The 54,948-nt window shown below is 43.4% G+C and carries 72 protein-coding genes and 1 tRNA gene (1 of these 73 running past the window's edge); 5 read left to right on the top strand and 68 right to left on the bottom strand.

The genetic code is table 11. The annotated features are described in order from the left end of the window. The 64 genes from NQ489_RS01830 to NQ489_RS01520 form a co-directional block, all read right to left on the bottom strand. Positions 1–120: the 5' end (the start) of an XkdQ/YqbQ family protein gene (locus NQ489_RS01830; RefSeq protein ID WP_044962055.1), read on the bottom strand. It extends 1,137 nt beyond the left edge of the window; 120 of the gene's 1,257 nt are visible here — the first part of the coding sequence; the start codon lies at positions 118–120; its stop codon lies off the left edge, out of view. A 13-nt stretch (positions 121–133) separates the two neighbouring features. Next, positions 134–832, bottom strand: a complete 699-nt coding sequence (locus tag NQ489_RS01825; RefSeq protein WP_021652455.1) for a LysM peptidoglycan-binding domain-containing protein — start codon at positions 830–832, stop codon at positions 134–136. 9 nt (positions 833–841) lie between these two features. Next, positions 842–6,094: a phage tail tape measure protein gene (locus tag NQ489_RS01820; RefSeq protein WP_021652454.1), complete on the bottom strand. Its 5,253-nt coding sequence runs from the start codon at positions 6,092–6,094 to the stop codon at positions 842–844. A gap of 160 nt (positions 6,095–6,254) precedes the next feature. Then, positions 6,255–6,770: a phage tail assembly chaperone gene (locus tag NQ489_RS01815; protein WP_021652453.1), complete on the bottom strand. Its 516-nt coding sequence runs from the start codon at positions 6,768–6,770 to the stop codon at positions 6,255–6,257. A gap of 55 nt (positions 6,771–6,825) precedes the next feature. After that, entirely contained in the window at positions 6,826–7,281 is a 456-nt protein-coding gene (locus NQ489_RS01810; protein WP_021652452.1) for a hypothetical protein, read from the bottom strand. Between the two features lie 18 nt (positions 7,282–7,299). Next, a complete protein-coding gene (locus NQ489_RS01805; RefSeq protein ID WP_021652451.1) occupies positions 7,300–8,709 on the bottom strand; it encodes a phage tail sheath subtilisin-like domain-containing protein in 1,410 nt (469 codons plus the stop codon). Next, on the bottom strand, positions 8,710–8,931 hold the full coding sequence (locus tag NQ489_RS01800; protein ID WP_021652450.1) for a hypothetical protein: 222 nt from the start codon (positions 8,929–8,931) through the stop codon (positions 8,710–8,712). Between the two features lie 12 nt (positions 8,932–8,943). Then, entirely contained in the window at positions 8,944–9,813 is an 870-nt protein-coding gene (locus tag NQ489_RS01795) for a hypothetical protein (protein WP_021652449.1), read from the bottom strand. After that, positions 9,788–10,090, bottom strand: coding sequence for a DUF5026 domain-containing protein (locus tag NQ489_RS01790; RefSeq protein ID WP_021652448.1), 303 nt, complete (start codon positions 10,088–10,090; stop codon positions 9,788–9,790). The genes NQ489_RS01795 and NQ489_RS01790 overlap by 26 nt, the downstream gene beginning before the upstream one ends. Then, entirely contained in the window at positions 10,091–10,468 is a 378-nt protein-coding gene (locus NQ489_RS01785; RefSeq protein WP_021652447.1) for an HK97 gp10 family phage protein, read from the bottom strand. Then, positions 10,465–10,827, bottom strand: coding sequence for a hypothetical protein (locus NQ489_RS01780; protein WP_021652446.1), 363 nt, complete (start codon positions 10,825–10,827; stop codon positions 10,465–10,467). Before NQ489_RS01780 ends, NQ489_RS01785 begins: the two co-directional genes overlap by 4 nt. Beyond that, positions 10,824–11,267 (bottom strand): hypothetical protein, encoded by a 444-nt coding sequence (locus NQ489_RS01775; RefSeq protein WP_021652445.1) that lies wholly within the window; start codon positions 11,265–11,267, stop codon positions 10,824–10,826. Before NQ489_RS01775 ends, NQ489_RS01780 begins: the two co-directional genes overlap by 4 nt. Further along, positions 11,267–11,701 (bottom strand): hypothetical protein, encoded by a 435-nt coding sequence (locus NQ489_RS01770; protein WP_021652444.1) that lies wholly within the window; start codon positions 11,699–11,701, stop codon positions 11,267–11,269. The genes NQ489_RS01775 and NQ489_RS01770 overlap by 1 nt, the downstream gene beginning before the upstream one ends. A gap of 11 nt (positions 11,702–11,712) precedes the next feature. Continuing rightward, complete coding sequence (locus NQ489_RS01765) at positions 11,713–12,738, bottom strand: hypothetical protein (RefSeq protein ID WP_021652443.1); 1,026 nt, start codon at positions 12,736–12,738, stop codon at positions 11,713–11,715. Between the two features lie 24 nt (positions 12,739–12,762). Continuing rightward, entirely contained in the window at positions 12,763–13,191 is a 429-nt protein-coding gene (locus NQ489_RS01760; protein WP_044962052.1) for a structural cement protein Gp24, read from the bottom strand. A 17-nt stretch (positions 13,192–13,208) separates the two neighbouring features. Beyond that, positions 13,209–14,387, bottom strand: coding sequence for a hypothetical protein (locus tag NQ489_RS01755; protein WP_021652441.1), 1,179 nt, complete (start codon positions 14,385–14,387; stop codon positions 13,209–13,211). A 64-nt stretch (positions 14,388–14,451) separates the two neighbouring features. After that, positions 14,452–14,943 (bottom strand): Gp49 family protein, encoded by a 492-nt coding sequence (locus NQ489_RS01750; RefSeq protein WP_021652440.1) that lies wholly within the window; start codon positions 14,941–14,943, stop codon positions 14,452–14,454. Continuing rightward, positions 14,936–15,397, bottom strand: coding sequence for an XkdF-like putative serine protease domain-containing protein (locus NQ489_RS01745; RefSeq protein WP_021652439.1), 462 nt, complete (start codon positions 15,395–15,397; stop codon positions 14,936–14,938). Before NQ489_RS01745 ends, NQ489_RS01750 begins: the two co-directional genes overlap by 8 nt. Further along, entirely contained in the window at positions 15,381–16,325 is a 945-nt protein-coding gene (locus NQ489_RS01740) for a phage minor head protein (protein ID WP_021652438.1), read from the bottom strand. Before NQ489_RS01740 ends, NQ489_RS01745 begins: the two co-directional genes overlap by 17 nt. Positions 16,326–16,329: 4 nt before the next feature. After that, positions 16,330–17,712, bottom strand: a complete 1,383-nt coding sequence (locus NQ489_RS01735; protein ID WP_021652437.1) for a phage portal protein family protein — start codon at positions 17,710–17,712, stop codon at positions 16,330–16,332. A gap of 20 nt (positions 17,713–17,732) precedes the next feature. Then, entirely contained in the window at positions 17,733–19,199 is a 1,467-nt protein-coding gene (locus tag NQ489_RS01730; RefSeq protein WP_021652436.1) for a DEAD/DEAH box helicase family protein, read from the bottom strand. After that, entirely contained in the window at positions 19,192–19,992 is an 801-nt protein-coding gene (terS, locus tag NQ489_RS01725; RefSeq protein ID WP_021652435.1) for a phage terminase small subunit, read from the bottom strand. The genes NQ489_RS01730 and terS overlap by 8 nt, the downstream gene beginning before the upstream one ends. Positions 19,993–20,091: 99 nt before the next feature. Beyond that, complete coding sequence (locus tag NQ489_RS01720; protein WP_021652434.1) at positions 20,092–20,652, bottom strand: ParB N-terminal domain-containing protein; 561 nt, start codon at positions 20,650–20,652, stop codon at positions 20,092–20,094. Beyond that, entirely contained in the window at positions 20,642–21,787 is a 1,146-nt protein-coding gene (locus NQ489_RS01715) for a phosphoadenosine phosphosulfate reductase domain-containing protein (RefSeq protein ID WP_021652433.1), read from the bottom strand. The genes NQ489_RS01720 and NQ489_RS01715 overlap by 11 nt, the downstream gene beginning before the upstream one ends. After that, positions 21,778–22,431 (bottom strand): ParB/Srx family N-terminal domain-containing protein, encoded by a 654-nt coding sequence (locus NQ489_RS01710; protein WP_044962048.1) that lies wholly within the window; start codon positions 22,429–22,431, stop codon positions 21,778–21,780. The genes NQ489_RS01715 and NQ489_RS01710 overlap by 10 nt, the downstream gene beginning before the upstream one ends. A 45-nt stretch (positions 22,432–22,476) precedes the next feature. Continuing rightward, positions 22,477–23,253: a phosphoadenosine phosphosulfate reductase domain-containing protein gene (locus tag NQ489_RS01705; RefSeq protein WP_021652431.1), complete on the bottom strand. Its 777-nt coding sequence runs from the start codon at positions 23,251–23,253 to the stop codon at positions 22,477–22,479. Further along, on the bottom strand, positions 23,243–24,622 hold the full coding sequence (locus NQ489_RS01700; protein WP_021652430.1) for a sodium:solute symporter family transporter: 1,380 nt from the start codon (positions 24,620–24,622) through the stop codon (positions 23,243–23,245). Before NQ489_RS01700 ends, NQ489_RS01705 begins: the two co-directional genes overlap by 11 nt. A gap of 197 nt (positions 24,623–24,819) precedes the next feature. Continuing rightward, the gene (locus tag NQ489_RS01695; protein ID WP_021652429.1) at positions 24,820–25,392 is read right to left on the bottom strand and encodes a helix-turn-helix domain-containing protein; all 573 of its coding nucleotides are present in this window, start codon (positions 25,390–25,392) and stop codon (positions 24,820–24,822) included. Between the two features lie 8 nt (positions 25,393–25,400). Next, positions 25,401–25,631 (bottom strand): hypothetical protein, encoded by a 231-nt coding sequence (locus NQ489_RS01690; RefSeq protein ID WP_021652428.1) that lies wholly within the window; start codon positions 25,629–25,631, stop codon positions 25,401–25,403. Continuing rightward, positions 25,612–25,842 (bottom strand): hypothetical protein, encoded by a 231-nt coding sequence (locus NQ489_RS01685; protein WP_021652427.1) that lies wholly within the window; start codon positions 25,840–25,842, stop codon positions 25,612–25,614. The genes NQ489_RS01690 and NQ489_RS01685 overlap by 20 nt, the downstream gene beginning before the upstream one ends. After that, positions 25,817–26,029, bottom strand: coding sequence for a DUF6011 domain-containing protein (locus tag NQ489_RS17930; protein WP_021652426.1), 213 nt, complete (start codon positions 26,027–26,029; stop codon positions 25,817–25,819). Before NQ489_RS17930 ends, NQ489_RS01685 begins: the two co-directional genes overlap by 26 nt. Positions 26,030–26,044: 15 nt before the next feature. Beyond that, a complete protein-coding gene (locus NQ489_RS01680; protein ID WP_156906936.1) occupies positions 26,045–26,266 on the bottom strand; it encodes a hypothetical protein in 222 nt (73 codons plus the stop codon). 35 nt (positions 26,267–26,301) lie between these two features. Then, entirely contained in the window at positions 26,302–26,583 is a 282-nt protein-coding gene (locus tag NQ489_RS01675; protein WP_044962044.1) for a hypothetical protein, read from the bottom strand. A gap of 5 nt (positions 26,584–26,588) precedes the next feature. Continuing rightward, on the bottom strand, positions 26,589–26,879 hold the full coding sequence (locus tag NQ489_RS01670; protein ID WP_021652423.1) for a hypothetical protein: 291 nt from the start codon (positions 26,877–26,879) through the stop codon (positions 26,589–26,591). Further along, positions 26,869–27,267 (bottom strand): nucleoside triphosphate pyrophosphohydrolase family protein, encoded by a 399-nt coding sequence (locus tag NQ489_RS01665; protein ID WP_021652422.1) that lies wholly within the window; start codon positions 27,265–27,267, stop codon positions 26,869–26,871. The genes NQ489_RS01670 and NQ489_RS01665 overlap by 11 nt, the downstream gene beginning before the upstream one ends. Continuing rightward, positions 27,257–28,192 (bottom strand): hypothetical protein, encoded by a 936-nt coding sequence (locus NQ489_RS01660; RefSeq protein WP_021652421.1) that lies wholly within the window; start codon positions 28,190–28,192, stop codon positions 27,257–27,259. Before NQ489_RS01660 ends, NQ489_RS01665 begins: the two co-directional genes overlap by 11 nt. 33 nt (positions 28,193–28,225) lie before the next feature. Continuing rightward, positions 28,226–28,441, bottom strand: coding sequence for a hypothetical protein (locus NQ489_RS01655; protein ID WP_021652420.1), 216 nt, complete (start codon positions 28,439–28,441; stop codon positions 28,226–28,228). A gap of 14 nt (positions 28,442–28,455) precedes the next feature. After that, positions 28,456–29,001 carry a hypothetical protein gene (locus NQ489_RS01650; protein WP_021652419.1) on the bottom strand — a complete coding sequence of 182 codons (546 nt, stop codon included), beginning with the start codon at positions 28,999–29,001 and terminating at the stop codon, positions 28,456–28,458. Between the two features lie 3 nt (positions 29,002–29,004). Continuing rightward, positions 29,005–29,319 (bottom strand): hypothetical protein, encoded by a 315-nt coding sequence (locus NQ489_RS01645; protein WP_021652418.1) that lies wholly within the window; start codon positions 29,317–29,319, stop codon positions 29,005–29,007. Positions 29,320–29,652: 333 nt separating this feature from the next. After that, positions 29,653–29,949: a hypothetical protein gene (locus NQ489_RS01640; protein WP_021652416.1), complete on the bottom strand. Its 297-nt coding sequence runs from the start codon at positions 29,947–29,949 to the stop codon at positions 29,653–29,655. Further along, complete coding sequence (locus tag NQ489_RS01635) at positions 29,936–30,166, bottom strand: Lar family restriction alleviation protein (RefSeq protein ID WP_021652415.1); 231 nt, start codon at positions 30,164–30,166, stop codon at positions 29,936–29,938. Before NQ489_RS01635 ends, NQ489_RS01640 begins: the two co-directional genes overlap by 14 nt. After that, on the bottom strand, positions 30,159–30,476 hold the full coding sequence (locus NQ489_RS01630) for a hypothetical protein (protein WP_021652414.1): 318 nt from the start codon (positions 30,474–30,476) through the stop codon (positions 30,159–30,161). The genes NQ489_RS01635 and NQ489_RS01630 overlap by 8 nt, the downstream gene beginning before the upstream one ends. Beyond that, a complete protein-coding gene (locus NQ489_RS01625; protein ID WP_021652413.1) occupies positions 30,457–30,684 on the bottom strand; it encodes a hypothetical protein in 228 nt (75 codons plus the stop codon). The genes NQ489_RS01630 and NQ489_RS01625 overlap by 20 nt, the downstream gene beginning before the upstream one ends. Positions 30,685–30,937: 253 nt before the next feature. Next, positions 30,938–31,144 carry a hypothetical protein gene (locus NQ489_RS01620; RefSeq protein ID WP_021652411.1) on the bottom strand — a complete coding sequence of 69 codons (207 nt, stop codon included), beginning with the start codon at positions 31,142–31,144 and terminating at the stop codon, positions 30,938–30,940. A 15-nt stretch (positions 31,145–31,159) separates the two neighbouring features. After that, positions 31,160–31,363: a hypothetical protein gene (locus NQ489_RS01615; protein ID WP_021652410.1), complete on the bottom strand. Its 204-nt coding sequence runs from the start codon at positions 31,361–31,363 to the stop codon at positions 31,160–31,162. Between the two features lie 2 nt (positions 31,364–31,365). After that, the gene (locus NQ489_RS01610) at positions 31,366–32,430 is read right to left on the bottom strand and encodes a DNA polymerase III subunit beta (protein ID WP_044962038.1); all 1,065 of its coding nucleotides are present in this window, start codon (positions 32,428–32,430) and stop codon (positions 31,366–31,368) included. Beyond that, complete coding sequence (locus NQ489_RS01605) at positions 32,411–32,962, bottom strand: Holliday junction resolvase RecU (RefSeq protein WP_021652408.1); 552 nt, start codon at positions 32,960–32,962, stop codon at positions 32,411–32,413. The genes NQ489_RS01610 and NQ489_RS01605 overlap by 20 nt, the downstream gene beginning before the upstream one ends. Continuing rightward, positions 32,949–33,230 (bottom strand): hypothetical protein, encoded by a 282-nt coding sequence (locus NQ489_RS01600; protein WP_021652407.1) that lies wholly within the window; start codon positions 33,228–33,230, stop codon positions 32,949–32,951. Before NQ489_RS01600 ends, NQ489_RS01605 begins: the two co-directional genes overlap by 14 nt. Continuing rightward, the gene (locus NQ489_RS01595; RefSeq protein ID WP_084449184.1) at positions 33,211–34,224 is read right to left on the bottom strand and encodes a DUF5131 family protein; all 1,014 of its coding nucleotides are present in this window, start codon (positions 34,222–34,224) and stop codon (positions 33,211–33,213) included. The genes NQ489_RS01600 and NQ489_RS01595 overlap by 20 nt, the downstream gene beginning before the upstream one ends. Continuing rightward, complete coding sequence (locus NQ489_RS01590) at positions 34,217–34,456, bottom strand: hypothetical protein (RefSeq protein WP_021652405.1); 240 nt, start codon at positions 34,454–34,456, stop codon at positions 34,217–34,219. The genes NQ489_RS01595 and NQ489_RS01590 overlap by 8 nt, the downstream gene beginning before the upstream one ends. Next, positions 34,453–34,647, bottom strand: coding sequence for a hypothetical protein (locus tag NQ489_RS01585; protein WP_021652404.1), 195 nt, complete (start codon positions 34,645–34,647; stop codon positions 34,453–34,455). Before NQ489_RS01585 ends, NQ489_RS01590 begins: the two co-directional genes overlap by 4 nt. After that, positions 34,647–36,812 (bottom strand): PcfJ domain-containing protein, encoded by a 2,166-nt coding sequence (locus NQ489_RS01580; protein WP_021652403.1) that lies wholly within the window; start codon positions 36,810–36,812, stop codon positions 34,647–34,649. The genes NQ489_RS01585 and NQ489_RS01580 overlap by 1 nt, the downstream gene beginning before the upstream one ends. An 11-nt stretch (positions 36,813–36,823) precedes the next feature. Further along, on the bottom strand, positions 36,824–37,591 hold the full coding sequence (locus tag NQ489_RS01575) for a Cas9 inhibitor AcrIIA9 family protein (protein ID WP_021652402.1): 768 nt from the start codon (positions 37,589–37,591) through the stop codon (positions 36,824–36,826). Beyond that, positions 37,576–38,409 carry an N-6 DNA methylase gene (locus NQ489_RS01570; RefSeq protein ID WP_021652401.1) on the bottom strand — a complete coding sequence of 278 codons (834 nt, stop codon included), beginning with the start codon at positions 38,407–38,409 and terminating at the stop codon, positions 37,576–37,578. The genes NQ489_RS01575 and NQ489_RS01570 overlap by 16 nt, the downstream gene beginning before the upstream one ends. Before the next feature lie 4 nt (positions 38,410–38,413). After that, entirely contained in the window at positions 38,414–39,040 is a 627-nt protein-coding gene (locus tag NQ489_RS01565) for a replicative helicase loader/inhibitor (RefSeq protein ID WP_021652400.1), read from the bottom strand. Further along, positions 39,033–39,851, bottom strand: coding sequence for a phage replisome organizer N-terminal domain-containing protein (locus NQ489_RS01560; protein WP_021652399.1), 819 nt, complete (start codon positions 39,849–39,851; stop codon positions 39,033–39,035). The genes NQ489_RS01565 and NQ489_RS01560 overlap by 8 nt, the downstream gene beginning before the upstream one ends. A gap of 12 nt (positions 39,852–39,863) precedes the next feature. After that, positions 39,864–43,697: a metallophosphoesterase gene (locus tag NQ489_RS01555; protein ID WP_021652398.1), complete on the bottom strand. Its 3,834-nt coding sequence runs from the start codon at positions 43,695–43,697 to the stop codon at positions 39,864–39,866. Next, a complete protein-coding gene (locus NQ489_RS01550) occupies positions 43,694–44,821 on the bottom strand; it encodes a hypothetical protein (RefSeq protein WP_021652397.1) in 1,128 nt (375 codons plus the stop codon). Before NQ489_RS01550 ends, NQ489_RS01555 begins: the two co-directional genes overlap by 4 nt. Before the next feature lie 149 nt (positions 44,822–44,970). Beyond that, a complete protein-coding gene (locus NQ489_RS01545) occupies positions 44,971–45,327 on the bottom strand; it encodes a hypothetical protein (RefSeq protein WP_021652396.1) in 357 nt (118 codons plus the stop codon). Then, positions 45,324–45,491, bottom strand: a complete 168-nt coding sequence (locus tag NQ489_RS01540; RefSeq protein WP_021652395.1) for a hypothetical protein — start codon at positions 45,489–45,491, stop codon at positions 45,324–45,326. The genes NQ489_RS01545 and NQ489_RS01540 overlap by 4 nt, the downstream gene beginning before the upstream one ends. Positions 45,492–45,500: 9 nt before the next feature. After that, positions 45,501–45,671: a hypothetical protein gene (locus NQ489_RS01535; RefSeq protein WP_156906935.1), complete on the bottom strand. Its 171-nt coding sequence runs from the start codon at positions 45,669–45,671 to the stop codon at positions 45,501–45,503. Between the two features lie 14 nt (positions 45,672–45,685). Further along, the gene (locus NQ489_RS01530; protein WP_021652393.1) at positions 45,686–45,907 is read right to left on the bottom strand and encodes a helix-turn-helix domain-containing protein; all 222 of its coding nucleotides are present in this window, start codon (positions 45,905–45,907) and stop codon (positions 45,686–45,688) included. A 10-nt stretch (positions 45,908–45,917) separates the two neighbouring features. Then, positions 45,918–46,394: a helix-turn-helix domain-containing protein gene (locus NQ489_RS01525; RefSeq protein ID WP_021652392.1), complete on the bottom strand. Its 477-nt coding sequence runs from the start codon at positions 46,392–46,394 to the stop codon at positions 45,918–45,920. A gap of 41 nt (positions 46,395–46,435) precedes the next feature. Next, a complete protein-coding gene (locus NQ489_RS01520; RefSeq protein WP_021652391.1) occupies positions 46,436–46,636 on the bottom strand; it encodes a helix-turn-helix domain-containing protein in 201 nt (66 codons plus the stop codon). An 89-nt stretch (positions 46,637–46,725) separates the two neighbouring features. Here NQ489_RS01520 and NQ489_RS01515 point away from each other — a divergent pair, with 89 nt between their 5' ends. The 5 genes from NQ489_RS01515 (at position 46,726) to NQ489_RS01495 (ending at position 50,400) form a co-directional block, all read left to right on the top strand. Beyond that, positions 46,726–46,932: a hypothetical protein gene (locus NQ489_RS01515; RefSeq protein ID WP_021652390.1), complete on the top strand. Its 207-nt coding sequence runs from the start codon at positions 46,726–46,728 to the stop codon at positions 46,930–46,932. A 113-nt stretch (positions 46,933–47,045) separates the two neighbouring features. Continuing rightward, positions 47,046–47,408 (top strand): helix-turn-helix domain-containing protein, encoded by a 363-nt coding sequence (locus NQ489_RS01510; protein WP_021652389.1) that lies wholly within the window; start codon positions 47,046–47,048, stop codon positions 47,406–47,408. Between the two features lie 40 nt (positions 47,409–47,448). Further along, positions 47,449–48,390 carry a hypothetical protein gene (locus tag NQ489_RS01505; protein ID WP_044962035.1) on the top strand — a complete coding sequence of 314 codons (942 nt, stop codon included), beginning with the start codon at positions 47,449–47,451 and terminating at the stop codon, positions 48,388–48,390. Positions 48,391–48,407: 17 nt separating this feature from the next. After that, entirely contained in the window at positions 48,408–48,962 is a 555-nt protein-coding gene (locus NQ489_RS01500) for a helix-turn-helix domain-containing protein (RefSeq protein WP_021652387.1), read from the top strand. A 334-nt stretch (positions 48,963–49,296) separates the two neighbouring features. Continuing rightward, positions 49,297–50,400, top strand: coding sequence for a site-specific integrase (locus NQ489_RS01495; protein ID WP_021652385.1), 1,104 nt, complete (start codon positions 49,297–49,299; stop codon positions 50,398–50,400). A gap of 136 nt (positions 50,401–50,536) precedes the next feature. Here NQ489_RS01495 and guaA read toward each other — a convergent pair whose 3' ends face one another. The 4 genes from guaA to NQ489_RS01475 all read right to left on the bottom strand — a co-directional run bounded on the left by guaA (position 50,537) and on the right by NQ489_RS01475 (position 54,933). Further along, the gene (gene guaA / locus NQ489_RS01490) at positions 50,537–52,114 is read right to left on the bottom strand and encodes a glutamine-hydrolyzing GMP synthase (protein ID WP_021652384.1); all 1,578 of its coding nucleotides are present in this window, start codon (positions 52,112–52,114) and stop codon (positions 50,537–50,539) included. Positions 52,115–52,214: 100 nt separating this feature from the next. Further along, a complete protein-coding gene (locus tag NQ489_RS01485; protein WP_044962034.1) occupies positions 52,215–53,777 on the bottom strand; it encodes an alanine/glycine:cation symporter family protein in 1,563 nt (520 codons plus the stop codon). Between the two features lie 815 nt (positions 53,778–54,592). After that, positions 54,593–54,665: transfer RNA gene (locus NQ489_RS01480), tRNA-Lys, on the bottom strand. 94 nt (positions 54,666–54,759) lie between these two features. Then, complete coding sequence (locus NQ489_RS01475) at positions 54,760–54,933, bottom strand: hypothetical protein (RefSeq protein WP_156906934.1); 174 nt, start codon at positions 54,931–54,933, stop codon at positions 54,760–54,762. Positions 54,934–54,948: the final 15 nt, after the last annotated feature.

The raw sequence follows: 54,948 nt of genomic DNA, 5'->3' as shown, positions 1-54,948 counted from the left end.
CGCAAGCTGGTCCTCTCCCTCTTCCCAGGATACATCTTCGACAAATTGTGTGATGTCGTAAGCCTTTTTATCTGCAGTCATAATGGCCACGAGGTATTTATATTTCATTGGATCTATCAATACTCTCGCCTCCTTATGGTAAAGTCAGTACTGTTCCTGGATATATCCAATGTCCATTGTCGCTATTGCGCCGGCCATGTTTCTTAGCAGCCGCTTCAATAACCTTCTTATTGGCATTGTAGATATTTCTCCACTTTGATTCAGTTTTATATTTCTTACGAGATATTCCGCAAAGCGTATCGCCTCGGACAATCCTGTAGGTCTTTTTCTTTTTAGTAGATTTCTTGGTACTTGGCCTAGTGGTTTTCTTTTTCTTTTTAGCTTTTTTCTTAGTCCCCAGTTCCTTTGTTGTATAAATCTTCATCTCGACATATGGAACAAAAGATATCTCGTACGAATAGTCCCCATGCCCGCCAAAAGGCTTATACTCAAAAGATTTGATAGTAACATCTTCATTGATGCCAGCTTCAGAAACCACCAGATTTAACGGTGTCTTTTTTGTCTGCCAGCTTTTCAGCTTGCTGATGCAGGTTTTTGGTGCTATCCATTTCTGGTTTACGGAGGCAAGCTTTTTTCTGCCTGCCCCCCAGAAATATCCTGACCATTTTATGGTCTGGTTTCCCATGCCAGATGGGTAACTCATTTTTCCTTTTCCAAGAATGTTATATTCCTGATATGCTGTTTCTCTTTTTACATCAACATCATCTTTTGGCATCGAAGGGAACTGGAACTTCGATGCCGAATTATGCAATTCTTTTAATATCGCTCCCATGTTCCCTCCTTATGTTGTAACAGGTGTATTCTCATAAGCTTCACTGAGCATTGTTGCAATTTCGCTTCCAAGATCGTCAGCCAGCTCCTTGATGTGAGCTTTAATGAGCCGAATAGCATCACTGTCATTTGTATCTGATATATTGAACTGCGGGGAGAGGTTAACCTGTACCACAACGCCAGATTTATCTGACACCACATTCGTTGGTACAGTTTCTTTCTCTGATTTTTCGGAATCTTGCGAACTGGAATCTGTGTCGAAATAAGGTGTCGTATTTGATACTTCTTTTCCAACAATTCCTCCGCTCGCATGCGCTGATATCTCATCATCAGGACCAAGAACTCCCAGTGTCCGTCCTGCGGATTTCCACAATTCAATACCTCTCTGTCGTCTGGCCGGCACCGTAGGAATGATATACTCCAATCCTTCCTCACCTACCCACGACAGCTCAGCTCCATTCAGTCCGACTTCACCGCCCGAAGCGTGCCCAGCTATAGTAGCCGATACAGATGATCCGCTACTTGAAGTGGAAATGCTAGCTGATGGATTCGTGATATGCCAGTTCAGCGTAACTGCAACATCTGCAGAGGCTGTGAAGCCCTGTGCGAATGTGCTTTGTACCTGTCCGGCGCATTCCGAATATATAGCTGCTGCATTATTCGTCTGGTCCAGTGTGACATCTACATGTCCGTCTGCTGGAATTGTCTCCGAGAAAGCAGATACCACATCAGCTGTTGCAAGAGAATAAATCTCGGCCGCATTATTGGACTGATCTAACGTGATGCTCGCATGACCATTGGCCGGAACATCACTTACTGCGCTCTCAATATCTGCTGTTACCTGCTCCACAACGCCAGAAGTGTCTGTTGTCGTGCCTGAGAAGGTAACATTTGCACTGCCTTCAACTGGTACATCTCCTACAGCACCTTGTGCATCTTCTTCCGCCTGCGCCTGCATTCCGGATGTATCGGTCGTTGTATTTGTGACATTTACATTTGCAGATGCTTCCTGCTCAATAGGCTCTGTTTCCGTTTCATCTGCTGCCTGTTCGGTTGCAGACTGCATGCCAGATGTATCCACCGTTACCAGTTCTGATGGGATAGTAACAGATGCGCCTGCCTGCACTTCAATTCCATTTGCCGCAAGTGTCCCGGATTCCATGCCGAGAGCTGCCTCAATCTGAGCCGCCGCTGTATCGGAATCCACTTCTACATCTGCCAGATCAACTTTGACTCCTTCTGCTGTCACAGACATTTCTGCTCCTTCTGCATCCAGAGCTGACATAGCCTGCTCGATAGCAGCCTGAGCCTTGTCTCCGTCAACTTCTGCAGTCAACGTATCCATGGAAATAGTCAGTTCCTGGTCTGGATGAATAACATACGGGCTTTCGATACCGTTCTGTTCTGCAATGGTCTGCCAGTCAATTCCAAGAGCGTTGCCAATTTCCCACAGGCAATCGCCTTGATCAACCTTAATCTTTACATGATCAGCGGTAACCTCCTGTGTTTCACCCAAGTCACCAAGAGCTTCATTCAGCTTTGAAGTCCATGCATCTTTGTCAATATCAACATCTCCATCAACAGAAGCTTTCAGTCCTTCAAGTGTCACATCATCAGTTGTGGTCTCTGCCGCCGCCCTGTCAATCGCTTCTGCAAGTTCAGGAGGCAACTGACTGCGGACCGTTTCATACATTGGATTGCTCGGATCCGTAAGTGATGCTTTTAATTCATCACTTCCATTCTTCCAGATCTGATTAGCATAGTTCTGCCACGTTGCAGACGTATCGCCAGCAGCTGCTCCAACCTCAATAGCATCATTAAATGAATCCATAAGGCTTTGTGGAACTGCTTTTCCCGCTTCCCGGTAATCGTCAATTAAGCCCTGCATCTGTGTTACATCAGGTTTCATGCTCTCGTACATGGTACTCAAGGCATTCTGTGTAGCATCAGTTGTAATTCCTAATGTTTTTCCATTGCCAAGTTCGTTGAACCCGTACATCAATGCGCTGGTCATAGCAGATGTATCTCCGCTCTCTAATTGTTTCTGTGCTGAATCAATAGAAAACTGCGTATTTTCCGCAAGGCTCTGCCTGTTGCTCTGAATCTTCTCAGCATATGCAGAATTCAAAGTGTTCGAACCAAGCTGTAAGCTCTTCGACAACTCATTTCCTTCCTGCCCTTTTACATACCAACCGGTCATTTCGTGATACTGCTTATTCTGAGCAGATGTGATTCTTCCGGCTGATTCCATCGAGTTAAGCTCTGAATACCACTGCTCAACATCTGCCTGTACGCTTTCCTTTGCCGATTGCCTCTGATCTCTCATTGCTCCCAGTAAGTCAGTGAATGAGCCACTTTCCAGATCAGCTGCATTCAAGCTCCCGTATTCCTGATTTATCCAGTCCCATTTTGCCTGTGCTTCCGATTCCTTCCACCGGGCAGTTATGCTGTTCATTTTTTCCTGCAAAGCACTGATGGCGCCTTCTTCATCTGCATCTATGATTCCATCTTTCAGTGCCTCAGAGACCTTTTGTGATAACTGGCTAGATAATCCATCCAATTCAACATAATCCGCTGTAGCCCATTTCTCGATGTTCTGGGCTAATGTCTGTCCCTCTTCCGTACCTCCGAGATACGTCTGAACGTGGATATGCGCTGCAAACGTCCGGCTTTCCAGTTCTTCAATCTTGCTCTTAACAAAAGTTTCGATATTACTTGTATAATCTTCCTGTTCTTCTGTCGTAAGTTTAATACCAACTCTGCTCTTAAACTCCAGAACGTCATTGGATTCCAGCGCCTTCTGGGCATCTTCTCGAAGCTTATCAGCGTTCTTTACCTCATTTAAGGCAACTTCCACATTGGCCAGGTACTTCTGATCAAGAATTCCAGAAGCAATGTCCTGCACTTCCTGAGCTGATAATTTGATGTTTCCAAAATGTTCTTCCAGATTACTGCTCAAAGCTTTCTGGTTATAGTTGTCTACTGCAACACCAATTCCAACTACTGCCGCTGTTACTGCCGCTGCCGCAAGTCCGAATTTCGCCGCTGTCGGAACCATTGCTCCCAGATCACTTATGAACGCTCCAACACTTGGCGCTGTCTGTGCTGCAAGTCCAATGCTTTTAATAGCATTTCCGATAGGCTGTAAGGTGGTCGCAATATTCTTTGCATTTCCAAGAATCCCAGTTGCTCCTTTAGCGATCAGCATAGAGCTGAGCACAGAAGAAAGGCCTGCTTTCTTTCCTCCCGGAAGAATAGCGGACGCGCTAGAGAATAATGTTCCGAGGCCGGAAGAAATCAGATGTTTCCCATCTCCGCTAATCCAGTCGGCAAAAGGCTGACCGATAAGAGTATCCCATGCAATATCCATCTTTCCGAACATATCCGCATTCTGCCACTCATCAGATGCCGTCATGGTCCCGATAACTGTCTTCATGTGTGCTGCTTTTTTGTCCACAGTGTCCATAAAATCATTCAGAGCAACAGTCACAGCCGGCATTGCGTCCGTAATGGAATCAACGAATCCTCTGACATAAGGAGTAAGTCTCTGTCCAAAACTGTTCTGAGTGCCCTCTACAGCCGACTGCATAAGAGTCATAGAGCCTGCCAGGTTGTCCAACATGGTGTCAGCCATATCCTGTGCTGCATCTTTTGAATTTCCGATAGCATTGGAAAGATCGTTATAATCCTGTTCTGAAGCATTGATGATAGCAAGCATACCGCTCATAGCTTCTTTTCCGAAAATGGTGGATGCTGCCGCTGTCTGTTCAGTTTCAGAAAGACCTCCTAAACTGCTTCGCAAATTATCCATGACACCTTTCAGTGTTTTCATGTTTCCCGAGCCGTCGGTCAGGCTAATACCATATTTGTCCATAGCCTCTGCCATGCTGTTAGTTGGTGCTGCCATGTTAGCCAGGGACGTCTTTAAAGCTGTACCGGCCATGCTTCCTTTAATTGAACTGTTAGCCATAAGCCCTAATGCCAAAGAAGTATCTTCGACGCTATATTTCATGGCTCCTGCTACCGGCGCAACATATTTGAATGATTCGCCTAGCATGCCTACGTTTGTATTCGAACTAGCAGACGCCTTTGCAAGGACATCCGAGAAATGTCCGGCATCTTTTGCTTTCAGTCCAAAAGCTGTCAAAGCATCTGTAACAATATCCGAGGTGCTTGCCAGGTCTTCGCCGGAAGCTGCTGCCAGACTCATAATACCGGATATACCAGCAGTCATTTGCTCTGGTTTCCAGCCTGCCATAGCCATGTAATTAAATGCCTGAGCTGCTTCAGTAGCGGTAAACTTCGTAGTTGCACCCATTTCCTGTGCTTTTGCGGTCAGATCATCAAACTCTTTCCCTGTAGCGCCAGATATAGCCTGGACCTGCGACATCATACTCTCAAACCCTTTGTATGTATTCACAGTATCAGCCAGTCCTGCGCTCACTCCAAGGAATGTTGCGCCCTGTGCTATTGGATTCTTTGCAGCATTTAAAACCGCTCCCATTGGAGCAGTAGCAGCATCTACTATACTCATAGTTGCCGTAAAAACGCTTCCGTCCCAGGCTTTTGCTTTGTCCCTCACATCGTCGATGATCGGACTTGCATTATCATCTGCCCCCAGTTCCGCTGTCCCGGAAGTTCCATCGAATGTGGTCACTGCATCTTCGGCACTTCGGATTATCTCCGTGGCTGTATCATCAGCTTCCACTGAGGCCACAGCCACTTCACCATTCAAGGCGGCCAGTGCATCCTCCACATCCATAATCTGCATCGTAGCATTGTCGTCCGCAGTAAGCTCTACTACCGCTTCATTTCCGTTTAGAACAGACAGTGAATCTCCAACACTATTTACCACCCCGGTGGCATTATCATCTGCCCCCAGTTCTACGTCAGCACTTGCTCCGTCAAGGGTTGCTGCTGCATCCTCGACACCAGATATTTCAGCGGTAGCATTGTCGTTTGCACCTATCTCAATATCTGCAGATATTCCTCCTACTCTTTCAGCCGCATCTTCGACTCTTGAAAGAACCGGAGTGGCATTGTCATCTACTGAAACTTCAATAGAATGCTCACGTCCAAGCGTTCGATCTACTCGCTCTGCTGTTTGTTCAATCCCTCTGGTTTTGAATCCAGATGACAGGATCCGATTTACCTTCTGGGCGGCAGTGGCTAGGGTGTTCATCTTATTCGTAATATTTGATAGGCCAGGGTCTGTATTATCATTCACAGATACAGGAATCTCAATTCTAATTGTTTCTCCCATTTACCATGTCACCCCTTTTTCGTATTCGCCTCGATCCATATCCTGGTTGAAGCAAAAAGAAAAGCCCTCTCTCCAGAGGGCAGACTCATTACTTCACTTGGCAATAAACCTTGGCGTTGAAATATGTGGTGGAGTAATGTTGACTTCCCACCGGCCATAATCAGTTTTTTGCAGTTTCAGCCTTCAATTCTTCATTATTGAATCCATTGACATCATCAATGATATCCATAATGCGGTCTTTTTCTCCCGGAAGAAGAACAGCATCGATTACATCAAGGGCATTGATAATGCAGATGCCTTTTGCTTCCAGGCCTTTTTTGACAGCAGGATTATCCCACAGTTTGGCCTGATCTTCTTCCGTAGTGGAGTTGTAAATCAGAGAAGCTCTATACTTTGGCAGATCCAGCTCGTCTGCAACCCGGATGCCCTGGCGGCGATTCTTTGTATATTTTGTGTATTTTTTCCGGATATCTTTTAACATTTCATCGGACAACGAATGAATTCTGAAGGAGAAATACTTTCGTTCATTACGGATGATATCGATCTTCTTAATATCATTTGCTGCATTATCAGCTGCTGCCAACAATCCTTCCAGATAATCCTCTTCATTTTTAATAATCATGTCTTCCTTCTCTTCCTCGGTTAATTCCGGATCCATAAAGTCTTTATTTGCCATTTCTTTTCCTCCTGTTAAAAACGAGGGGCTGATGTCCAGCCCCTCTTAATAGAAATCAGATTGTCAGTTTGCTCTTATTCTCAACCTTGCCATTGCAGTGCAGGGCAAAAGATCTTTTCAGCACATCGCCTGTAGCTACGTTCTGGATATCGCTGTCTCCGGAAAGGATACACTCTCTGTAGGTCACACGTTCCTGTGATCCATTTCTTCCTTCGATAACTCCTGTAAACATCAGAACAGGAGATTCTCCGTTTGCAATAGCATTGATAACCGCATTAAACAGCTCACCATCAAGAACTACGATTTCGGAAATGTTTACGGTAACGCCCACAGTTCCGTTGACCTCAAGCTCTCTGTTCTGGCCAAGAGGTGCGTATTTGTAGTTGTTAAAGGAACCTTTTGTAGTAAAACTTTCAACCTGTGCAAATGGTTTTCCAGCAGAGTTATAAAGCATCGCATCTTTGCCAGATCTGCTGTGTCTGGCATCGGTAGCTGCACTCTTATTCAGCATTATTTATTCCCCCTTTTCTTATTCACCAGATGCAGCAACAATAGTGCTGAACTGGAAGTAGTAATTCAGATAGATGTGCTCTGCAGAATCCAGATCGATCACTTCGATGTCAAACCCACAGGTGTCTCCATCGGTAGTAACAGTTGTAGATTCAGTTACATTGCCGTACTGGATCTTTCCTTCTGCCTCCATGGCATTGCAGATACCCTGGATAGCTGCCATGATAGTGGCTCTTCCGTTTGTATCGTTATCAACCTTTCCAACCAGTGCGTCAGCTGCTGCATTTGCTCTGTTCAGAAGTTCATAACGAGTTTTGGTTCTACGGATTTTCTTCCATCCGCTGTCGTGGTTGGCATCCGGATGAACCAAGGTATTAACACCATTGTCAATCCATACAGCCCCATCAGAAGCCGTAGAGAGGACCAGGCAGCCTTTTTCTTCAGCTACTTCCATCTCTGTATTTGTAAGGATTTCATTCAGAACGCTATATCTGCTAAGAGTTGCGTGTGTCACGGACTGGTTCGCAGGAGTCGCAGCTACGATACCCGCGATATACGCAGCCACCTGATATCCTTTCAGCTCTTCATTGCCGGCATTAGCATTTGCATTCAGCGGTGCAATTACGTTTTCAGTATCGAAACTGGAGATTGATGTCATTCTGTCTTCCAGTGAAGAGGAAGGTTTTGGGGCAACGATTGCCATTGCGAAAGAGCCTGCCAGATAAATTCTGTCAAGCCATGCTGCTACCAATGCATGGACAGCGGCATCTTCTGTATCAACACAAATGGTATTGATGTAGTATTTTTCCACTTCTTTTAATCCGACACTGTAGTCTGCGGTTGTCACTGTCGGCTCTGCGCCATCTGTGAAAGCGGACTGGCTAACCGCCGTAACAGTTCCTGATGCATCAGTAATATCGACTACAAAGTTCTTTGAGGAAGCGAATGCTTCTTTCAATGCAGTAGCCTCTTCTGTTCCTGCTGCAAATGTTACTTTTTCGAACTCAGAGCCATCCAGATATACGATGCACTCTTTCTTTGAGGAATCGCCAAGCTTCTCTCTGATTGTTGCTGTGAATTTTGCACCACTTGGGTATTTTGTTGAGAGCTTTGCCTTTCCAGTTGCACAAGCAAGAGAGGCACTGCCAACTGTACCGCCGTTTCCTATTCTAACAGCGATAAGTTTGTCAGCGCCTCCAAAGAACGTTTCTCTTAATGCATCTGTGGTGCCGCCGGTGCCAAAGGTTTTTTCATATCCTTCAGATGCCGGAAGAACTGTAGCTTTTCCAAGTGGCCCAATCGAAGACCTGAAAAGCACTGCTACAATACCATCAATTGCTCCAAAGTTTGTTTCATCCCCTCTTTTCTGCACATTGAAGTATGCACCGGAACGGATTTTGTTTTCTCCAAGAGAAAAATAACCTGCCATTTATTTGACCTCCTTTTTCATGAATCTATCGATGATCTGTTTCGCTTCCGCAACAGTCATTCCTGTTTTTTTACAACCCTTAAAGGCTGCTACTGCACATTCGTGAGGAACTCCAAATACTTTTGCGCTTGCATTTTCAAGTTCCTGGATGGTGTACTTGTCAGCGGACGGCTGTACTGTTTGTGTCGCAGCCGGTGTCTTCTTGATATCTTTTTCTGCCATTACTTACTCCTTTCATGTAAGATCGTTGATTGTTACGCCTGATATACCAGGCTGCTTAAATGCGTCTTTTAAGCACGCATAATACCCTGTCAGAGACATCTGCCCCTCTCTAAGGTAATCAGCATTGTTGTTCATTTTCAGAGCTTTCACGACCATTGGGGAATCATCAAGCATGATGATCTCTTCATCCTTCGCTAAGCTCTGGTGAAGTGCGGCCATCATCTTCAACCGCAATGACGGTTTCGGGCACAGGAGATGCACTGAAATAACTGCATTGAACCACGACAGGCTACTCCTGCAATGCCCATCTGTGCTGTCAATTGATTTCAGTCCAGAATAGAAAACAGGAGTATCTGCCGGAATGGTGTATTCTGATAACTCATCAATTCCAAAAACTATGCATTCTGGGAAAAGATTCTTAATATACCTGTTCAACGCCATAACAGGATCTGGATCCGTAGTTTCCTGTGCGGGGTATTCCAGAATATCGAACACAATTTCTTTGCACAGCACTGCGTTTCCTTCCAGGATGTAAGGTTCGCTTCTGGCCCATGCAAAGCACATAGGCGCCTCCCCTTCTGGTTTCATCACCACGTCCTGAAGACAATTCCTGATAGTAACTTCCATCTTCTCTACTTCAAGCGAATCCATGATGTCGTACAATGCGACAGTAAGCTGGCCAGATGAAGACCGCTTTGTATCCACCTGTTTGTTGAAGACATAAGAAATCCTCGGATACTGGCTTTTCCCATTCCATCCCTCCTGCTGATCAGGAGGAAACTCTGTGTTAAAGATGGCCGGCTTATCTGCGTACTTGGCCAGAGTTCCGTTCAGAATGTTGTCCTGAGATAACCTTCTATACAGCAACTGATTCAGATCCATCTTCTACACTCCCTTCATACACGTTCACCGTTTCCATTCCGTCAGAAGAATATCTGATAGTCCACAGTCCTTTTTCAATAGCCTCGGCCTGAATCACGAAATGATTCTGGATATTCTGTGTTTCTGGAAGGAATAAAACTGTGATGGTGTCAACAGTCGCTTCTGTCACTATTCCAGACTGCGCTTTATCCCAGGTTTTATTTTTTGCCGAGATAAGAGATCCTCTTCCGATTTCAGCAAGATTTATAACTTTCTTTGTTTCTTTAGTCAGTAACATTTACCCTCCTAACTCCGAGAACAATGCCAGAATCTCCGGCATTGCAGTTTCTTTGATTTTTTCAACATAAGGACGGGGTGCCATTTTGCTTGTTCCATGTTCCAGGTATCCCGAGTAGTGCATTCCAGATTGGATTCCGAATATGCCATTTCCTCCACCGCCAGAACTGTACATATTCCAGTTTCTTCTCAGATTTCCACTCCTTACACCAGGTGGACTTCCGGGAGCTGAAGGACTTGGATTGGCCAATACCGTAAGAGCGGCGTTCCTGAGTTCATTGGCACCCTGCATCATCTTTGCATCAACCTGTCGTTTGGTTTGCTCTATGCGGTTCTTTACTTCTTCCTGTACAGCTGCCGCTGCTGCCTCCGGACTCATTTCAGATCATTCCTTTCTTCAAGATAGGCAATGCCGGCAAACCCAAGGTCTCCGGCATTATCAACAGCAAGAACTAAATATGCTTTTTCCTCATATGCAAGAATATCTGACTTTTTGAGATCACATCTTCCAGATACCACAAGGGTATGCGTCAGGGAATGCAGTTTCTGGTCCCATAGGTGTTTTGTCAGCTCCCTCTCATTCGAAGTCGCCTGTGCAAGAATTCCATCCACTATAGTTCCCATATCTTCATATGAGTTCTTTGCATATCCATCTACATTGTCCGCATGCATCTTCAATACCCGGAAGCTCTTCCAGAGATTCCCCGGACGAAGGTACATTGCGTTTCCGAACATCATATGTCTTCCCCCTCTGTTTCCTCATGCGACATCATTCCGGCATAAAAATAAGGCGGTGTTATCCGCCCTGTTTCTGGATTTTCCGCCAACGGAAGAATTGCTTCGGCCGAAGCTGCACTGGCTTTCAAGTCTTTTTTCAGATCCTCATACATCTCTTTCCATAGTTTGGCCCGTTCCCCCATGGATAAGGAGAGTGGACCAACCTTTGTATCGGGTTCAAATGCAAACTTCCGCATAATGCTTTCAAGGCAACGAAGTTTTGCTTTTTTCCATTGTCTCGCCGTCGGAACCTTTTCCGGAATCACCGCATTGTATTCCTCATCACAGAGCGCACAAGTCTTTTCTTTTCCCTCGACCATTACATCTCCGAGTTCAAAACGCATACGGTCTTTTCCGTATTTAGCAATATTCTCCGGTTCGTACTGATATGTTCCAGGCATCAGGCATCACCTGCGCTTTCCTCCAGTTCCCCAAGGTTCTTCGCCTTAGTTTCAGCTTCTTTCTTTACAGCAGTTCTCGAATCTACTGCATTCAGAAAGATAAGCACTGTATTATCCTCTACAGTGTCTCTAATATGAGCTACAGCATCCTTCTGGTTCATCTGCATAGTTTTTACTGCTTCTTGAAGCTGAGGCTCTGTAACGTCCAAATCGAAGCCCTTATCTCCTTTTACGATTTCGATTTTGAAGAATACTTCTCCGACTGATGCCACGCATTCCTCAAGTGTTTCAACCGGAATACCGTCACGAATCACAGTCAGCACTCCCATTTTTTCAAGAGCTACCGGATCAGTGACTGCTTCGGCCGGGATTTTCTCTCCGATGAAGTATCGTTTTCCGCTCAGAGTGCATGGTTTATTTGCAACAAGCTTCATATGGCACCTCCTTAGACTGCAGATTTGTAGAATCTCGCCAGATCATCGGATGTCTTATGCATATCTGTTGCCATAAGTCCTTCCACGTATTCTGTATGTGTTCCATTCTCGCCAAGATAGTTCAGAATCGGAAGTATCTGTCCATTTCCAAGCATATCCCATGTAAAGATGTAACCGGCAGACGGTTCATCAATGCTTGGTGCGTTTGTGGCATAGGCAAGAAGGAATGCATCCGGATCTCCGATGTACTGCATGTTTTCATCTTCTCCCATGCCGGCATTGTTCATGATGGATTTAAGCACCACGATCTTTTCTACTCCGAAGAGCTGTGCCAGAACGTTTTCTGTTACAGACGCTGGGTTTGCAGTGCTTCCACCATATTTAACCCTTTCAAGGATTGCCGGATGCACCTTCAGGGCATTGAATACATTGATACCAAGGCCGAGGCGGTTCGGCATGCGTCCTGTCTGCTGGTTCATGCTTGTCTTCTCGCTATCGATAAATGCAATAGGATCAGAGTTTGCATTGCTGAATTTAATGAACTGGTTTGTGCTTGGAGAGGTATTGTCTACTCCTTCAAGTTCATTCTTCCATGCGCCGGCTTTGAAGTAGCTTTCCGCAAACAGACGATCCTGATGGATATTTGCCTGTTCTGCAATGGTTTTTACTCTCTGCTGTTTAGGCTGCATTGTGGTTGGTCCCTGTCTTCTACTGAGATCGGTCTGGCGAATCTGATCAATTCCCATGATCATCTGGTCTACCTGGCATACATAAGGTTTCATGCTCTCGCCTACTACTGTAGGATCAACTTTTCCATAAGCAGGTTTTCTGCTCCAGTTATCTCTCAGAAGATCTTCCTTGCTGAACTCATAGTAGTTGTCAGAAGAAAGACTTACCGGACAGGTTGGGAAAAGAGCCTTTGCGAAGTAGTTAGCTGCATTCTGGTAATATGCCAGAGCCATGTTTGTAAGTGCTGTGTGAGGTCTGAATGCGCCTTTTGCGATTTCAGACTGGATTCCTGCTGCTGTGTTTCTCATTAATATTATCCTCCTTTATCAAGATTATGCTTTTGCCTTCTGGTATTTAGAAAGCTGCAGTCTGCTGTAGCCTCCAGCAGATACATTGTTAAGAGCTACCCCGATCACGTAATCACCAGCTGCCGCAACTGCCGCTTTTCCTCCGGTGGTCGCAGTAACCTCCTGCCCTTTCTTGATCTCAGCGGAAGCAATGACGAATCCGATGTCCTTAATCAGGATATCAACGTCTTCACCCTTCTTAACCATTCCAGCTTCTACACCGGAAATGTCATTGTATCCACTTTCGATAATAGAAACGCCAAGCAGAGGTGCTGTGCCATCGGCAGCGACAACCACATTACCATCAGTATCGTATTTCAAAATAAGGTTACGGATGTCAGCAACATCTGCTCCTGCCTTTTCGGAAATAGTTGGTGACTGGTTGATCTGTGTTCCATTAAAATTTTTACCCATTATCATTCGCCTCCTTCTTAGTATCCGGCTTCGTCTTCATACTCAGCCATAAGCTCTGGATGTGCTTCCCAGGCTTTTGCCAGCGCCATGTTATATGGCATGGAAGGATCTTTTTCAATCAATCCCTTTGCAATCGCATCGATTTTTCCTTCTGCTGCAGACTTCTTGACTGCTGCAGTTCCGCCAGAGAATGATTTTCCGATTTCTCCAAATACGCCAGAGTTGTTGACCATTGCCACATTTCTGTCGAGAAGGCTGATCATATCATTGTAGGCAGTTCCACCTGCACTTTTCAGTGTTTTCAAGGACTTAGCCAGTTCTTCCGGTTTTTCTCCAAGAACTTCGTACTTTTTAGCAACTGCATAAAGTTCTCTGTCTTCCGCTTCTTCCGCTCTTTTCTCGAGAGCTTCCAGTTTTTCTCTCACAAGAGGATGCAGTCCTTTGTAAATATCATCGTCAGCATTCTGTTCTGGCGGTGCAAAAGATTTCTTTGTATCTGTTTTCTTTTCAGCTCCATCATCATCGAGAACGTCTGGGTTTTCCTCTTTTTCGCTTTTCTGCGGTGCTTTCTTCTCGATAGACGGCTCCTCGTTTGTCTCTACGGCAAACTTTTTGATAAGTTCATCATATGTCGCTCTTTCCTCAGCAGACATTTTTGACTTGTCGATTTTAATCATGTCTTCCAATTCTCCTTTCGTTTCTACGGATTTCTGAATGATTTCCTCCAGATTGCTATGCGCTTTCATCACCATAGGAAGATCTGTTTCGTCAGGCGCATCCAGATTCTTTTTGATTTTTGCAGATGTTCCCCCAGCCCATCCGGGAATGTATTCCTTCATAGCTGTAGCGAACTGTTCAATGCTTGTATCCATTGCACTCTGCTTCCCGCTGCTGTCCAGTTCTGGGTCGCACAGGATTGAATTAAGTGAATTCTGCAGGGCGTAACATACAGACCAGATTTCATCCCGGATTGCGTCCATGCTCACAGCGTTGATCTGTTCATCAAATGTCGTGGCTGATTTCTGCACCTCTCCGCTGATCCAGTTCAGGAATCGTTTAAATAGTCCGATTTCCGGGTCTGATGTTTCCTCTGCTTTATTCTTGCCTTTCAGCAGTTTGATATCAGCTCTCTGATTTGCGCCTTCATCAACGAAATCTACTTTACCTACTTCCAGGCCTTTCAGTTTTGTTGCCACAATGCTTCCTCCTTTCGCTTTTATTTATCAAAAAAGCGCCCTTTTGGACGCCTATTGATCACATTTATTTAATTCCATGCCACGCTGTCTGAAGCAGAAATCCTAAAAGATACCAGATCTTATCCTTTATCTTCTTCATGCAGATTTCTTCTCCGAGCTTCTGGTCATAATTCCGAGCATCTACACATGCAGATGTTTCAATGATCTCAAAACCATTTCGAAGCACGCAACGAACCATTGTTGTCTTATAGCCTACGGTACTGGTTTCAATATAGCTGATAAAATCATTCACCATGTGTTCTCCTATTGATACGCCAGATATCAGTTTCGGATTCTCCTGAACCTGCATATAAGACTGCTCGAACACATCTTTCGGAGACCAACTAATGTATCCATCCGGATATTTAACTACATATCCCGGATTGCCATCATCTGAACCTCCAAATCTTTTTCTTGCTTCTTCAATGGTATCGCAGGCACCTGTTTTTAATGCCTGTGCTTCTGCAAGAGTTGCTTTTTCTGCCTCAATAAGTTTTGTTCCAATATACTTATTCATTGTTTACTTCTACCCTTTCTGCTTCCCCTTCAATGGAGAACATGCTGTAAGTTCCATCTTTTACTTTCTCCCAAACATCCGCATCTGTAACCTGGAATCCAATCCACCAGCCAACAGGGAGTGTACCTTCCGGGATTCCCATTGCCGCCATCTTCTCTTCCGTAAATACAACACTCTCGATCAGATAAGCAACCCCGCCTCTTTCGTGCATCTCTCCACCTTCCCGGTAGAGATCAACGAACTTGTAAGCCGCACTTTCAAGTTCATCAGGCTCTATGATGTCGCCCTGCCAGTCTTCCAGAGTTTCTCCATTCTCAGCAATGGCAACACTGGCCCAGCCGAATGCCTGCATTTTTTCATTATTTGTCTTCTTTACCTGGAACTTTCTTTTTGTTACCTCCGGCTTATTGTCCGGTTCGTCCCTTATTTTCATTATTTCATTGAATGTTTTCATATTTCACCCTCACATACTTCACCGCACATTTACAGCGCGGGTGTAATGGTGGAATAGACGTTGTAATCTCTCTCCTTCCGGATACTGTTTCGAATTCATCATCCATTCCTATCTTAGTGCCTTCAAGAGCTGCACATGATGCACACACATGACCGTCCAAAGCTGTTGACCACTCTTTTTCCATCTCCGGAAGGTTCCCTGCCGTTACCGCTTCCCTCACAAAGGCATCTGCGCCACGGTTGTAGGCTTGTGCTATTTCCGATCTGACTATAGTTTCTGCTCTATACCGTTGCTGTCTTTCTGCATATTTCGAAGCAGCTTCTCTCGCTTTCCGCTCGATTGACTCAGGTTTCATTCTTGGATGATCTGTTGTCAGCCTTTCCTTGATGGAGTTGTAATATTTGAGATTCGCCGCAGCCTGTCTCTCTGTCAGTCCTATTGTTGGCCGGATATATCTTGCCGTTTCAGCACTGCTCATATTAAGAGATTCAGCTTCAGCGATCAGATACCGAATTGCGCTCACCTGCTCATTACAACAATTTGTTATCAAATCTCCCGTATGATCAACAATCCAGCTTCGAACCCAGCTCTCAGAGCTTATTACATCTTCTGCTCCACAAAAGAGAGAATTGTTTTTCCACCCTTCAAGAAACGCCTGTTCCCATACAGGTGTCATTCTTTCTGACAGCATCTTCGAATAATCCTGGAACCATATATCAAAAAGACTTTCCGGATCTGTTTCTCCTATTACGATTTCTCGCAGTTCTCTGTACAGCATGACTGCTGCCTGATCCTGCCAGAATCGAACAAGCCATCTTACTGGTTCATCAATATTTCCCTCGAGATAGGCATCAAGTGCATCCAGTACTCTCTGTGATTCTTCGCTTTTTTTAACAGTCCTTGATCGTGGCCGTATTTTTCGCATCATCAAATCACCTGCCTAACCTTTTCTTGGCTTCCTCAGCATCTTGATTCTCTTCCGGATCCACCTCTGGTTCATCAGGTTCGTTTGCTGTCTTTTCTGGTGCTCTGCGCTGTGCTTCTCGCCGTTCATCTTTCTCTCTGGAATCTGGAACTTCCGTTCTTTCCGGCAGGTTTGCTGCCTCCCTGACATAATCTTCCAATTCTTCATCAGGTATCAAGATCCCCGTGCCGACCATATCCTTCAGGAATGTTGACAGTTTCGTGATATCCCGTTTGTCCACATCTCCATGGGCGAGTGTAGGATAGTCCTCAATCCCATCGAAATGGGAACCATTGATGTCTATCAACGAAGGAATGCCCTGGTTATTGAACGTCTCGCAAATAACATCTAAAAAAGCTCCGAGCGCAACAGAAAACAATTCTGTCTTGTCAGAGCTTAGTGCGAAGCTTCCCGTCTTTTCATGTCCCAACATAATAAAATCTGCAAGGACTGTCTGGGCAATCTTCGTATCGTATCTGTTTATGATTGCATTGGTGTCAAATTGTCTTGTGCCTCCGGTGCTCAGAAGTTCCGCTTCGTATCCATGTGGAAGAACAAGCCCTTCAGATTCATTTCTGCGAAGGTTCTTTACCATGGCAATAAGTGCTCCATTAATTTTAACCATGTCAGGATCGTGACTATCCCATATTTCCAAATCTTCAGGAGCATGAATAACTGGCAGACCTGCAAGATCTCGCTCAATTCCGATAGCTTCAATTTCCTGGATTCTCCGTTTAAAATACCAGGAGCGATATGCGTTTCTTAAAATACTCCGACCTTCCGGATTGTCTTTTACGCTCTCCGTTCGGAATAGCATTGCTTTACTCATCGGTATAGTAAACAGTCCATAATCCGGAGGCGGTTGCTGTGTCATTCCAATCAGATTGTCACTATCATCATATTCCCAGCGATACAAGGTATCCTGTGCTCTCGGAGGAAGTTTCTGCCAGCCTATCAATCCATCAGAGTATTTGCTTGATGATCTTCGGTTCTTTGTTTTACCCATTCGGCGCTTATATACAATCTCATGGAAACTCCAACCGTAAGGTAGGAATGACAGGATTTCCGAAATGGTATCTGTCCATGTGGCCTGCATGTCGCCCATACAGCTTTCAACAAACTCTGCAGCTTCTTTGTCTTTGGCACTGTCACCTCCCGGCTCTACATGCCACTCAACCTGCCGGATCATCATCTTAATTGCAAAAAGAATGGCTCCAACGGTATCGTCATTCTCTTTCATTTCTTTAAATACCTTTATCCCACGCATTCCAGACAGTTCCGGAAGAAATTCTTCATAAAACTGTCCTTCCCATCGTTTCTGTCCAATCCGTCCATACTCTTTCATCTTCATCACCCCTCTTTCCGGCTATATCAGCCCCAGTAATTGTCTTTGGTCAGCTCCTGTAATTCTTTGACTCCAGGTGCTGTGCCTGTGTGTTTCTTGATCTTTCCGAGATACAATGCCAAAGCAAGAGCATCTGCTCGGTCGGGAGAATCCAGCCCCCTTTTCTTCATTTCCTTTTTTGATTCGATTTCAAGCTTTCCGTTGCTCGCCATTGTGTATTTTCTGGAGGAAAGCTGTCCGATTGTCTGCTCATCATCTTCAATAACAATCTGTTTGTTATCAAGGAGGTCTCGCATACTGGCCCACATTGCAGTTGTCAGATTATTATATCTTTCAGCTGCATCTTTACCTGCTGCCGTATCGGTCTCAATCTTTTCTGCTGCATTTATCGGAATGATCTGCATCTTATGCAGCTTCTGTTCTTTCCGGACTTCCTTTAGGCGGTCGGTAACACCTCCGCCAAGACCGGTATCATCAATCTGCACATACACCTTGCCTTCATACTTTGAATATTCCCTGTATATTTTTTTAAATTCCTTTACGATGTCGCCTACAGTGGCCATCAGGTTCTGTCCTCGCCTGTTTCGGACTATTTTGCAATGACCATGATAATTACGATATATGATCGTTTCATCGTCTCCGAAACGGGCCACATCCACCCCAAGTGACACAAACTGCATTCCGTCCGTATCATCAAGCTCTAGCATTTTGCTACTACACTGCTCGATCAAGCTTAGCGGAATAAATACATCATCTTCTTGATTTGGGAATTCTCCACGGACACGGACGCGAACCACATTCGAATCCCATCCATACTTTCTTATGAGCGAATCAATGTTTTCTTTGTTCGTTCTGCTGCTGTCTGCAGATGATACAGTGTGGCATTTATACAACGCCCTGTCTCTGGTATGTGAATCATAGAATGTTCCAGATGTTCGCGTTGGGTTTCCGCACAGAAGAAGTTTATTATTTGCTCCAGATAAGGTACCAAGGATAGCTTCCATGATCGGATCCGCAACACCAGAAGCTTCATCAACGATAAAAAGCATATTATCTTCATGGAAACCTTGCATGTTCTCTGGCTTTGTAGCAGTCCTGGCAACGCCAAACCAACGCTTTTCATTGCCAACCATATAAACATATGTCTTTGTCCATTTAAGAAGCATTGAGAGCAATTCAGACTTGCTCATCCACTTGGAAATCTCAGACCAGAGGACATCGTGCAACTGCTGTTTGGTTGGTGCTGTCGCAACGATTCTCGGATATGGGAAACAGGTAATAAACCACAGGAATACTGCTGCCTCAAGACCAGTCTTTCCAACACCCTGCCCTGACTTAATACTTACCTTTGGGTTTGCAGCCAGGTCTCTTGCTGCTTGCGCTTGCCATTCATCAGGCTCAAAACTGAGCACCTCCCGGAAGAACATAACCGGATCATCACGCCACAGCGGTATACTTTCATCAAGGAATTCAGAGAACTGTATATCATCCATCTTTGTTCTCTCCTTCCCTTGCTTTTACCACAGCTTCGGCCCATGCACGAACAACCTCATTGCCCTTGCTTTCTCCGGCAATCTTCTGCTTTTCAAGTCTCAGCTTCGCAAGTGCTTCAATAGCCTTGGTCTTCTTTGACTGTACAGTTGACAGCTCTTTTTCAAGTCTGGCGATCATATTGTCCTTGTTTTCCATCGTGGTTTGCATGTTATACATATCTCCCGGCAGACGTTCTTCAGCAGATATTTTTTTCTCTATGCGTTCTTCATAGAGCTGCTTGTCCTCTTCTGTTTTGAATGTCCTTTTGCTTTCGCTTCGGTTGAATCCATACAGGGATACTTCACCTTTCATGTTCCGGTATTTATTGATTGCAATCATGATCCTTCTTTCCCTCACAGCAAAGAGCTGAATCTGTTCGATCAGAAGCATTTCTTCATCCATCGGGATATCTTCGATCATATCTTTTTCAGACTCATCAAGGACATCCCAATATACAGAGGAATATGCTCCGTGTTTCTCTGCAATCTTATCTCCCGGTTTCAGTGGACCGCCCTTATTTCCAACTGCATTTCTGTTCCCAGGCTGTCCACCTTTATGGCGAGCGTTCGCTTTTTTCTTTTGCGAACGTTCGTTTTTCTTTCCTTTTGTCTTTCCGTCCCAATTCTGTGTTGATTTCCACCGCCGAACTGTGCTGGCCGGGACGTCCAACTTCTTGGCAATGTCAACAAGTTTCATCCCGTTCTTATACATTTCCTCAGCTTCAATGCTGTTGGGACTTCTTGCCCTTGCCAATGTACACCCCTCCCCTCCATCATCTTATTTCGGCATATGCAAAAGGGAGAGGTTGCTCTCCCTCTCCCTGCTTTCTGTTCTATATGTCGTAGAACAACATTAAATTTTTGTAATAAATTCAGCTTTTGAATAGCCCGTCACCCCTTTTGTCATCATCTTCAAGAAGTCTTCTTTTGAAAAATCTGACAATCGGAAGATCTCCTCCGGTCTCATTCCAAGCTGTTTTCCGATTTCTTCAACTGTTTTGCCTTCGTCCATGAGTTCTTTAACGATTTTCTTCATAGGTTCTAGCAAATGGGTACCTCTTGCCCTATTATGGGTAACGGTACCGTAAATATTTTTCGCTTTATCTTTATGATCAACAATCACTACAAGCACTTTTCCCTCAAGACGTTCGTATAATGTCCTGCGATCATCTTCTTCCGAAGGAGGAACGTACTTCCAGTCAGGTCCTGCAACCGTCCATCTGTGGAATCCATCAATAATAGTACCGTCTGGTCTTACCACAATTGGCAGCGTCCATCCGTTTGTAAAGATAGACTGTGTGAGCAGTTCCAGATTTTGTCTCGAAACTTTGTTCGGATTGTAATCATTTGGTTTGATCTTATTCCTATCTACCCAATGCATGGTCCTAGATGGTGCTGACAGCTTATTGTCCATGGTGTTCTCCTTTCTTCGCATCGTTGATATAACGTCCATATACTCTCTGGTACAGTGCCCGGAATGCCCTCATTTTGGGATCTCCGGATATCAGTCCTTCGTATATGTGCTTGCAATCGGCCGATGTAGCTATTGCTGATACCGCCATAAAGAAATTACGGTATCGTTCTGCCACATGCCTTTTATGCGGAGTGTCGAAAAAAACGTCCATGTGATTAAAAAGATGTATCAGCTCCTGCCGATAATCTCTCTGCTCCTGTCCCTCTTCCGCCTCTTTCCTTTTTCTGGAACTTCTGCCGAACATCTCGCTGTCCCAATACAGGGCAGCCAGATAAGCGTTCGGTTCTCTTCTAATGATCCGTTCCATAAGATCTGGATAATACTCATTCATCTTCACAAGGCTTCTTGCTGTATCAACAGAAAAGAACTGGGATACTCGCATCTGCCTTTTACTGGATCCTGACTGCCAGAGGAACAAATATATCTCCGGGATATCTACATGATTTCTCAGAAGGAAGAGCCAGACATCATTGTCCGTCCAATCATAAATGGGAAATACCTGCTTCTTTGCAGTCATTTTGTTTCCTGCTTTTGTCATAGACGCAATATTCTGAAGCCTCTGTACAGATTCCGCTGTACGGATACCGACCATTGTAATTCCTGATACGGTTGTCCTTGGCAGGAAATCCTGATAAGCATCAATCCTTGGACGTAACAGTTTATGGTTCCTTATCGCAAAGGAAGGCGGCTGTCTTACCCATACGTCTTGTTTTGCGGAATCCCAGCAGATAAATGTTTCATCATTTGACAGTTCATTGAAGCAGTTAAAATGTTTTACTTCTACGCAATACCATTCAAACTTTGCTCCCATCATCATAAAGATGCGCCGCCACTTCTTTGTCATATCCTCCATGCAAGGAAAGATTGCTTCTTCATCTATAAACTGCACTGTAAGTTGTTTCATGTCAATCTCACCTCGATTGGCCAGATTGACCATCAGCTGCGCCACGCATAAGCTGTCCTTTCCCCCACTGAAAGAAAAGAACACTGGTAGCCCGTTTCCGAACACGTTTTTTATCCGGATCTCTGCAGCTTTCACAACATCGATATTGGCTTCACAACGTTTTACAGCCATATCTTTTCACCGCAGTTCGGGCAGATAACAAACTTCCGGGTTTCTGTTATTTCCGGTTCTGTTTCAGTGGTATTCTGCCTTTCCGACGATTGGTTGTCTGAAGTGTTCGGATTTTCCGAACTGTTCTCTGAATTATTGTCAGATATTTCCGCTGCTGCCGCTTTCTGCTCCCGTTTCTCATTGGCTTCCTTTATCTTCTGGATCTCTGATTCGTCCAATGTTCCATATTCAGAGATTTTCTCAGTTACTTCGTCTGCATCCGCGACCATCTGCTGTAATATTTCTTCATCGTATCCCGGAATGTCCAGATCGCCCTGCAATTCCTCAAGAAACTCATTCAGTGTATCCAGATTATCAATTCCAAGAGCATAAGTCTTATTGTCGGCTATCATAAGCTTCTTTTTATCATTTTCAGAAAGTTCCGTTTTTACATATACGGATGCCTCCTGATAACCAAGGCTCACCATAGCCTCATATAAGCCATTCCCGATCAGAATCACATTATTTTCATCCACAACAAGGGCTCTGGTCTGTCCAAACTTCTCAAGGGAGCGTTTCAGTTCCCTGATCTGCTGTTCAGAATGAATTCTGACATTTTTCTCTGGATGTTTAAGATCATCCAGTCTCTTTTTAATAACCTTCATTTTGTCCTCCATTTCTGAAGGGCAATGGCCTCCGGCTGCAACCGGCTATTTGATAGCTTTTAAAAAATCTCTGGCTCCATCGAAATGCTGTGCCGCATTTTCAACTATGGTCTTATCAATGTCGTAAACTTCTTTCCAGCCCTGCTGTTCTGTCTCCATGTACTGTCTGGCAGGCCATGGATGTGTGCCGCATAAATATCCTTTCTCCCAGTCATATATGGGTGGGAGCTTCACATCATAATAGTGAATGTATGCAAGGATATCTTCGTGCCTCCACTCTGCAAGAGGGCTGTATCTGGTGATTCCGGCTGAATTAGTGTAGATATTATCTTTTCCAACATAATTGCCATCAGCCTTCCTGCGTCCGAGCAGGAGTATTTCCAGCTGGTGTTCTTTATAATATCTCGCCTGTCCTCTGTGCTGTACGATATGAAACCACTGTGCTGCCTTATTGCTTTTATCCGGAAACAGCATATCCGGATGCTTTTTCAGCCATTCCATATCCTGTCCGGTATTGATAATCTCAAGGTCAGAAGGTTTATTCTGCTCTATCCATGCAATAAATGCCGGATATTCCAGATTACACCTTACAAGGACGCTCTGATCAATACCGGCTTTCTCGCATATCTCTCCAAGTACCAGTGAGTCTTTTCCCGCACTCCATGCATAGGCTGCCTTTTTCCCCTTGCATTTCTCTTTGATGTCTTTCACTGTCTTTTTCACAAGGGAATCCAGTTCTTTCTTTGGCACCGTCTCTTCAATGTGATCAAGCGCACTCTTCCAGTCTTCATTATTTCGAACGGATTGTTTTCTACCGAGCATAGTGTCTCTCCTTTCTGGAAGCAGCCAAGGCGATAAGTCCGCTCAACAGGACTGTCAGCAAGCTTCCCAGTGTTTTATATGGTCCACTATTCAAAACGCTGCCGTAGGCGAATACAGGAAGCCCTACAGCCAGTGCAGCAACCACACCTGTGATAATCCCTTTTGCATTCAGTCTTACCCCTTTCAGTGTCATGACTGTTGGAAGTAATGTTGACGCCCTCAGTGTGCCATAGAACAAAAACAGATGTGTCACTGTAATTCCCGGGATATTTGCAATCAGAATGCCAGTGATCAGAAGCACTGCCATTGCAGCTCTGGTCTTCCTGATGTCTTTTCCTCCTGCAATATCTGTCGTAAGCGAAGATACTGCGCACAGGTTGCTATCCACTGTAGACAGCAAACCGGAAACAATCATGAAAAGGAACGGCAATACTGCCCAGGACGGGAAAAAGTGGCGGATCAATTCAAAATTGATGATTCCAAGGTTCTGTGCCTGATATCCTGCACCGGCTCCCATAAATCCAAGAATTCCCATTGACAGTGGAACCACCGCAAAAAGAACTGCTCCAAGAAGAAACGCTCTTCCCAGCTTCTCTTTTTTTACTGCAAATGCCCTCTGCCAGAAGCTCTGATCTCCAAACGGCCCGGATAAAAGTCCTATCGTTGTCGGAAGCCCAAAGGCTAAGAAAATCTCTACTCCTTTTCCAGAAAAGAGCATTGTACAGTCTCCTGATATACCACTCAGGCCCTGTATAATGCCCTGTGTTCCTGTATTTCTTACTCCGAATATTACAAATAGGCTACATGCAACAAGCATGAATACCATTTGAATAGCATCTGTAAGCATAGATGCTTTAATTCCAGAGAACAGAGAATAGGAAATTGCTATACAAGCGAGCAAAATAGTCATGGTTTTGAACGAAATTCCTGTTACTGCACTAAGAATCTGGCTTCCCGCAAGAAGCTGAACTCCTGTTGACAGAACAGACAGTCCGATCAGCTGAAACAGGTAAACCCTTTTCACTCCATCGGATTGGTATTTTTCTTTCATGTAACCAGACAGTGTCATTCCCTCTGGCATTTCCTTCCGGATTTTCTTTGCAAAGGGAATGAATATCACCAGGCAAAGGGCATTCGGAACCAGAAACCAGAACAGGCCAACCCAGCCGGTAGAATATGCTTTCTCAGTTGATACAAATAATGCCGGAGCCCAGATCCATGTTGCCGCAATGCTGAGAGCCGACATCAGCCAGTTTTCAGAACGGCTTCCAACACAGAAGCGTTCCACATTTTTTTCTTTCTTTGTCAGGATCACTGTTGCCAGGATCATGATAGCTGCATATACAAATAATATTGTTACTCCATTCATGCGTAATCTCCTCTAAAATATTTTAAAGGAGCATTCCCATCTTTCTATCCTTTCCTCCCTCCCAAGATTGCATTAAAAAAGCCACTGGTTTTTTCCCAGTGGCTCATGGCTTTTGATTAAAATTTTACTCGCATATCATACACCATTTTCGTTATTAAGTCAATGTTAAGTTAACAGATTCCGTTATTCTGATTTTATTAAAAAAACTTCAGACCGTCAATTCCGAAAAACAGCGAAGATAAGCGCTCTTTCGCAATTTTGATATCTTCGTAAACAGTGACCTTGCTGACCGAAAATTTTTTTGAAATTTCTGCAATTGTCATTGGCGTCTTTGATATGTAAAGGGCTTTAATAATCTTATAGCGTCTCTTATCTTTTTCCGATAATTTGCTACAATAGATACGGTATACATCAAGCATTTTGTCAATATGCTGTACCATGATAGCGGTTCTTTTGGCCGAAGTTTTGATGCTCTCCACTATGACCTTATCATCTTTCATGGTCATGATGTCTTCCAGCACCTCTGTAACCTCCCCTTCCTTGGACTTGTAGACGGCATTTTCGTAGCTCGCCTTTAAAGTTCTGTAATTTCTAAGGAGTAAATCAGTATTATGCAAACGACGATCAATCTTCTCCTTCTCGCTTTTTCTCTGCCCTACCATCATTGCATCAGACGCAACCTGCGCTCCGGCAAGGGCAGCCTGCTGAATCATTGCATCAATTTCCTCTTTTGTCAGTGCTACGAATTGTACTTTTTTCTCTGTGTCCATGCCATACCTCACAAATATTTCTTTCCTGTTTCCGGATCCTCAAATCGAATTCTGTCGCAAAGTTTAAAATTAAATCCTTTTGCCAGACGTTTCACCATCTTTACGAACATATCTGCCTCGTTGTCTCTCCGCGTCCAGTCAGATCTGAAAACCTGTGTCTGCGGTTTTGATGCAGAACAAATCGCATCATGAGCGGTCTTATCCTTACACCCGCTGGCATTATAAAGTGTTCTGTCCATGCTGTCCCTCCCTCGACCTTTTTAAAAATCCACTTTTATATCCTTCCCATTGCTGATCGGTCATTTCCGGTCCCAACAAATCCCTCACAGTGTCAAGTGCCTGCTTTGTTCCACAGTCAGGACATATTTCTGTTTTCCTATCCTTTCTCGACACTGCTGGTCTGGCGCCGTACTGTTGCCCGCATTCAGGGCATATCTTTCTTATCGCCATTGTCCCCACCTCCCATATCCAAAAAATCCTCAATGTTCATTTGCCCAGGTACTCTGTAGTTTTCCCAGTCAACAGGGTTTCGGTAATAATGTGTAGTCAGGCTATTCCAACATTCCGGTCCATATCCCCTTTTGATGCTTTCGGGATCCGTCAGTTTCTTTCCACACTTCTGGCATTTACTGTACATATGGGCTTCCTCTCTTTACTCGTCTGTATATGTTTCATACTCTAATCGAGATATTGGAATTACATTTTCTTCCGGCACATTGCACATATCCGCAATGCTCTTTTTCTGCATGCTTACATATTCTTCAAGATCGATGTTTTTTGTATCAATATCGACATTCAGCTGCATATAACCATCATCATAATTATATAATTCTGCGTCCAAAATCTTATAATATGTGCTGATACTACACTTCATTGCTTTTCCTCTTGCTTTTCTTCTTCTCTTTTTCCTCACATCAGTTCGATAAGCCATTGTTCCTGTTTCATCAAATACTCATACTTCCACTGGAGCAATGCCTGATCCAGAGCATGATCTGCTATATGAAGCTGCATTTTCACAGAAGAAATTCTCATTCTTGTTTCATCGATCTGTTTCTGAATCCTCGCACAAAGCTCTCCGTACTTGGATGCTTCACTCTCTTTTCTCACTCTCTGTACTGCTATGGCACACCATAATGTAAAAAACGCTCCTACTGTAGCAGCTCCTGCGATATAAAATAATACACTTCTCAATTCGTTCACCTCTCCGCTTCTCTGCAATGTTTGTTCCAGGCCTCTATTACGCTTGATATGTTTTTCCCAGCAAATGATACGAGATCACATTCTGTGGTAAGGTCTCCTATTTTGTCTCTATTGCTCTCGATTCCTTCGCAGCTGATTGCATACATTCCTGGATTATCTGCAAGCCCTTCTATTGTCGGATATTTTCCGCAGAAAGGGCAAGGTCTTACTCCCATTTTCAGCGCATATTTTTTTAACATAATTCCAACAGTCCTTCTCCTTACTTTAGTTATTTCTTTAAATGTCATCCGTTCTTCTATGATTCGCTTTGTCTGGATCGAAGCCTTCTGGATATCTTGCCTTCAACTTATTTATATTCATCTGGAATATCTCATCTATATCCAACTCCATGGATTCGCATATCATAGCAACATACCACATCACATCTCCAAGCTCTTTTTTCAAGTGTTCAACATGTAACTCATTTTCATGAAATACCCATTTTTTTATTAAATCTAATACTTCTCCGGATTCTCCAGCAAGCCCCAGGCATCCATTCAGCACACCCCCAATATCCGGTATGATCAGCTCGTCACTATTCACAAGCTGGTTATTATTAATCTTTTTAATTATCCTGTCAGAATTTTTGTGGTCATTTGTCCTCATGGCCAAATTCTGATATTCTTTACCTGTCATCCTCTTCCCCCTCGCTGAACTTAAATTCAATGTTATCTCCACTATCAACGCCAAGCTGTCTGCATTTTGCCATCGTTGATGTCCCTCCGGAATGATATGTCCTGAACAAGAACAATTCCTGAACGATATGGAAATACGACATGTTATAGCAGAACCTTTCTTCTTCACTCAGCTCTTCTATTGCATTTTCTCCATGTACCCATCTGTACCATTCTTCGAAACATCCGACCAGCTCCTGCATGAGAGAAATACAGTAATGCAAAATGTACTTTTCTTCATGGCTTTCAAGCTCTTTGTCTTTGCAATCCCATTTTGTTTCCCGTAATATCTTCCATAATTTTTCTACTTCCGGGGATCTCCACGCAACCATGCAATATGTATGTGCGTCTTCTGAGTAATGATAATAATTTCTCTCAAGATGTTTCCTGGCTTCTTTCTCTGTAAGAAACATCGTGTTTGGGTACATAAATGGTCTGATCGAAATACCAATTATCATGGTACCATCATGTCCATTGTTGGCAAGAAATTCATTCACTTCCTGCGTTGACAAATCCTCATACTCTTCTTCTCCATCTTCCGTGTACGTCAGTTTAAAATCCCATGTGTACCCTGTTTCAATTTTGCAGTTTTCTCTATCGATATTGCAGTCTGGCAAGATGTTATCATTGAGATACTTCACTGTTTCTTCCGTTGTGCTTGTAACGGTGCTTCCATCTACTTGCAGGACAAGTTCATCTGGATTTTCATTGTCAACTACTCTCTCGCTGCCTTTAATAACCCAGAAGCGAGGATCCGCTGTTCCTGTTGTGTCCTGAGTATTCATCTCAAGCTGTAATCTCTTCAGAAATTCTATATCTTCCTGAGAAATATCTCTTTTCTCTGTTGTATCTTCATGATGCTGCAATGTTTTATGGAATATTGCCATCTTAATTCTCCTCTCAATGATTGCCCCTTAATGTCAACGAACATGTTTTTTCAATGCCTTGTACGTTCTTTCATTCATGTATATTTCCCGACCCATTACAATCATTTGTCCGTTTTCAAGCAACTGATTTTCATATGTTTTAAAACCGTATCTTTTTGCCCATTTTTTGTTTATTCTCTTTTTCTTATGGGTACGTGCCTGTACCTTTTTGTCCCTTAAAACAATAATTTCATGTACATTTACATCCATTATAATCTCTCCTATTAACGCCCGCTCCGTAGCATGCAGAACAGTAATTCTGTCATAGACTTCGTTCTTATCCCTTGCCTGCAAGGTAATACAATTTCCAACTTCCAGTTTCTGTCCTCACTTAATGGCGTGGGGTCTTTGAATTCTTCAGTAGCCTCTCCCCAAAACGGAATAGCAACCATAACGCCATAATAAGTTGACGAATCCGGGTGCTTTTCGCTCATGTAATTAGCAAATCTGCCACTCCGGAAATCCGGTAGAATGTCTTTGTAACACGCCATCGTAGTTACAATGTAATTCTTTTCCCCGAAGAAATTCAAACCATTACCGCTATAAACATCCTCTTTGCAGCTCTTGATTTCATAGCAGGTGAATATGCCTTTTTCTATTCCTGACACAGAGCATTGATTCGCCGGAGAAAATTCCATGTAGTCCACCCGCCTTGCCTTCGGTGTCCATGGATCAACACTAACCTCGCTGGCCCAGTGCGAGCCAGCCCCTCCGAGGCGAGTATCTGTAAGTAATTTTCCGAGGAATTTGGTTGTTTCAGTTCTTGTCATTTTCTACCTCATATTGGGTTTTTTTACCTTAATTGTTTCTTGCAATTCAGGTTTTGTGGTGTTGTTTTCTGTCCACATGCGAAGTTCTTTTGCTCCTGGATTATCCTTTTCGATACCATCTGCCAAGTTGCGCAGGACCATAGAAATAATTCCGGCGTCTGCAGTTGCATATGGCGTAAGAGCTTTAATGATATTTTTACTGTAATAGTTCAATCCTTCACTAAGCATTTCTGCCCCTTCTTTGTTTTTTCCTTCTTGGACCATTTTTCTGGCTCTAAGGACATAACTCTGCATACGTTTCTCCTTAATCTTCCTCATTTCTTTACCACCTTTATCTTTTTTCTCAAACGTTCAGCATGTTCATTTGTTACGATATAATTTTCGCACTGCTTGCATCTCATATCTTTATTTTTTAAGTTCCCATCATAGTATCGACATTCCTCGCAAACATAGCAAAATATCTTTGCTTCTCCCGCCATTTGGTCTGAACTGTACAAATTGTTCGCACAATGGTCGCAAAGACAGCCGGCGCAAGGAAAAGCGTAATCATCCCGGCTCATAAACTTCCTTGCGCTAATTCTGGATTGTCGAAAATGTTGCCAATTGCTTCATAATGTTCCAGATCAAACTCATCAAGAAAAAGAATTTCTCTCATTCAACTCCACCGCTTTTCACGATTTCAATTGCCGTGTGCGTTTCAATAATTTCTCTTTTACGATTCCACCCCATGGGTCTTGCTATACAGCTTGCTCTTAAAATTTCATCCGTAACCTTTTCCACATCAAAAGCAGTCGGCTGTTCTTCTACTGCTTTCATGCAATTCTGGATTGCAGAATATACCGCACTAGATATTCTTCTCTCACCTGCACATTCTCTTTCATCCGGCGCTTCTGTCAGTGCATAATCGTTCAATGCCATAATAAGTTTATCTGCATCAATCAACCTCATCGTTCGTCCTCCTGTTCCAACTTTCTATCGCTTTTTCTTTACACCTTTCTATACTTTTTATGGCGTGCGCTGGGTTTTCCATATTTGGGCAATATCCTTCAGTTCTTGCGCTACACTCCTTGCATTCGCACCAAATTGTAAATCCGATATTTCTTTTCGTTTCAGCTATTATCTCTGCTTCTCTACCACAAAACGGGCAAGGTTTTAATTCAGTCATGTTCTACCTCCATTTTCAATTCTTCCTGCAATTTATCATCAATCACCGGTAGCATCATTTTAGGTACTGCCATCATATGAAACGGTGTTGGGGCATTGATGATCTTGAAGCACATATCAGCGTATACCTGTCCCGCCGTCAGCCCTTCTTTGTACGTTTCCTCCTTGTCTTTGTTGTCCTGGTACAAAGGAAGCTTCCGACATTCTTCAGCAGCTTCATGGATCAAGGCTTTTGATTCCGCCGTAAATTCAACTATTCCTTCCTCTTTCATCTGGACCAATTCCAGTATCTTAATGATTTTTTCTTCCATAACGCCATTTCCTCCTTGCTTCTGTTCTCTTCATTCTGTTTACCTGATTTTTCAATGCATTTACCTGTTTCTGAATATCATCGACATCGACCAACAGGTAAAAGTCCGGCTGGACCAGTCTGGTCGGGCCTACATTCATATTCATCTCTTTGTGCAATTCCTTGCACTTGTTTTCTCTCTCATGCACTGCTTTATATACTTTCATCATCCACACCTCTCAAGAATTTCTCTACAAACCCGGTCATATTCCAAAAGTAATGTAAGATCTTTCGTTCGGCTCAGTGGCCGGTCTACAACTTCAACGTAAAATTCTTTCCGGATCATCTGGCCGTAGCTCGTAGAATTATAAACATCCTGCTTTTTGCAGCTAATCAATTCAGCTACTTCGGATCCAGTGATGGAGTACTCCATCACTGTCCCATTCCTTTTGCATAAGTTATATAACACCTTCGCCATATTAATCACCCGTAATAAATTTCGCTGCATCCATCATCAGAAAACTCAACTTCTTCCAGCTTCCAACCATCGCGCTGGAATTCTCCTCGATATGCTTTTTCGTAATGGTTTTTTACGATTTTTTCAGCCTCTTGCATGTCTTTTGCTTTAACAATTCCGGCTGTAGTTTCGCATCGGAATCCATCATGCTGATAATATCTATACAAATTCATTTATTTCATCCCCTTTCAGCTGTGCGTGGCAATAAAGTTTTCCATCGCCCATCTATTTCCAGTAGCAGCCACCTGTGCTCTGGTTCGCTCATACGGGCTGAGAGGTCTTCCAGATGTTCTCCTGGTTCCTTCCGCCGGAAGAAGTCCCTTCCGGCGAAGATTTGCAAGTTCCTCTGGTGTTGCGTCTTTGATATCTTTTACTGATATGATCTCAATCATGTTTACGCCTCCCTTATCGCAACCGGAAGCACCATGGCTTTCATGTCGCTGTCCTCTGCTTCCACAATCATCGGTGTTCTTGGGCTGGTGAAGCCCAGTGCAATATTGTCACAGGTAAAAGCTTTCAGCGTTTCAAGAACCAGTTTGGAATCAAATCCCAACCGTATGGATTTGCATACGGTTTCCTGGAGCGGTACCTGTTCCTGATAATCTGCCAATTTATCCCGAATACTGATATTCAGCACATCGTCTTCTATCTGGAATACTGCCGGCTGCTTTTCCTCTGTACACATCTTTGCTCTGGTCATTGCTCCGATCAGGGCCGTGCGAGATGCACATGTATTGATTTCGCCATCAGTAAACATCTTCTGATACGGAAAATAATTTCCTGTGATCAATCTGGTATAGATGGTGTATTCGTCAGATTTGAATACTGCACTGTTTTTGGTGTATGTAAGTGTCACATCGTCGATCACGCCCATGGAAATCAACTTCTTGGCGGTTGCCTTCGGCACGATCAGTTTCATGTCCTTTGCGCCTTCTGCTTTAACAGAATCTACTGCGACCACGTGCCCGTCCAGTGCGGCAAGGGAAACTCCGCTGTCTGTACCTTCAAAATAAATTCCGGTCATCTGTGTATTCGCACCGCCGTCAGCTGCTGCATAAATAACATGACCTATAGCCTCCATGATCTTTTTGCCATTCAATTCCACTCCATCCGCTTCCGGATCCTCTGTAATATCAAAATTGAATTCTTCCGGAGGATAACTCTGGTATTTATTTTTAATTGCTCCTATCTTGATCATAACTACATTCTTGTCAGTTGCGCTGATGTCGATTTCTCCATCTGGAAGATTTTTGATCAAGTCAAAGGCTTTCATTGGAATAATAAAATAACTGCCTTCTGAGGCCTCTAATTTGACCTTCATTGTGATCTCGGAGTTGGAGGCAATTAAATACCCGTCCTTTACCAGAATCCCGCCCAGTGCCGGAAACTGGTCATTCTTCTGCACAATACTTTTTAATTTGTCAATAACTCTGGCAATCTCATACTTCTGTACTTTCATCTTCATTCCTTTCCCGGAGGACAATACCATCGAGGTATTTCACCACTCCGTTTGAATATTTGATCCTGTAAGGTTCCAGCTCCTCCCGGTTCATGTACTTGTGTCCGTAAATCTTCTTCATGTCCCGGAACACCACCCACGGAACTCGGTAGAATTCTTTAAATTCCAGAGACACAACCAAAAAGCACATTGCTCCAAGCTTCATATACCGTTCAAAGCACGCCTGCTGTTCAGCAGTAACTACATCTCTGCCGATCTTATCCTTGTCCGTATGTTTTGCATCAAACAAGATCATGGTTGAATCCATGAGAATTCCTTTGAAATCAGGCTGAGCCTGTTTAGTGAAACAGCAGATGAACTGCCCTCTGTTCCTGTCCATTGCCTTCAGTACCTTAAATGCTTCCGGAGTTTTATCAACTGCTGCAATTCCTCTTTCTTCATAGAATCTGGATGCCGCAATTATCATTCCCTCAAAATGTTCCCCGTTAGATCTGCTCTGCAGACCTCTTATCGAACGCTTATAAGTATCCATTTTCTTCCGCTACCTTTATGAGTTTGTTTATTGTTACTGCTCCAATTCCCGGAATCTTATTCAGCTGAAGGAATGCGATAAACTCCTTTGCTCCCTCTCCGGTTTTTGGAACACTGGCTTTTCCACAATTGAAGCCCTCACTTCGTGCTTTTTCCACACGATCTTCCACATAATGCACAAGCTGTTCATCTGTCTTCTTTCTCATTTCCACAGCTTTTTTATGAATAAGGTTTTCATCAGTTGTTCTTCTACAGCTTCTCTTCGCCATCTTCAATCTCCTTTTTATTTTCCAGGTCCGGCACCGGTATATTGTGAGCAGTCAGCCATTTTGTAAAACAGGAATGGCACATATGGCCAAACGATGCCGCCTTGCCGCCCCTGACCGCTCTTGCTGTCAAGGTAACCATCTTGTTTTTATCTTCTGTCTTTCCGCACAACATACAACTGCCGCTGAGTCTTTTATTAACTTTCTCGCTTCTCTTACGAATCTGCAGTTCCTTCGGATAATCCCTGCGCATATTCTTCTCGCCAATAATCGGAACCAGACTGTCTTTCATGAATACCGGTATCCCATTGTAATCAGCTTCTACAACAATCCTCTTGATCCATTCGAACTTAGGAATCACTTTCTCTTTCCTGTGTCCTGTCTCGGCGCCGATGATGATCCAGTTCAAATATTTCAGTGCAGAAATGTTTTCGTCTATATCTTCAAGCAATGGCTCTATACTGGCGAAAGTGTTTAGCAGAGTTGGAAGCTGGTATATCCGTTCCATGTCCTCACTATTCGTCACAGTTGTTCCATACCACATATTTCCTTTTCCGGAAGGCACACCGTACTGGGTGTACCTTTTCGGATTCTTGGTAAGAAACAAGTAATTGTGCTGGGGGTGTTTTTCGCAAATACCAAAGATATCGTCTATCCAACTGTCCGGCACCCATTCGCCAAATATATCGGCCATTGCTCCAACAAACACATTCTGCCCCTGTTTCAGCTTGTCCAGTGTATCGTATCTGTATCTGTGCAATGTCGGTTCAAATCCAAATGGATATATGACAGGCTTTCCATCTTCATTCATGAACGGTTCATCCAGAACGAACAGATCTCCCTCTATTCGATATTGCCCTGTCTGGAGCATATTTCGTTTCATGTTTCCGCAAAAACGGAGTGACATCTTGTCGGCGTAGCAGTAAGAACAGCCATGCCGACAACCGGTGATTGGATTCCATGTGTGATCGCACCATTCAATACCGCTCTTATTCATTTGTCAAACTCCTTTCTGCATGTTCAAGAATTCTTTCTTCTTCCCACTTCACTTCTGAGAAGTCAATCTTCTGTCCGCACTCGCTACAGTATTTCGGTTGATAGTTCGGTCCTGCGTTTAATATATTCCGGCACCTCGGACAGTAGCATGGCTTATATTCTACGCATACAAGACCGTATCTCTTGTAAACCCTCGTCTTTACAACAGGTTTCCTGGCTATGAATTTCATCATTCCACCTTCTCTCCGTATTCGATCACATATTCGTACTGAGCTGATTTTCTGTTTTCGCCTCCGGGAACTTCTTTTCTGACAATCTGGACTGCATATCCTGCTTTTGCCAGCATGGAAACCATCTGCAATCGGTCTTCTTCGTTCCACTGAACGCTTCCTTTTCGAATACTTCTGATGCTCTGCTTCGCCATTATCCGCACTTCCTTTCCATCTTTTCTTCTCGTTCTTTCATCAGCTTCTCAAATGCAGCTACAAAAGCTTTTACCGATGCCGGCATCCCACAGTTGTGATTTCCCCTGCACTGGATCACGCGACCATTGTTATATTCCATTGTGAAATATGGTGTATCAGGTTCTTCCACTCTGCGCACAAAGAAGATGTGTGTCTGCCCTTTGGCCACTCGGTCAACGTAAGTTCCAACACAATGGTGAAGGGCAGCTCCTTCATTCTTGATTTCCTGTGTATCTCTTGGCACTCTCAATATCAATCCTTTTCCTTTTATCAAGAAAGCGTTGTCTATACCGGCATTCTCTTTGAGCATTTCCTCCAGAAGTTTTTTCATGACCTCGGCTTCCCGCTTTATCCGTTCATCTTCCCGGCGTTTCTTTTCCGCTGCCTTTTTATCCTGCAATGCTTGATATTCCGCAGCTGTCCGATCATGTACTTTCTTGAAATTCTTCGGAAAATAGAAGAACATATTGTTGAGATCATATTTCAGTTCTTTGCACCAGTTCAAATAATCAAGCCAGTCCTTAGCGCAATTCTGCAGACGTTCTTCTCTGATATCCGGTCTTTCTTTACACTGCATATAGGAATATCGCCAACATTGTCCGCTCTCTCCCACGCGATAATCAGCACCTTCGCGTTCAATATATCTGCAGATCTTATGGATGGTCGATTTCCTGTTCTCCTTCCGGATCAGCGTTGTGTTGCATCCGAAAAGTTTATAGAACCGTTCCAGTTCTTCCGCTTTTAGGTTGTAACCAGAGCTTTGCGCTTCCTGCAATAATCTCAGTTCATCAATGTTTCCATCAATAGACTGCAGTATTCGCGTGTTTTCCTTCGTAAGGCCAAGAATTTCAAATATTGTTTTTCCACTTTTTCTCAGTCCCCTAATTCCATTCCGGCTTTCATACCCAAAAGCACCATCGTGAAACTCGTTGATCAGATGTGCGGCCAGTTTATACAGCCCCATTTTTATAAACCATTCAAGCTGCGGAAACTTTCTGTATCTGTTGATTGCCTTTGCATAATGTATCTGTTCACTCGGTCTATTCTCCGCCAAAATTTCCAGTGCCGAGTATTTCATCGGAGTGTCTTTCCATGCTTCCGGCAGGTTTCCGGGATATAAGGTGCAGTATGAACTTTCTCTGTATCCTTCATCTGTGCACCACCGTACAATACCAGTCTGTTTATACTCTCTGTATTCATAACTGCTGGTGCATGGCGTTCCGTTCGGTGCAAATTTGTAAAATGTCCTTACGATCTCAAATAATCCATCATTTGTCTTTCCATCCGGCTTTACTTCTCTGTATGCTGTAAAATACCGCCACAGGAACCCCTCTTCTCTTGGATCAATAAATGAAACAATCCTCCTGTCACATATGCGTGCCGGCATCCTGCCTCTGGCTTTAATGGTGACCGGACTTCCGCAAAGGGGGCATATCCCCTTCTCGTTATTTCTTAACCGAATTTTCGTTCTGTCTACCAGTGTCACCCCATTACAATGAGTGCAATGCACCAGAGCCTCATTCTTTGATCTTGTTGAGTAAATCAGATATCTGCTGAATGACATCGCCTTATCTGATACCCAGTTTTTAAATTCATCAGGGATTTCTTTGACCGTTTCCATAAGCGCATCAATTGGATTGGTTTCTTTGGCATGTCTTTCATCAAGACGTTTTTGTTTGACCATATCCTGAAAGCGTGTCACAGCTGTCCAGTCTCTTGCATCTTTCTCTGTGCTCCATTCCTTGAAAAAGCTGCGCATACGATCAATGTCTGCATCCGTCCAGAAAAACATATTCGGCGTCCATCTGCCTGTGCTTTCTTTGTAATCCCAATGATGTTCATAAAGGCTGATATCATACATTCTGTCATAAGCTGCAGTCAGCCATTTCACTTTTTCAACGGTCAGATCTTGTGATATGTAATCATTCTTGGAAAAAAACGTTCTTAACTGAGCGTCTTTTTTTCCTTTCTTCAATTTTCTGATTGGATAGAATGTTACCATCAACAGATCTTTTTCTATATCTTTGGTCGTTACGATATGTGTGCCTGCAGCTCTTTCCGCAAATCTGACCATTTCATCAGAGGCTTCCTCCCTCGGAATCTTTGCTAATTTTCTCTTTTCCATGCGACAGCCTCCTACAGAAGATCAAACAATGACATCTGGCCAGACAGTTCGCTGCTTTTGGTACTGGTTTTTTCAGTTTTCCGCTGCTTGGAAGCAGCATCTTTTTTCACTGGCTTTTCAGAAATCTGAGGTTTATCTTTTGTTTCCTGTGATTTTTTCTCATTATCTGTGATTTTTTCGGTAGTTTTTGTTGGTGTAACCGGCTTTTTTGTTATCACAGGCTTTTTACCTTTTTCCTTTTTAACAGGTTTCGGTTTTTCATATTTGTGGTAATAATCCTCTGCCCATTCATATACAACCTGGTCTTCAACTGCAGCGGATCTGCCATTCGACTGCTTCCTGGCCTGCTCAACGATATAACTAAAGCACTTGTTCCAGGTCTTTCCCTCCTGCATCACATCTTCAGCAAGCCCCTGATCCTCTTCGCATCTTTTCATCAGGTAAGTAATGACCGGATCCGCAAAGTTCTTCTGTGTTGCCTTCTTCTTTTCTGCTTCCAGCTTTTCTCTGGCTTTCTGCTTTACCGGCTTTGCATTTTCAGCTTCTGCTGCTTCAACTTCTTCTTTTGTCGGAGCTGGAATCCCGGAAACAATATCAACAAGAGAGGCTTTTCCCATTGGAACTGTATCCTCTTCCTTTGATTCATCGTCTTCCTGGGCCTCTAATTTGCCCTCTGTCGGTTTCTCTTCCTGTTCCCCTATTGTTTCACTGTCTGCAACCGTTTCCGCCTCTAAACGGTCAGTATCAGCTTCAAGTTCCTGTTTTAACTGTTCTGACATTTGTAATCTCCTTTCTCGAAATCAAAATAAAAAGTAATCTTCCCAGGGTTGCGTTCTTCAATCGGAGTTATCCATGAACCGCACATTTCTTTAAATATCTGAATCTGCCGTCTACAGTTCCATTCTCCCCTGAAATAAAACGGTGTGTACCAGAATTCCTGTCCCGGCTTTTCAACCGGCATCAGTGGATCTCCGCACACCGGATTGGATATCGTATTTGCAACAGCCACCCAGCCTGCGCACCCAAGAAGCGAAAGCTGTATGTAACACATCTGGGCAACTACCCTGTCTATGTCATTGGCGGTGAACAAAACCCGTGTCTGATAATTTATCTTTTTTCTGTGGAATATGTTTGCCGCTGCTACAAGAGTTGCTCCTGCTCCACACGCCGGATCATTGACAGATATCCATTCCTGTTTTTCCAATGTCTGTACATTGTCATTGATTGTTATGCTTGCCATACATTCACAGACATTGTATGGTGTAAAAAACTGCCCTTTCCAGTGGTTCCCTAGCTCAAGGCTCATGTACAGTTTTCCAAGAAAGTCCTGATCTGGATTGCGTTCCAGTGCCTCAACCACAATCGCAAAGCATTTGGCCGGCTTCTCTACCCCGCCAAGGCGTTTGATGCACTCTGCATATTCTTTCTCTCTTGCAGTGTATCTCGGTTCCGTCTTATCAACCGAATTCGCCAGTGTGCAAGCCATTGCCGCCATTAGATCGGCCCACACCTGCCATGAACTCCGGCTGTAACACAGCTCTTGAAAAACTTTTATGAACTCTTTCTCCGTTCCTTGTATTTTCTCTATCTGCTCCATGCTGTCACCTCTTGAATCCGTGTTCCCGCATCAGCATATCTATATACTCTGGTGTCGCACGTTCTGGTTCTTCTGCTATCTGTTCCCGGTGCTGTTGTTCTATTGCCGCATTTTCGTGTGTGGTAAGCTGTGCAATATATTTATTTTTCGCTTCCAGAATACTCGGAGGAAGCTTTGCATCGTTCGTCTTGCGCTCGATCAGGGTTGAATATATCTTGAAGAAATGCGCTCGGACAGCATCCTGGTTCTCATCGAGGCATATCTCCCGGAAGCCAAGCCGCTTTACCGCTTCTCTGACTATCGGCGTCAGGCTTTCCAGTGCTTCTTCCTGCCTGTAATATCCATACTGGCTTATAGCCTTCTGTACTTCTCCCCAGGCTTCTCCCTGGTCTTTGAGGTGCGGAACTGTATATTCTGCACATTTCTCTCGTATCTCAGATATCTGAGGCGGATATGTATGAGTGGCAAACAGTTCCATCAATGCTGTTTCGCAAAGCTTATAGTCTAGGTCTCCCAACATGCGGTACCACATTCTGATGCTGTACTGGTCTGGCATGACATTAAATGTTGGATAGGCACTTTTGATCGAAGCTCTGACAAAATCAAATTCTTGAGGTGTCACTTCAATCACCCATCCCTTCGCGCCAGCCGGCCGTTGCCTCCATATACTGATCCGTTGACATGTTCTTTGTAGCTACAGGTGCTTGCGGTGTTCTGGATGCCGGCATTGAATTCTGTGAACGTTCTAACCAACCAGTGATAAATCTCTTGATTCCTCTAGGTGTCTTACGATTACGAGGGTGACTGTCAAGCCATGCTGCCATTGATCTAAACTCCTGTTCAACATCCAATGCCGGAAACAGTTCTCTCAGTGAATTGAGATAATTAAATGTCACATCGTAGTTTCCTGAGCCTGTAATCAGAGGAAGAGAGATGAACGTGTTCTGCTTGGAGTCTTTAAGCTCCAAGCTAATGTTTTTATTATCTTTCTCTTTATCTAACTCTATCTCTTTCTCTATCTCTTTCTCTACGTCACCTATGCGTAACTGTTCCGTCACTTCAATGTCACATTGTGACGCTTTTTTGTCTCTTAACCGTCTCATTCTTTCAGCACTGGCACTTTCCGACCCTGTCATTTTGGAGCATTCCGACAGTGAATATTCGGTTTCGTCAATCAGCTGCATGAGGTCCTGCTGAATCAAAAACATAACCGTCACTCTTACATTTTCAACTTCTTCGTCCAGGTCCAGAGCAAGCTCGTCATAGAATGTTGCTTCTACTCCCTCGAAGTAAAGTCTTCCATCCTGTTTCATCGCCACAAGAAGCATTTTCAGGTAAATAATTGTGTAGGTGTCTCCTCCGGCAATCTTCCGAAGTTTTTTGATAGCCTTCTGACGGAAAAATCCGTCAGGAAGCTTTAACCAATAATATCTTTTCGCCATAAATTCCCCCGCTTAGTAGATTACTTTTGAACCATCATCTGTTTTAATTACTGTCACAGCCTGGCCAAATCTCGCTTTCATGGCATCGTCATGAGTTATAGCCATAATCTTCACATCAGAATATCGATCACGAATCGTCTCAAGGGCATCTACATAAGCCTGTGCACCCTCATCATCAAGGAATGGTGGTTCATCAATAAAGAGCATTCCAAGCTGTATTCCTGCCGCTGTTGCCTTGATTTCGGACAATGCAAGGATAACAGCAAGAGAAGCTTTTACCTTCTCGCCTCCGCTCTTGGAAGCATATGGAAGAGTTGTCTTGCCATATTCGTTGATCAGAACATCCAGCGTTGCCTTGTCTCCGTCCTTTCCTTTGACGGTGCGCTCCATCACAAATTCCACTCCCATCGTTCCACCAGTCATCTGGCCGAGAATATTGTTCGTAGTATCTGTGATATGAGGAATGATGTTCCTGATGATCTGGTGCGGAACTCCGTCCTGTGAAAATGCCTGTTTCAAAGCCTCGTAGCAATCAGCTTTCTCAGCTGCAACAGCAATACCTTTATTCAAAAGAGCTATTTCAGAACGCATTGCCTCAACATCTTCAACTCTCTGTGTCAGTACGCCTTTTTGAATCTGCGCTTTTTCAAGAGTTTCTTTTGTAGATTTTAATCTTCTCTCAACTTCTTCAAGAGCTTCACTGCCTTCAATATCTTTTCTTAATTCTTCCAGTTTTATTTCCGCTTCACGAAGATTGTTATGTAAAACAAGTTCGTTGGCATCTTCCTTGCTCCGTTCCTGATATAATTCAGTAAGTCTCTTATCAATATGCTGTTTTCTTTCTTCATACACCGGAAGTTCCTTTTCCTGGTCTGCAAAATGTGCTACCGAATTTCTTTTACATACAGCATCATCATGCTTAATAACGGAATCAGATAACGCAGCAACAATATCAGTTGCTTTCTGGGCCTTTATATTGAGCTCTAAGAGGATTTCTTCATACTGCCCTATCGTTTTACTGTTGGTGTTCTTTTCTGTCTCTAAACGGGCGATTTCAAGTTTCTTTTTCTCGGCATCCTTTTTCAAGTTTTCATATTTTACAAGTGCACGTGCTTTTCTTATCAAAAGTTCTAATCTTTCAGCATCATATCCGATAATACAAATTTCATCCTGTTTTTTGGATATTTCTTCGTCTCGTTTGATCCTCAATGCTGCTATTTCTTCCTCACATTTTTCCAGATGGTCTGCTTCTTCTGGTAAACTCTTTACATCATCGATTGCTTTTGCGAGAAACCTGCAGCTTGCTCTATCTATATCAGGGCAACCGGAATTCTTCATAAATTCCTCCTGCTGTCTTATCTCGGAAATTCTGTCCAAACGATATTTCCGCCTGTTCTCTGCTTCTGATATACGCTGAGAATACGTTGCTCTTATCTGTTGCAGTTCCTGCTCCGCAACAGAAGTCAAATGTCTTTTTTCCTGTAATTCCTCGCATTGCGTCCTCGCCTGAGCCAGCTCCGTCAGTTTTTCTTCCAAATTATCCGGAAGTTCTGCTTTAAGCTGTTCAATAAGATTCGCAATGTCGTTATTTCGACGCTTTGCATCGTTTATGATATTCTGGCAATTCTGGATGTCAGCATTATACCCAGCAAGATTTCTTTTTGCATTGTCATGATTAAGAACGTCTTTCTCCAGCTCTATAATCTGTTCGGACAACTGTTTATATTCGGCGGCTTTTTCTCTGACCTCATTCGCTGATTCCAATGCGGCATTACAGTTTTCTAAAATCTGCGTCTTACTTGAGATTTCATCTGAAATGGATCTGCGTCTCTTATGACAATCATCCAATTCTTCCGAAGCTTTGCGGCACTCCTGCTCTGCTTTTTCAATCTGAGCATGTTTATTCAGCAACTGTCCTTGAGTATCGCTTAAATCCTCAATATCTTTATTAAGCTGCTGAATATCTTCCTCTGCTTTCTGCAATTCAGATTCCGGATCTCCTTTGGATTTGATAAAATCCGTTTTGATTCGGACAGCTTCTTTTTTCGAAGCCAGCTCTTTTCTCTGTTCGGAGAGTTTCTTTTTTGAATCCAGTTCCATAACTCCATAGATTCCAAGCCCGAGCAGATTTCCAAGGATAGCAATACGTTCATCTTTCTTCGCCTGCAAGAATAATCCATACTGGTCCTGCATGATCAATGCGCAGCTGCGAAATGTCATGCTGTCCATACCAAGAAGCTTCTCGATTTCAGCCTGTGTGTCAATGATTCTTTCCTTGGACAGATTCATCCAGTCAGCACTTTCTTTTTGATACTGTGACAAGTTCAGTGTTGGTTTTCCAGATTTTGTTCTGGTGCGGACTACCCGGAATCGTTTCTCTCCGATGTCGAAAATAAATTCTATGGAACCGCTTCTTGCATCCTCTGTACCTCGGATCCACGCCTTACAGTCTCCCTCACGGGTTTCTTCAAACAGACAATCTACAATAGCATCCATGAAAAGGCTGCTCTTTCCTGCACCGTTTACTCCATTGATCGTGCAGAATGAAATGTCTGAAAAATCAAAGTTTTCTTCCTTGTAGTTTCTGTAATTTCTGACAGAAATGGATACCGGCTTAAACACACCGTGAATCTCTGCGGTGGTACTCTGTTTCATGGCTTCTGCTATGATTGGCTCGGCAAGCTCCACGATTTTGTCTGGATTCTTAAATGTCTTTTCCTCCAACCATTTTTTCAGATTCAACCTTGGGTCGCTTTCCTCCGAGAGAAGCCCGCGGTTCGTGATGTCAATAGTGCTTTCTGCTTCAATATCTGCCACATAGAATGCACCAAGCTCATACAGGTTCTTTTGCAGTAGTGGAATGTTGAGCGCCTTTTTCTGTTCAGATGTGCAGGAATACCGCACCCGGACTATCTTATCCGTCACATCTTCTGAAATGCCTGTTCTATGAAGATACATAGCCCCTTCACGGATATAGTCGCCAACTTCATCAGGATCCCAGGTGATAGTGCGGAACTGTCTGTATGGAGTAGTGTATCTATGTCCTTTTACCAGAGTGCCTTTCTCATTAAATTCATGAATCCAGAATCCACGATCCTGTCCTTCATCATTAAAATTCATTGCATTGATCGCTCCGGAATAGAATACATTGTCAAATCCTTCAATGATTTGCGGGCGATGGATATGACCAAGAAGCACCGCCTCATATCTTGCGGCAATTAAAGCTTCTCTTGGAATGACCGGCTCAAAGTTTGTGAAGAAGGAGGTCTGCCCTGATTCCATGTTGCAACCAGGAACCGTATAATGCGCCATGAGAATCGGTGTCTTTTCACACTCTGCTCTCAGTGCAAAAACCATATCTGAAATATATTTCGTCCATGCCAGATTTTCTTCATCTGCAGATAAACCAGGGAATTTTGCTCTGAACTCCTGTTTGTCAAATCCAGGTATGCAAGCAATGTCTGCATATTTCGTTTTGATAACAAACGGTTCCGTCACAACACATACGTTATTGACGTTCAGCAGCATTCTTTTCAGTACTCGGAACTGTCCGCTTCCATCATGGTTCGGTGTTCCTCTCATTACGATCACATAGCCTGCGAAATGCGCCAATGATGTGATGATATTGGTCGCATGAATCATTTCATCCGAATATCGTACCGGACCGATCTGCTCCTGGTGGAAGATATCACCGGAAATGCAAACAATGTCCGGTCGTTCTTTAATAGCTACATCAACCATATACTCAAGACATTTCACTGTATCCTGTGAACGGAGATTCACTCCGTCCACCACAGGACCTTTGAACTGGCCAATATGCCAATCAGCTGTATGTAATATTTTCATCTACGTCCGCCTCCTCTCTGACATTTAATGCAAAGTGGCTCTCCGAATTTATTGATTGAATATTCATAAACTCTTTCATTTATGACCTCACCGCATCTGGAACACTGGAAATCCATTGATCGGTCTGGTTCGGGTTCTGATTCTGGATCCGGCTCAGGAACAACGTCCGGCTCCTGCATCGGTGGATAATCATCTTCAGTTTCTGTATCCGAAGCGTACGCCGGATTATCCAGATCGGCAGGATCAAATGTATTGTTCTCCGTATCGAAATCAACTCTTTTGATGCCGATCTGCGGCGTTCCGAACATATTGTTTACAGAATTCATTCCCTGTGTCAGCATTGCCTGTCTGACCTGCGGATCCGAGAAATCCGGTGAAAAGATAACCGTAGGAATAGCAAAATTTCTCTGGAGTTCTGCTCTTGTATATGTCCCCTTTACGCCAAGCAATGCTCTAATGACACGAAGCTTTGCTCCAGTCATTGCTTTTTCAGCCCAGGTCTTTTTCAGAAGTGCCATGTTTACCATAACGGAACGTTCAATATATCGTTCCCGATCCTCTTTGGCAATCACAAATGCCTGGCATTTCTTTCCCCATTTATTCTTTGATTCCACCCACTGGCCTGCATAAATCTCAGCAGCTGCCTTTGCCTGTTTTTCGTCAACAATACCTTTGGCAGCTTTGTCGGAAAACTCAATGCGGTATTTATCTTCCTCGTCCTCGAGGCAGATTACTTTCTGATCTGTTTCGGTTCTGGCTGTTCCATCGGCTTTCCGCATGGCACCCTGTGCCTGCGCCCGGTATGTGACCCGGTCGATACGCTCGCCATATGTTTCCTTTGGATTGAACTGGATTCCGGCCGCCATTGCCATCTTATTCAATAATGGCTTTGACAGGGAGTACACATCTTCCCAGATGTCTTTTCCTCTCTCATCCTGCTTACCTGTCTTAACTGAACCAACCTTGAAAATATCTCCGCTGTTCTCACCCAGATCGACTGGAACCTCTTCTACATGGAATTTGTAGAATGGATTGAGCTGCACGTCCGTTGCTGTAGGAACCAGCAGATTGTAATTTTTGTATGCCGTGATAACTTCCGGCAAGCTTCCTAAAACATCTTTCATCTACTTGATAACCTCCTATTTTTGTGATAAAATGACGATGACTTTAAAAACAAAGGGTCGATAACCTGTTTTTAAAAGTTCTGACTGGTCTTGGATAGGATCGTGGGTGCCGTCTACACTCCGCTTTCCCCTTATTATCCAAGACCTTTTTAATGTTCATCACCTCCTATAAACCAATTCAGAAACCCAAACAGTGCGATGCCGAATATTCCAACAAAAACTATTTCTGAGCCAATTTCATAGCTTCCTCTTTCAAGATAAAGCTTATTTGAAAGCATATTGTAAAGAATCGTGCTTGCCAGGACTGGAAGTGCATACTTCAAAGCTCTTGCAATAAAAAGGATTCTCTTTCTCACTTTCTCTTTCTTTTTGCGGATGTAGTATTTCTCATATTCTGCCTCATTGAATTCTCGCACCACGGACAGATATACCCTTGTTTTGGAATCTTCTGTGATATACTTATATTCCATGTCTTTGTACATATCCGGCACCTTGCATACATTCATTTCCTTGCCTCCTTGTCAATGAGAATCAATTCCTTTGCGATAACACTCTGCAATGCCATTCTGTCCATTTCGTGCCAGCTGATCGGCACCGGGCTGTTGTCCATTGCATTCAGGATCCGCTCTGCGGCCTGATGATATTTTTCAAGATCTTTTGCTGTCAGCATCTTTCCCTCCTATACTGCCAGGCGAAGCTGGCCACTTTTTTCTTCTTTCATCATCTTTTCAACAAATGCAGTTGCTTTTTCTTTTCTTTCCATTTCGATCAGGCGTTCTTCATGGCAACTGCACTGTTCTCCCGGATCCAGATACGCTCCGCAATCCGGGCAGATTCTATAAAAAGCCATCGTATCCACTCCTTTCATTCAATCATGTATAATTTGTTAAATGCCTTTTTGGGGATTTTCCCTGACGGATATCCCTTGGCAAGCTGTCCATCAGCTATCAGGTCCGATCTAAGAGAACGTATCATGCGATATGCCGTATCCCTGCTCACACCCATCATTTCTCTGACCTCAGCGGCTGTATAGTAAGAACGTTCCGCAGATGTAAGCTTTTTGATTACACCGTTTGCATTTTCCATACCAAGCACCTCATTCCAGATTTCTCTCAATCCAATTTTTCAGATTTTGTGTGATCTCATTTACTTCATCTAATGTCTGAATGATTTTTTTCAGTTCCGGTTTTTCCTCTTCTGAGATAATTCCGTCTGCCGTAATATCAAGAAGTGATTCCTTTGCCTCGTTTATCTTCTTTAAAGAAGAAAGCATTCTCAAGCTGATTCTATCCAGTCCTGCATTCTCAATCTTCGGCATGTTCTTTCCAAGCGGGCACATCTCCCGGCAATAATTTCCTTTCAATTCCGGTGCCTTATAGCAGTCAGCCATCAAAAGGACCTCTTCCTGATATGGTATTGTGCTCCCAAGTTCGATTCTGGCTAACCTTGTACGGTCGATTCCTATTTCTTCCGCAGCACCTTCTCTGCTGCTCAGACGTTCATTTGACTTTGCCGCCTCATATCGTGCCTGGCAAAACATATTAGCCGCTGCTTTCGTAGCAAATTTCGACATTTTTCTCTCCTTCTATAAGCTGTATAATCAAGTTATGGTAATTAAATTGTGTACTCTGTATCGATATCCAGAGCCTTGCTGATTTTTTCAGCAAGTGCAGGTGCATACATTCTTCCATTTATGGTGGTTGTCACATAGTTCCTGCACATCCCAACTTCACCGCATAATTCCGTGACAGACATATCTCTGTCAATTAGGGTTTTCTTTACTTCTTTGCACCATGGAGACAGTTTTCGCTTCAAAATATCACCTCCGTTTTCAACAAATGTTTATTACATTTGTTGTTTACATTTGTTTGCGATTGCATTAAAATAATCAGAAAGGAGTTATCATGGATAATTGGATTGATAATCTCAGAAGAATTGGACTTAAACGTTATGGTGACGAAAACCGCCGGATTCTTTCTGAATTATTAAGAAACGGTATTCCTGCCGGAAACACTGTTATGTCGGAAGCATCTGCTGAGGCTCTTATCATTGCTGTGGCGGCCATGATTGAAGAAAACAATAAAGCATTGCTCTCCGATTTATCGATGTAACTCTCTCTTTTTTTGTTTTGCATTAAACATTTGTTTATTACATTTTTAATATTAATCCCAATTTGTGAATTTGTCAACTATGTTTTTCACATTTTGGGATTTTGGAGAATTGTATGATCACTCAGCGTATTTTATCACTGCTTGAAGAAAAGTCTTTGACAGCCACTGATTTATGTCGGGCTATCGGAATAAACACAAGCACTATGACCAACTGGAAGAACCGAGGAACTGATCCGCCCGCAAAAATGATAATCCCAATTTGTGAATTTTTAGGTGTGTCTAGCGACTATTTACTTACGGGCAAAGAAAGAAACTCAAAGCAGAACATTCTCTCTGAGGACTCCGAATGGTTAGCATTGATTCACCAACTTCCGCATGATGCGCAGTTGGAATTTCGAGGTGAATTAAAGGGGTACATAAAATGTTTAAAACGGCAGGAAGAAGATACTGTCGAGCCTCTTAAGAAAGCAAAATAATAAGCTTCGAGTGGTACCGAAGCAAAAGGGGGGAATGACTATGAAAAAGAAAATGATTGCACTTACCTGCTCATTGATTTTTGCCAATACTATCCCTGTATTCGCAGCATCCGATTATGGCATTAATATCGATCAAAAATACGTTTCCGGAGATGCTTCCCAATTATCCGATGCAATTTCCGAGTCGTTGAATGATATGGGTGTTAAAAAAGTTTCCTCTTACGATTTAGAGAAAAAAGAAGATTCTCAAACAGTTGCACAAGTAATTTTATCAGCAGATGGCGTAGCCATGGAGGCGGTCTGCTACTATACAAAAGACAATACTTGGAGTTGCTCTTCTATAACGAATATCCACAGTAGTAGTGATGATCTGATTTATTATTGGGTCAATCCGATTTCCGCTGATGCAACCGCATTTGAAATTAAAGACTACAAAACAGGGGAATATAAGCCAGAAGGAGCTGCCAAAGAACTACTTTCACAATATGAGAATCAGGAAAAATGGTTTTCACTGGAAGATTTTAAATTATATGATAAAAATGATGCTCCTATTGAGATACCTGATTCAGAAGATTATATAATGGCCTCTGCTTATCCTGATAGCAAAACATTTCGTGGTATAAGAATCGGTGATACAATTTCGAATTTATTTTCAGCGTATGATTCCAAATATTTTTCAGTACAGGTGGGCTATGACGACGCCACTGCTACCGATACTCAAAAGAAACTGGTTGAGATGTACAATGCCCAGATTGAAGCTGCTGATCCAGAGGATATCGAAAGTACTATTTCTTCTATTGACAGCAGTGCAGTATCCGTAGTCATACTATTTGAAGGTGCTGAATTTTGCGGAAAAATAATTCCAAAGCCAGAACTGAATTCAGACAAGTGGGTTTCATATAAGGTATCGGAAGATATAGGTTTCATAATTGATAACGATAAGATTTCTGATATTGTAATCCAACGCGGTGACAGATATTAATAAGAGGAATAGTTTTTATGACAATTGGTGAACGAATAAAAGAATTGCGGGCTGAGGCTGATCTGCGTCAGTCCGAACTTGGAAAAGCAATAGGTTTTTCTGGCCAAGTAGTATCGAATGTCGAAAGAGGTTACTCTTTTCCGTCAACAGAATTTGTTAATCGCAGTGCTGCATGCTTCGGTGTGCCAGCAGATTACATTCTTGGCCGGACTACTTCAAGATATGCTGTTGCGGATCCGAAAGAAGTTTCCGCAGTGCAGGCAAGAATAAAAGCCCGTTTGGCTCAGTTGCAGATGAGCCTTCCGGATCTGATCAAAAATTCAACGCTGACAGAGGAAGCCTGCTGCGACATTCTGGCCGGAAAGACTATTCCGGGAATAGATGCCACTGCAAGCCTGTCAAAAGCCCTCGACACCTCTATGGATTACCTTGTGGGTAATTCTGAATACAGCTGTGCCATTGCTTCAGAAGACGAACAGGACATTATCCTGCGGTACCGTCAGTTATCCAAGAAGGGAAAGCGTATCTTTTTGGGAATGATGGAGAACATGGAAGAAGAAAAAACAGAATAGTATATTTAACTGGGGAACCGTTGGGGTGTTATGTCAGCCGCCGGACACTTTGGTGAAAGGAGGCTGGTGCTGATGGTTACATATGGTGATTTATTTACTTTTGTAATTATGCTTTGTGCAGTTGTAACTCTTGTTATCAATTTAATGCATAAAAAATAGCGCCCTCGTCCTGGTAAGATAAGGCGCTATTTTTAGCTATTGTTTTATCCGGCGGTCAGGTGTACGCTGACCAACGGTTCTCTTGTTAAGTACATTATATCTATATTCAACATTTTTGTCAAACATTTGTTGATTACATTTGTTTGACACATTTGTTTAATAATGGAGGATTCAGATGCCGGCTTATAAGTATTTTACCAAAGATGGAAAGACAAAATGGTATGCCAACTTCTACTATGATGATTGGCTTGGCAAGCGTCAGCATAAATGCAAAAGGGGTTTTTCTACCAAAAAAGAGGCTATAGAATGGGAACGTGACTTTCTGGCGCAGGGAGCCAAGGATCCAGATATCCTGTTTTCTGCTCTGATCAAGAATTATATGTCAGACTGCAGCTCCCGGCTGAAACTGACCACTTTGGAAAACAAGCAGTATCTGATAGACATGAAACTGCTGCCATTCTTTAAAGATATGAAGATCGGTGACATTACTCCGATCGTGATCCATCGGTGGCAAGATGCCATGATTAATTACAGGGACGATAAGGGAAATCCTTATTCTCAGACGTATCTGAAGACCATCAATAACCAGATGTCTGCTATCATGAATTATGCTGTCAAATACTATAAGCTCCGGAGCAATCCATGCCTTGCAGCTGGTGCGATCGGGAAAAGCAGTGCAGATGAAATGAACATCTGGACCAGAGAGCAATTTGATTACTTTCTGACGTTTGAAAAGAAAAGCGCATACAGGATGGCATTCAGCCTCATGTTCTATGGCGGGCTTCGATCTGCAGAGGTTCTGGCCATTACTCCGGCGGATATCCTGCCGGACTGCTCTATATCAATTAGCAAGAACTTTGTGGTTATAAAAGGCGAGCAATACTTCCAGACACCCAAAACCGAAAAGAGCAAACGTGTCGTGAACATTCCGCAATCTCTGTATAAAGAGCTTCAGGATTATGTTGCCAGCATGGCTATAGAACCAGATGAGCGTATCTTCTATTTTCAGAAATCCGGTATGCGGTCAGAATTTAAACGTGCAACTGCCAGATCTGGTCTTCCAGAAATCAGGATCCACGATCTTCGGCACTCCCATGCAAGTATGCTGATCGATATGAAATTTTCCATCAAGGAGATTTCGGACCGGCTTGGACATGAATCACCGGAGACAACCTGGAAAGTTTATGCTCATTTGTATCCGGGAAAAGACAGGAAGCTTGCTGACGCTCTCAATGAAGTAAGAGCCACAAATGATAATGCAGAAGATAAAAACATATGAAACGTACAGTATCATATAATAACAAAAAATCCCCAAAAATAAGACACTTTCTCCCCATTAACATCACCGTAGCATCACGGACAAAAATAAAATCCCGGAAACCCTTGTAAATAAAGGATTTCTGGGATTTTGCTCATTATTCAAACTCAATCGTTCCAGGCGGCTTACTAGTAAGATCATAGAATACGCGGTTTACGCCCTTAACTTCATTAATAATACGGTTCATCACCTTATTAAGTACTGCATAAGGAATCTCAGCAGATTCCGCAGTCATGAAGTCAATGGTCTTAACGGCGCGGAGCGCCACTGCATAATCATATGTTCTGAAGTCTCCCATTACACCTACGCTTCGCATATTTGTAAGGGCTGCAAAGTACTGGTTCGGCATCCAGGACGGATCTTCTCCGTGTTCTTTTTTGTAGTCGGCGGCTGCATTGTCGACTTCTTCACGGTAGATGTAGTCTGCATCCTGTACGATGCGTACTTTTTCCTCGGTGACTTCACCGATGATACGGATTCCAAGTCCCGGGCCCGGGAATGGCTGACGGAATACCAGTCTTTCCGGAATTCCAAGCTCAAGGCCAGCTTTACGGACCTCATCTTTGAATAGGTCACGAAGCGGCTCAATGATTTCTTTGAAATCAACGAAATCCGGAAGGCCTCCTACATTGTGGTGGGATTTGATCACTGCGGATTCTCCGCCGAGACCGCTCTCTACAACGTCCGGATAAATGGTTCCCTGTGCAAGGAAATCTACAGCGCCGATCTTCTTGGCTTCTTCCTCGAAGATACGGATAAATTCCTCACCGATGATCTTACGCTTCGCTTCAGGCTCTGTAACACCGGCAAGCTTGTCGTAATATCTCTGCTGTGCGTTCACGCGGATAAAGTTCAGGTCAAACTGACCATTCGGTCCGAATACACCTTCAACCTCATCACCTTCATCCTTACGAAGAAGGCCATGATCTACAAATACGCAAGTAAGCTGCTTACCGATCGCTCTGGAAAGAAGTCCTGCTGCCACGGAGGAATCTACACCACCTGACAGGGCAAGGAGAACTTTTCCATCACCGACTTTCTCGCGGATCTCTTTGATCGTATGTTCAACAAAGGCATCCATCTTCCAGTCTCCGGCACATTCGCAGACACCAAGTACGAAGTTGGAAAGCATTGTCTTTCCTTCTACTGTGTGCAGTACTTCCGGATGGAACTGGATCGCATACAGTTTCTTCTCTTCATTCTGTGCAGTTGCTACCGGACAGTCCGCTGTGTGTGCAGCTATCTCAAATCCAGGTGCAGTCTGGGAAATATAGTCTGTATGGCTCATCCAGCAGATTGTTTTGTCGGATACATTTTTGAAGATCCTGGAATCTTTCTTATCGATGAGAAGCTCTGTCTTACCATATTCGCTGACATCTGCCTTCTCAACTTTTCCGCCAAGGACATGCATCATAAGCTGTGCTCCATAGCAAAGTCCAAGTACCGGAATACCAAGCTCAAATAATTCCTTCTGGTAAGTCGGTGAATCTGCCTCATAGCAGCTGTTTGGTCCGCCGGTAAGGATGATTCCCTTCGGATTCATCGCTTTAATCTTCTCAAGATCTGTCTTGTAAGAATAAATTTCGCAATATACATTGCATTCTCTGACACGTCTTGCAACCAGCTGATTGTACTGACCGCCAAAATCAATGACAATAACTAATTCTCTTTTCAAGGCTTTCCTCCTGTTATTTATAACATCTTTAGAATCTGTTACTCATTATAAATGAGTACATGCACTTTTACAATGCTAATTTTATCTCACGCCGGAATTTTTATTTTCCGGAAAAATTTTTCACTACTTTTTTTGCCTGCTCATCCCAGTAAGCGCAGTCATTTCTTCCAATTACCTCCGATGTAAACGGAGTACCGTCATTCTTCTTATAATGTCTGGTCGCCCGGAAAACATATTTCGCACCGACATAAACGATCGGTACGTTGAAAAATACGATCAGAATATTTCCAAGATCAGAAAACGCCCAGAGATTTCCAAGCTCCAGTCCTGCAATATTACAGAGGATACCAAATGCGGCAACAAAAAGACCGATACAGCGTACAAAATTAATACAGATCTTATCCTTGCGGATACGGTTTGCTGCGATTTCCGAAAAGCTGATCATTCCAAGCAGACAGGTAAATGCAAACAGGCAGAAACATAAGGTTACAAGAAATGTAACGATCCCGTTCATTGCAGTTCCCGGAGTCAGCACAGCAATGGACTCCGTATATTTTGGAAGTTTATCAAGAGCCTGCCAGCTTTCCGCATCTGCTCCCGTCCAGCAATGTGCCATAACTACCACAAATCCGGTAAGTGTGCAGATCACAATGGTATCAAGAAAAACTCCCAGAGAAGCGATGACACCCTGCTCACATGGATGCTTTGCGTCAGCTGCTGCCGCTGACATAGTGATCGTTCCCTGACCAGCCTCATTGGACATCAGGCCTCGTTTTACGCCCTGTGCAAGAACCGTTCCAAAAACACCTCCAAAAAATGCATCCGGCTTAAAGGCTCCTGCAAACACGCTTCCGAAGAAATACGGAATACGGGTAAAATTCAATATGATAAGAAGTAACACTACTACCATATAGAGCACCGCCATCACCGGCACCATCATATCTGTCCATTTGGATACTTTTTTGATTCCGCCAAATGCGATAGCTGCTGTGAGGATTACGATCAGCGTACCTACTATATAATAGAAGGCTGATCCGCTTGGGATGGTTTTTCCGGTTACGATCTCTGCCATGCGTCCTACTGATGAAACAACGTTAAAGCCCTGTGCCGGCAGACAGCAAAGCGCATACAGAATATACAATACCGAAAGAAAAACACCGATCCATACCTTATTTCCAAGAAGCTTTCTCCCATAAAAAGGAAGACCTCCTACAAACTCATCGTCCTTCTTCTCCTTGAAAATCTGAGCAAGGACACCCTCCATGTATGCAACTGCCATCCCGAAAAACGCAGATATCCACATCCAGAACAGGGCCCCCGGTCCACCCACTGCAATAGCACCTGTTACGCCCAGGATATTTCCCGGTCCTACACGCATAGCTGAACTCAGGAAAAACGATGCAAGCGGCGAAATTCCTGTTTCCACAACACGTTTCTCCGTCATGGTTCGGATTCCTTTTTTAAAGTAAGTTACCTGCATAAAACCGATCCTGAAACTAAAAAAAATCCCGGACCCAAGAAGTAGTATGATCGCAAAGGATATATTTCCCAGAATCGGGATACTGCTGTACCAGTCAAAATTCGTGGGGAACTCCCACAGAAAATCAGACAGTGGACCGATAAAGCTGAACACTCCATTGATCGCCTCAAACACTTTCTCCATAGCCATCTCCTCCCTTTTCATCTGAATACCTCAGAATTGAACCATCTTTCCGGATATCACATTTTCCGCTGGACATAAAATATAGATATATTCATTTATACCCCTCCGGAAAATCCCCGCACCTGTTCATATGACGTTGTGTACCACATCCATCCTCGTTCATTTCCCCTCCGGATTTTTATGCTATGGTTTATTATACCGTATCGGCTTAAAAAAGTCTTATTTATTTTCACTATTTTTGTACAAATTTCAGAATTTTCTATCCTTACAAGCCCCACCGACTGCTATTGCTTTTCGCCCCCCCCCGCAGGGGACTTACTTGATTCGAGTCAAGCGGATATTCGCAATCCGCTTCGCTACGCGGCTCTACACCGAATAACTGCTTCGCAGTTTATCAGACTTTATAAGATATTTAGACTTTCCTCACAAATTTTTAAAACGCTTCTCACAGTTCCATCACATTTTGACGGTATATTATTAATCAAATAAAGCACAAAGCTTTTTCATCTTATAGATCATTACTTATTTTTCTTTTCATACTCTGCCGGGTCCCTTCCAAGACCCGGCCCTCCTTTTTATCTTCTTACAAACTCCCATAGTATACCATCCTTTCTTTATTCAAAAGGATCTATACCTATAATCATGGTGTCTATATTAGACATTCTGATTCTATCTGATGATCGACATTTTCATCTCGGTCCATTTCCTCCAGATCACTCCGTCCAGACAAAACCTCAAAACCCCTGAAGCCCGCATAAACACAACAAAAAAACACCGTCCCCGCAGCTCTATATCTGCAAAAACAGTGCCTTTAGTGCGTCTTCAGGGGTTCGAACCCTGGACACCCTGATTAAGAGTCAGGTGCTCTACCAACTGAGCTAAAGACGCTTATTTAATTATTTGTCTTTCGTTTTTTGTTTCGTTCGTTCCTCAAGACATGTTGTATTATACGTTATGATTTGCGGAAAGTCAACACCTTTTTTTAATTTTTTTTATTTTTTTCTTTTTTATTTTTTATATCTTCATTTGATGCAATTTTGTTCAGTGATTTTTCTATTTCTGACAGCGAATTTCTGATCTGGGCAGCCTGGCTGTTAATGCTGCGGCTTACCGTATGGAGATTCTGCTGCATGGATCTGAATTTTCTTTTTTTCAAAACTTATGGCCTCCT

It is taken from the genome of Blautia sp. KLE_1732_HM_1032, assembly GCF_025147905.1.
GTDB lineage: Bacteria > Bacillota > Clostridia > Lachnospirales > Lachnospiraceae > Blautia_A > Blautia_A fusiformis.
This window is presented reverse-complemented; position numbering and strand designations above follow the sequence as displayed.

Excerpts from the sequence above, each read along its gene's own strand:
- NQ489_RS01825 (WP_021652455.1), bottom strand. The coding sequence starts at position 832 with ATGGGAGCGATATTAAAAGAATTGCATAATTCGGCATCGAAGTTCCAG.
- NQ489_RS01820 (WP_021652454.1), bottom strand. The coding sequence starts at position 6,094 with ATGGGAGAAACAATTAGAATTGAGATTCCTGTATCTGTGAATGATAAT.
- NQ489_RS01815 (WP_021652453.1), bottom strand. The coding sequence starts at position 6,770 with ATGGCAAATAAAGACTTTATGGATCCGGAATTAACCGAGGAAGAGAAG.
- NQ489_RS01810 (WP_021652452.1), bottom strand. The coding sequence starts at position 7,281 with ATGCTGAATAAGAGTGCAGCTACCGATGCCAGACACAGCAGATCTGGC.
- NQ489_RS01805 (WP_021652451.1), bottom strand. The coding sequence starts at position 8,709 with ATGGCAGGTTATTTTTCTCTTGGAGAAAACAAAATCCGTTCCGGTGCA.
- NQ489_RS01800 (WP_021652450.1), bottom strand. The coding sequence starts at position 8,931 with ATGGCAGAAAAAGATATCAAGAAGACACCGGCTGCGACACAAACAGTA.
- NQ489_RS01795 (WP_021652449.1), bottom strand. The coding sequence starts at position 9,813 with ATGGATCTGAATCAGTTGCTGTATAGAAGGTTATCTCAGGACAACATT.
- NQ489_RS01790 (WP_021652448.1), bottom strand. The coding sequence starts at position 10,090 with ATGTTACTGACTAAAGAAACAAAGAAAGTTATAAATCTTGCTGAAATC.
- NQ489_RS01785 (WP_021652447.1), bottom strand. The coding sequence starts at position 10,468 with ATGAGTCCGGAGGCAGCAGCGGCAGCTGTACAGGAAGAAGTAAAGAAC.
- NQ489_RS01780 (WP_021652446.1), bottom strand. The coding sequence starts at position 10,827 with ATGATGTTCGGAAACGCAATGTACCTTCGTCCGGGGAATCTCTGGAAG.
- NQ489_RS01775 (WP_021652445.1), bottom strand. The coding sequence starts at position 11,267 with ATGCCTGGAACATATCAGTACGAACCGGAGAATATTGCTAAATACGGA.
- NQ489_RS01770 (WP_021652444.1), bottom strand. The coding sequence starts at position 11,701 with ATGAAGCTTGTTGCAAATAAACCATGCACTCTGAGCGGAAAACGATAC.
- NQ489_RS01765 (WP_021652443.1), bottom strand. The coding sequence starts at position 12,738 with ATGAGAAACACAGCAGCAGGAATCCAGTCTGAAATCGCAAAAGGCGCA.
- NQ489_RS01760 (WP_044962052.1), bottom strand. The coding sequence starts at position 13,191 with ATGGGTAAAAATTTTAATGGAACACAGATCAACCAGTCACCAACTATT.
- NQ489_RS01750 (WP_021652440.1), bottom strand. The coding sequence starts at position 14,943 with ATGAATAAGTATATTGGAACAAAACTTATTGAGGCAGAAAAAGCAACT.
- NQ489_RS01745 (WP_021652439.1), bottom strand. The coding sequence starts at position 15,397 with ATGAAAACATTCAATGAAATAATGAAAATAAGGGACGAACCGGACAAT.
- NQ489_RS01740 (WP_021652438.1), bottom strand. The coding sequence starts at position 16,325 with ATGATGCGAAAAATACGGCCACGATCAAGGACTGTTAAAAAAAGCGAA.
- NQ489_RS01735 (WP_021652437.1), bottom strand. The coding sequence starts at position 17,712 with ATGAAGATGAAAGAGTATGGACGGATTGGACAGAAACGATGGGAAGGA.
- NQ489_RS01730 (WP_021652436.1), bottom strand. The coding sequence starts at position 19,199 with ATGGATGATATACAGTTCTCTGAATTCCTTGATGAAAGTATACCGCTG.
- NQ489_RS01720 (WP_021652434.1), bottom strand. The coding sequence starts at position 20,652 with ATGGACAATAAGCTGTCAGCACCATCTAGGACCATGCATTGGGTAGAT.
- NQ489_RS01715 (WP_021652433.1), bottom strand. The coding sequence starts at position 21,787 with ATGGCTGTAAAACGTTGTGAAGCCAATATCGATGTTGTGAAAGCTGCA.
- NQ489_RS01710 (WP_044962048.1), bottom strand. The coding sequence starts at position 22,431 with ATGAAGGTTATTAAAAAGAGACTGGATGATCTTAAACATCCAGAGAAA.
- NQ489_RS01705 (WP_021652431.1), bottom strand. The coding sequence starts at position 23,253 with ATGCTCGGTAGAAAACAATCCGTTCGAAATAATGAAGACTGGAAGAGT.
- NQ489_RS01700 (WP_021652430.1), bottom strand. The coding sequence starts at position 24,622 with ATGAATGGAGTAACAATATTATTTGTATATGCAGCTATCATGATCCTG.
- NQ489_RS01695 (WP_021652429.1), bottom strand. The coding sequence starts at position 25,392 with ATGGACACAGAGAAAAAAGTACAATTCGTAGCACTGACAAAAGAGGAA.
- NQ489_RS01690 (WP_021652428.1), bottom strand. The coding sequence starts at position 25,631 with ATGGACAGAACACTTTATAATGCCAGCGGGTGTAAGGATAAGACCGCT.
- NQ489_RS01685 (WP_021652427.1), bottom strand. The coding sequence starts at position 25,842 with ATGGCGATAAGAAAGATATGCCCTGAATGCGGGCAACAGTACGGCGCC.
- NQ489_RS17930 (WP_021652426.1), bottom strand. The coding sequence starts at position 26,029 with ATGTACAGTAAATGCCAGAAGTGTGGAAAGAAACTGACGGATCCCGAA.
- NQ489_RS01680 (WP_156906936.1), bottom strand. The coding sequence starts at position 26,266 with ATGAAGTGTAGTATCAGCACATATTATAAGATTTTGGACGCAGAATTA.
- NQ489_RS01670 (WP_021652423.1), bottom strand. The coding sequence starts at position 26,879 with ATGACATTTAAAGAAATAACTAAAGTAAGGAGAAGGACTGTTGGAATT.
- NQ489_RS01665 (WP_021652422.1), bottom strand. The coding sequence starts at position 27,267 with ATGACAGGTAAAGAATATCAGAATTTGGCCATGAGGACAAATGACCAC.
- NQ489_RS01660 (WP_021652421.1), bottom strand. The coding sequence starts at position 28,192 with ATGGCAATATTCCATAAAACATTGCAGCATCATGAAGATACAACAGAG.
- NQ489_RS01655 (WP_021652420.1), bottom strand. The coding sequence starts at position 28,441 with ATGGATGTAAATGTACATGAAATTATTGTTTTAAGGGACAAAAAGGTA.
- NQ489_RS01650 (WP_021652419.1), bottom strand. The coding sequence starts at position 29,001 with ATGACAAGAACTGAAACAACCAAATTCCTCGGAAAATTACTTACAGAT.
- NQ489_RS01645 (WP_021652418.1), bottom strand. The coding sequence starts at position 29,319 with ATGAGGAAGATTAAGGAGAAACGTATGCAGAGTTATGTCCTTAGAGCC.
- NQ489_RS01640 (WP_021652416.1), bottom strand. The coding sequence starts at position 29,949 with ATGAGGTTGATTGATGCAGATAAACTTATTATGGCATTGAACGATTAT.
- NQ489_RS01635 (WP_021652415.1), bottom strand. The coding sequence starts at position 30,166 with ATGACTGAATTAAAACCTTGCCCGTTTTGTGGTAGAGAAGCAGAGATA.
- NQ489_RS01630 (WP_021652414.1), bottom strand. The coding sequence starts at position 30,476 with ATGGAAGAAAAAATCATTAAGATACTGGAATTGGTCCAGATGAAAGAG.
- NQ489_RS01625 (WP_021652413.1), bottom strand. The coding sequence starts at position 30,684 with ATGATGAAAGTATATAAAGCAGTGCATGAGAGAGAAAACAAGTGCAAG.
- NQ489_RS01620 (WP_021652411.1), bottom strand. The coding sequence starts at position 31,144 with ATGAATTTGTATAGATATTATCAGCATGATGGATTCCGATGCGAAACT.
- NQ489_RS01615 (WP_021652410.1), bottom strand. The coding sequence starts at position 31,363 with ATGATTGAGATCATATCAGTAAAAGATATCAAAGACGCAACACCAGAG.
- NQ489_RS01610 (WP_044962038.1), bottom strand. The coding sequence starts at position 32,430 with ATGAAAGTACAGAAGTATGAGATTGCCAGAGTTATTGACAAATTAAAA.
- NQ489_RS01605 (WP_021652408.1), bottom strand. The coding sequence starts at position 32,962 with ATGGATACTTATAAGCGTTCGATAAGAGGTCTGCAGAGCAGATCTAAC.
- NQ489_RS01600 (WP_021652407.1), bottom strand. The coding sequence starts at position 33,230 with ATGGCGAAGAGAAGCTGTAGAAGAACAACTGATGAAAACCTTATTCAT.
- NQ489_RS01595 (WP_084449184.1), bottom strand. The coding sequence starts at position 34,224 with ATGAATAAGAGCGGTATTGAATGGTGCGATCACACATGGAATCCAATC.
- NQ489_RS01590 (WP_021652405.1), bottom strand. The coding sequence starts at position 34,456 with ATGATGAAATTCATAGCCAGGAAACCTGTTGTAAAGACGAGGGTTTAC.
- NQ489_RS01585 (WP_021652404.1), bottom strand. The coding sequence starts at position 34,647 with ATGGCGAAGCAGAGCATCAGAAGTATTCGAAAAGGAAGCGTTCAGTGG.
- NQ489_RS01580 (WP_021652403.1), bottom strand. The coding sequence starts at position 36,812 with ATGGAAAAGAGAAAATTAGCAAAGATTCCGAGGGAGGAAGCCTCTGAT.
- NQ489_RS01575 (WP_021652402.1), bottom strand. The coding sequence starts at position 37,591 with ATGTCAGAACAGTTAAAACAGGAACTTGAAGCTGATACTGACCGTTTA.
- NQ489_RS01570 (WP_021652401.1), bottom strand. The coding sequence starts at position 38,409 with ATGGAGCAGATAGAGAAAATACAAGGAACGGAGAAAGAGTTCATAAAA.
- NQ489_RS01560 (WP_021652399.1), bottom strand. The coding sequence starts at position 39,851 with ATGGCGAAAAGATATTATTGGTTAAAGCTTCCTGACGGATTTTTCCGT.
- NQ489_RS01555 (WP_021652398.1), bottom strand. The coding sequence starts at position 43,697 with ATGAAAATATTACATACAGCTGATTGGCATATTGGCCAGTTCAAAGGT.
- NQ489_RS01550 (WP_021652397.1), bottom strand. The coding sequence starts at position 44,821 with ATGAAAGATGTTTTAGGAAGCTTGCCGGAAGTTATCACGGCATACAAA.
- NQ489_RS01545 (WP_021652396.1), bottom strand. The coding sequence starts at position 45,327 with ATGAATGTATGCAAGGTGCCGGATATGTACAAAGACATGGAATATAAG.
- NQ489_RS01540 (WP_021652395.1), bottom strand. The coding sequence starts at position 45,491 with ATGCTGACAGCAAAAGATCTTGAAAAATATCATCAGGCCGCAGAGCGG.
- NQ489_RS01535 (WP_156906935.1), bottom strand. The coding sequence starts at position 45,671 with ATGGCTTTTTATAGAATCTGCCCGGATTGCGGAGCGTATCTGGATCCG.
- NQ489_RS01530 (WP_021652393.1), bottom strand. The coding sequence starts at position 45,907 with ATGGAAAATGCAAACGGTGTAATCAAAAAGCTTACATCTGCGGAACGT.
- NQ489_RS01525 (WP_021652392.1), bottom strand. The coding sequence starts at position 46,394 with ATGTCGAAATTTGCTACGAAAGCAGCGGCTAATATGTTTTGCCAGGCA.
- NQ489_RS01515 (WP_021652390.1), top strand. The coding sequence starts at position 46,726 with ATGGATAATTGGATTGATAATCTCAGAAGAATTGGACTTAAACGTTAT.
- NQ489_RS01510 (WP_021652389.1), top strand. The coding sequence starts at position 47,046 with ATGATCACTCAGCGTATTTTATCACTGCTTGAAGAAAAGTCTTTGACA.
- NQ489_RS01505 (WP_044962035.1), top strand. The coding sequence starts at position 47,449 with ATGAAAAAGAAAATGATTGCACTTACCTGCTCATTGATTTTTGCCAAT.
- NQ489_RS01500 (WP_021652387.1), top strand. The coding sequence starts at position 48,408 with ATGACAATTGGTGAACGAATAAAAGAATTGCGGGCTGAGGCTGATCTG.
- NQ489_RS01495 (WP_021652385.1), top strand. The coding sequence starts at position 49,297 with ATGCCGGCTTATAAGTATTTTACCAAAGATGGAAAGACAAAATGGTAT.
- NQ489_RS01485 (WP_044962034.1), bottom strand. The coding sequence starts at position 53,777 with ATGGAGAAAGTGTTTGAGGCGATCAATGGAGTGTTCAGCTTTATCGGT.